Here is a 56159-nt window from a genome sequence, read left to right as displayed (position 1 = left end):
CGTTCTACACGGTGCTGACCGAAGGCGACGACCAGCAGGACCCGATCGCCGATTCGGCGCGCGCGATTCTCGACGGCCATATCGTGCTGTCGCGCGCGCTCGCCGAAGCCGGCCACTATCCGGCGATCGACATCGAGGCGTCGATCAGCCGCGCGATGACCGCGCTGATCGACGAAACGCATCTCGATCGCGTGCGGCAGTTCAAGCAGATGCTGTCGCGCTACCAGCGCAATCGCGACCTGATCGCGGTCGGCGCCTATGCGCCCGGCCGCGACGCGCAACTCGACCGCGCGATCGCGCTCTACCCGCGCATCGAATCGTTCCTGCAGCAGGGCTTTCGCGAATGCGCGCCGTTCGCGTCGAGCCTTAGCGCGCTCGATGCGCTGTTCGACGTACACGGAGGCTGACCTCGATGGCACACGGCTTTCCCCTTCAAATCCTGCTCGACCGCGCGCAGGAAGATCTCGACACGGCCGCGAAGCAGCTCGGCGCCGCGCAGCGCGACCGCACCGCGGCCGCCGACCAGCTCGATGCACTGCTGCGCTATCGCGACGAGTATCACGCGCGCTTCGCGCAGTCCGCGCAAAAAGGGATGCCGGCCGGCAACTGGCGCAACTTCCAGGCGTTCATCGATACGCTCGACGCGGCGATCGTGCAGCAGCGCAACGTGCTGGCCGCAGCCGAAGTCCGCATCGACGAGGCGCGGCCCAACTGGCAACAGAAGAAACGCACCGTCGGTTCATACGAAATCCTGCAGGCGCGCGGCGTCGCGCAGGAAGCGCAGCGTATGGCGAAGCGCGAACAGCGCGACGCCGACGAACACGCCGCGAAGATCCTGCGCATGCGGGCCGATGCGGCCCGTTCAGCGTAACCGCTCACCGCTTTCGAACGAGAGAATCGTCATGCCTCCCCTGCCCCTGCTCGGCGTGCTGCTCGACACCGCTGGCACCGCACTCAAGGCGATCCGCGACGCGGGTTCGTCCGCCTCCGCCAAGTCCGCCGGCAACGATGCCGCAAGCAGCCCTGCCGCCATGCCGTTCGCGCAGACGCTGAAGCAAAGCGTCGTCACGCGGCACGACGCGGCAATCGCCGGCAAGCCGGACGTCTCGACGAAACAGGCGTCGTCGACATCCGCCGCCGGCACGAAGTCCGCCGACCACGACGACGACAAGTCGACCGACGACGCCATCGCGACACCCAACCCGGATGCTGCCGCGCTCGCCGCAGCAGCATCCGTGCAGGCGCAACTGCAGACGCGCGCGAACGACGCGGCGCCGGCCGATGCCGATACCGCTGCCACCGCCGCGCAAACGACGGCCGTGTCCGGCCAGCCCGACGCCACGGCCGCGCTGACGAATCGCGCAAGCAAGGATGCGGCCGCCGAGGCTGCCGCGCCGGTGTCCGGTCGCGACACGCTGCAGGCGGCACTCGCGAAGCTGACCGGCGGCGCGGGCGCAATCGCGATGCCCGCGACGGGCACGGCAGCGACTGCGGCAGCACCCGCGGCGGCGACGTCCGCCTCGGCTGCCGCTACGCCGCCGACGCCGAAAGTCCCGACCTTCGACCGCACGCTCGCCGACGCGAAAGGCGCGCTCGCGACGCAGCAGGCGCCCACGCAAGCCACCGCAACGGCGCTGCAGGCCGGCGCAACGGCCCAATCCGCCGCGCAGCACGCATTCGCGGCCGCCGAGGAAACCGCCAGCCCGGCCGCCGACGCGACGGTCGCTGCCGCCGCAACGGCTGCGGCAGCCGCGCAGGCGAACCTGCAGGCATCGCCCGCCGCAAGCTCGATCGCCGCGGCCAACGCACACGTGCTGGCGCCGCACGTCGGCACCGCCGACTGGACCGATGCGCTGAGCCAGAAAGTCGTGTTCCTGTCGAATGCGCACCAGCAGAGCGCCGAGCTGACGCTGAACCCGCCGGACCTCGGCCCGCTGCAGGTCGTGCTGCGCGTCGCGGACAACCACGCGCATGCGCTGTTCGTGTCGCAGCACGCGCAGGTGCGCGACGCGGTGGAAGCCGCGCTGCCGAAACTGCGTGAAGCGATGGAAGCGGGCGGGCTCGGCCTGGGCAGCGCGAGCGTCAGCGATGGCGGCTTCGCGTCGCAGCAGCAGAACCCGCAGCAAAGCTTCGCCGGCGGCCGGCCGTCGCCGCGCGCACGCGCCGGATCGTCAGCCGCCGACGCACCGGTCGACGCCGTGCAATCCGCAGCGGCCGGCGCAACCGTGAACCGCGTGGGCCTCGTCGATACGTTCGCCTGAGCATCGCGTCGGTCGTGTGCCGGTGCGCGCCGCTCAGCGGCCGTGCGCCGCCGCGGCCACCTCGTTGCGCGGCACGCCGCCGCCCCGGCGTGTCGCGACGATGAAGTCCGCCGCGCGTTCGCCGATCATCACCGACGGCGCATTCGTGTTCCCGCCGATCAGCGTCGGCATCACCGACGCATCCACCACCCGCAGCCCTTCGACACCCCGCACGCGCAATTGCGGATCCACGACCGCGCGCGCATCCGAGCCCATCCGGCAGGTGCCGACCGGGTGATAGATCGTGTCGGCATGCTCGACGATCGTCGCGCGCAGCTCGGCTTCGCTCTGGTCCGCCCGCGTGTACAGCTCACGCCCGCCCTGCGACGCGAGCGGCGCCTGCGACAGGATCCGGCGCATCGCCTGCGCGCCGCGCACGAGCAGGTCGAGATCGCGCGTATCGCTGAAGAAGCGCGGATCGATCAGCGGTGCGTCGCGCGCATCGCCGCTCGCGAGCGCGACCGTGCCGCGGCTGAACGGGCGCAGCGCGCACACGTGCAGCGAATAGCCGAAGCCCCAGTGCATCTTGCGGTTGTGGTCGTCGACGAGCGCCGTGCAGAAATGCAGCTGCAGGTCCGGACGATCGAGCGACGGGTCGCTCTTGATGAAGCCGCCGGCCTCCGCGACGTTGCTCGTCATCATCCCCGTGCGGCTCGAGAAGTAGCGCGCGAGCGCCGGCGTCATCTTCGCGATCCCGCGCAGGCAGACGCCGACCAGCTCCGACGAATTCACGCGCTTGTTGATGATGAAATCGATGTGGTCGATCAGGTTCGTGCCGACGTCCGGCGCGTCCTGCACGACGGCGATCCCGTGCCGGCGCAGCTGTTCCGCCGGACCGATTCCGGAGCACATCAGCAGTTGCGGCGAATTGAACGCGCCGGCCGACAGGATCACTTCCGCGCGTGCCCCGAGCGTCTCGACGCGTCCGTCGCGCGACACCGCGACCCCGACCGCGCGCTTGCCGTCGAAGCCCACGCGCAGCACCGTCGCATCGGTGATCACGTGCAGGTTCGGCCGGTCGCGGCCGTAGATGTATGCGCGCGCGACGCTGCAGCGCGAGCCGTCGCGATGCGTGACCTGATAGAAGCCGACGCCTTCCTGCGTCGCGCCGTTGAAGTCGTTGTTGAGCGGATAGCCGGCCGCGTGCGCCGCCTGGATGAATCGTTCGGAAAACGGATTGCGAAAGCGCAGATCGGACACCGTCAGCGGGCCGTCCGCGCCGTGCCACGCATCGGCACCGCGTTCGTTGCCCTCCGCGCGGCGGAAATACGGCAGCACGTCCTGCCAGCCCCAGCCCGTCGCGCCGAGTTGCGCCCATTCGTCGTAGTCGCCCGGGTGGCCGCGCGTGTAGATCATCGCGTTGATCGCGCTCGAGCCGCCCATTCCGCGCCCGCGCGGCTGATACCCGCGGCGGCCGCCGAGGCCCGGCTGCGGCACCGTCTCGTAACCGTAGTTCGTGCTGAGCTTGAACGGCACGAGCGCCGCGATTCCCACCGGCATGTTGACGAGCAGGTTGCGCTCCGTGTGCGAGCCCGCCTCGATCAACGCGATCGTCGCGTCGGGGCATGCGTCGGCGAGGCGGCTGGCGAGGCTCGAGCCGCCCGACCCTCCGCCTACGATGATGTAGTCGTATTGCATGTCACGTCTCCTTCGTGTCATGAACGGCGCCCGGCGTGGCCGGCTCCCGCTTGTAATGTTCGGGCATTGTAGGAATGGCCGTCGCGCGCGCGGCATGCCGATTCAAGAGCGATTCCTCTAAACGCCCGCGTGAACTAAATTTAAGATGTGTCGATTGATGCGACGCGATGCACCGGCCGCCAGAAGCCGCGCCGTCGCGAAACTGGGGAGATGACGATGCAGCGCGACGCTCTGCAGGCCGCGTGCCGACCGGGTTGTCCGGACGCACCACGCGCGGCCCGCATTTCATTTCAAACGGATGCCCGGACGGTGACGTGCAACACCGTGCGTGCGGCCGGCAGAAATCGAACGACGCGACGTATCACCGACCGTTTGGACGGCTCGTCGCACGCGCGGCACGACCTGCCGGTGCGCGCGTCGCCGCGCGCACCGCGCTGCCCTGCTTCGGTGCGCCGGCAAGTACGCGTCGCGCGTCATCGCACACCGGCCGGACATCGCATCCGGCCGCACGCGCGGACCGCGCAATCCCGTTTTCGGACACGAATACCGTCGCGCGGATGCGACGCTTGCCGCACCCTGTTTTCGACCGCGCATCGCATCCGGCACCCTGCCGTGCGACGCGCGCCAATCTGCCCCGCCCCGCCACGCTCGCCGAGCGGGTACGTGCGGCCTGACTGCTGGCCGACGTGCCACGCCCAACTGGAGGAGACGACATGAAGAACGATTTGCCCGAACTGGCCCCGCAAGCGCAGCCGTCGGTCGATGCCTTGACGTCGCTGCTGCGCGACCAGCGCGCGGCCTACCTGCGCGCGCCATACCCGGAGTGGGACACCCGCGCGCAGCACCTGCGCGCGCTGCGCACGATGCTGATCGATCACGCGGATGCGCTCGCCGATGCGATCAGCGCCGACTTCGGGCATCGCGCGAAGCAGGAAGTGCTGCTGTCGGAAATCTGGATGGCGAAGGAAGAGATCGACGACGCGCTCAAGCACGGCAAGCGCTGGATGAAGCCGATCCGCAAGCCGATGAACAAGTGGCTACGGCCGGCGCGCGCGAAGGTGCTGCCGCAGCCGCTCGGCGTGGTCGGCATCGTCGTGCCGTGGAACTATCCGATCCTGCTCGCGGCCGGGCCGCTGATCTGCGCGCTGGCCGCCGGCAACCGCGCGATCGTCAAGATGTCCGAACTAACGCCGCGCACGTCGGCGCTATTCGAACAGCTGATCGCGAAGACCTTCTCGCGCGACCATGTCGCGGTCGTGAACGGCGATGCGGAAATCGGCGCCGCGTTCAGCGCGCTGCCGTTCGATCACCTGCTGTTCACCGGCTCGACGCACGTCGGCCGCCACGTGATGCGCGCCGCGGCCGACAATCTCACCCCCGTCACGCTCGAGCTCGGCGGCAAATCGCCGGCGATCGTCGGCCCGAATGCGCGCTTCGACGCGGCCGTCGACGCGATCATCGGCGGCAAGACGTTGAACGCGGGCCAGACCTGCATCGCGCCCGACTACGTGCTGCTGCCGCGCGGGATGGAAGCCGCGTTCATCGAGCGCGCACGGGAGCGCTTCGCGAAGCTGTATCCGGACCTGTCGACCAACGGCGACTACACGACGATCGTGTCGCCGCGCCATTACGCGCGGCTGCAACAGCTCGCGACCGACGCGCAGGCCGCCGGCGCGCAACTGCATCCGCTGTCGGATGCGCCGTCCGATCCCGCGTCGCGCCGCTTCGTGCCGTGCGCGGTCACGCACGTGCCGGCCGCGTCGCAGCTGATGCAGGAGGAAATCTTCGGGCCGCTGCTGCCGCTCGTGCCGTACGAGCGGCTCGACGAGGCGATCGCGTACGTGAACGCGCGCCCGCGGCCGCTCGCGCTGTACCTGTTCGATGAGGATGGGGGCACGATCGACCGCGTGATGCGCGAAACGATCTCGGGCGGCGTGACGGTCAACGATGCGTTGCTGCACATCGCGTGCGGCAGTTTGCCGTTCGGCGGCGTCGGCGCGAGCGGGATGGGCGCGTATCACGGCTACGACGGCTTCGTGACGTTCTCGAAGATGAAGCCCGTGCTCACGCAGGCACGCCTGAATACCCGCGGGCTGATCGCACCGCCCTACGGCAAGCGCTTCGCCGCGGTGATCAAGATGATGTTGAAGTTCTGAGCGGCGCGGGCCGCGAGCAACGCGCGTCGGCCCACCCGAAAATGCCGCGCGGCGAGGTTGCCGCGCGCGCCGTCACACGGGCCAGAGCGGCCCCTCCTGCATCGCGCCGATCTGCTCGCGCAGCTCGAGCACGCGTGCTTCCCAGTATCGATGCGTGTTGAACCACGGGAACGCGGCCGGGAACGCCGGATCGTCCCAGCGGCGTGCGAGCCATGCCGCGTAGTGGATCAAGCGCAGCGTGCGCAGCGCTTCGACCAGATGCAGTTCGCGCGGCTCGAATTCGCAGAAGTCCTCATAACCGGCGAGCAGGTCCGCGAGCGCGCGCGACGCGCCTTCGCGATCGCCGGGCAGCAGCAGCCACAGATCCTGGACCGCGGGCGCCATCCGGCTGTCGTCGAAGTCGACGAAATGCGGGCCCGCGTCGGTCCACAGCACGTTGCTCGGATGACAGTCGCCGTGCGTGCGCAGCAGGCGGATCTCGCCCGCTCGCTCGAATGCGGCCTCGACGCCTTCGAGCGCGAGCGTCACCGCCGTCTCGTAGGCGGGCCGTACGTCGTCGGGAATGAAATCGTGCGCGAGCAGGTAGTCGCGCGGCTCGTAGCCGAACGCGCGGATGTCGAGCACGGGACGCGCGACATACGGCTGCGTCGCGCCGACCGCGTGAATCCGGCCGATGAAGCGGCCGAGCCATTCGAGCGTGTCGCTGCGGTCGAGGTCGGGCGCGCGGCCGCCGCGCCGCTCGAAGATCGAGAAGCGGAAGCCGTCGAACGCGTGCAGCGTGCGGCCGTCGACGACGCGCGCGGGCACCGCCGGAATCTCGCGCGCGGCGAGTTCGGCGACGAACGCGTGTTCTTCCAGAATCGCTTCGTCCGACCAGCGCGCGGGCCGGTAGAACTTCGCGACGACGGGCGGGCCGTCCTCGATGCCGACCTGGTAGACGCGGTTTTCGTAGCTGTTGAGGGCGAGCAGGCGCCCGTCGGTGCGCAGCCCGGCCGGCATCAGCACGCTGTCGAGCGCATCGAGCACGCACTCGGGCGTGAGGCCGGCGAACGGCGGGCCGGCGGGAGCTGCGGGGGCGGAAGTGACGTCTTTCATGCCCCGCATTGTGCCGTCAGCCGCGCCGAAACACGAGCGTCCGATGTGGCACGCGCGCTCAGTGGATCGCGGCGCCGGCCGGCAGCACGGATTCGCCGGTGTCGATCAGGTCCTCGAGAAAGAACGGCTCGGTGTTGAGTTCCTTCGACTCGCCTGGCACGCCCGCGTACCAGGTCACCATGGCCATGTCGCCCAGAACACGCTGAACGATGCCGCGCGCGCCCTTCGGCACCGCGATATGGGTAGTGCAGACAATCGACCCGACATGCATGATGGTTCCCCACTCTTGAAACTTGAAACCCGGCTCGCTGGCGAGCCGGCAAATGCACGATCCGCGCCGCCCTCATCGGGGTGTTGCGCGTGATCCCATTGTTCACGGTTTATCGAAGCGCGAAAAGAAGAAGAAGCAGGCGAAGTGCCGCGAATTCGTCGAATGTCTCCAATCAACCACTGCGCCGCGCGTGCGCTTGCACGGGCGGATGCCCCCATCATACCCTGTCGAATGTGACCGTCCGCCGAAACCGGCCACACGCGCGGCGCCGGCCTTCCGCCGACGACGGTTGCGCGAGGCGGCCGCCTTGCGTTACCTTTGACGCTCATTCGCGTTCAAGCGCTAATCGACCCGATGCAACCGATCACGTCCGCTCTCGCAACATCCCGGCCGCAGTTCGACTCGCGGCCGCAGGCGTGCGCGCATCCATCGGTCCTCCCTCCTCCTGTCGCACCGCCGCTCGTCGGCGCCGCGCCGCCCCCGCCGGCGGCACACGTCGGCTGACCAGCCGGTTTCCGTTTTCCATTCGCCCGTTTGCGGCCGTTCGTGCGTCATCGCGCACGGCGCGTTGCCACGCGCGCGACTTGGAACGTTTCGATCCGTTCGACAGGTGGATTCACATGGTTTCGTTCAAACGCGCGCTCGCCGCGCATGGCGTGACGTCGCTCTTCGTCTTGCTGTGGAGCAGCGGCGCAATCTTCGCTGAACTCGGTCTGCGTCACGCATCCGCGTTCGTCTTTCTCGCCGCACGATTCGCGCTCGCATCACTCGTGCTGCTCGTGCCGGCCATCATGCGCGGACGCTGGCTGCCGCCGCGCGGCGAGCGGCGCATGGCCGCGCTGACCGGCCTGCTGATGATGGGCGGCTATTCGATCTTCTACCTGCTCGCGCTCGAGCGCGGGATCGCGCCGGGCGTGCTTGCGACGATCCTCGGCGTGCAGCCGATCCTCACGCTCGCGATCGTCGAGCGGCGCTGGCAACCGATGCGCGTCGCGGGGCTCGGGCTGTCGCTGGCCGGTCTCGCGCTCGTCGTGTGCCGCGGCGTGGGCGGTGCGGGCCTGCCGATCATGGGCATCGCCTGCGCGCTCACGGCGCTCGTCGCGCTGACCGCCGGCTCGCTGCTGCAAAAACACGTGCGCGCGGCGCCTGCCGACGTGCTGCCGCTGCAGAACGCGATCGGCCTCGCGCTGTGCGTGGCGATCCTGCCATTCCGGCCGGTCTCGCTCGAGGTCGGCTGGGCATTCATCGTCCCGCTGCTGTGGCTCGGCATCGTGATCTCGGTGATCGCGCAGTTGCTGTTCTACCGGTTGATGCAACGTGGCGATCTCGTCAACGTGACGAGCCTGTTCTATCTCGTGCCCGTCCTCACCACGCTGATGGACGCGGTCTGGCTCGGCAACCGGCCCGAACCGCTCGCGCTCGCCGGCATGGGCGCGATCGTGGCGGGACTCGCGCTCGTGTTCCGCACCCCGGCCGTTCGCGCGCGCCCCGATTGCGCGTAGGCGAACGGGCCGCCGCGCCCGCGGGTGCGGCGGCCCGTATCGAACATGTACGACGTTTCAGCGCGAATCGAAAGGAGCGGGAAAGAATGGTGCAAGGCATTCGTCCGACTCGCCTGAAAAATGCAGATTCTCCGGGGTTTTCCGCATACTTTTAATGGTTCGGATAGCGAAAAACGCAGCGAGGTTGCCTATACTCGAACTGACCGCCCCGTTCGCAATCGGGTCGGCCCCACACGAGAAATGCCCGGCATGGGGCTGGAAGACGCGCGTGCGCCTGTTCCGGCCGGCTATGGAGACACGCATGACCACCTATTTCACGATCGGCGACTTCATCCTGTTGATTCCGATGGCGCTGGCCGGCGCGCTATTTCTCGGCGCGGTGCCGTGCGCCACCGAATTCCGCCACAACCTGCTGCGCGTGCTCGGCGTCATCCTCGGCGTCGGCGTTGCGGTATTGCTCGTCGAAGGCCTGCCTGCGCTGCTCTAGCGACGCGTTGGCGCGCGTCGGCCGGTCACGCCGCTGCATCGCAGCGACGTAGCCGCTTGTGTGCGTGCGCAGCGATACGGCATGCAATGGTTCGCATCCCGTATCGACTGCCCTTGATGCCGATCAGATTGCCTGATCGGTGGACGGTTTTTCCCACAGATTGATGCCACCCTCGGTCGCGTAGCGATCGATCTCCGCGAGTTCGTCGGCTGAGAATTCGAGATTCTTCAGCGCGCCGACGTTTTCACGCACTTGCTCCGCACGGCTCGCGCCGATCAGTGCGGACGTCACGCGGCCATTGCGCAACACCCAGGCGAGCGCCATCTGCGCGAGGCTCTGCCCGCGCCGCTCGGCGATGCCGTTGAGCTTGCGCACGTGCTCGAGGTTGTCCGCGCTCAGGTGATCCTGCTTCAGCGAGCCGCCGCCCGGCTTGTTCACGCGCGCATCGGCCGGCACGCCGTTCAGGTATTTCGACGTCAGCAGCCCCTGCGCCAGCGGCGTGAACGCGATGCTGCCCGTGCCGATGTCGTCGAGCGTGTCGAGCAGCTCCTGCTCGACCCAGCGGTTCAGCAGGTTGTACGACGGCTGGTGGATCAGCAGCGGCACCTTGTATTGCGCGAGCAGTTCGGCCATCTCGCGCGTCTTCGCGGCCGAGTACGACGAAATGCCGATGTAGAGCGCCTTGCCCTGCTGCACGGCCGATGCGAGCGCGCCGGCGGTTTCCTCGAGCGGCGTATGTGCGTCGAAGCGGTGCGAGTAGAAGATGTCGACGTAGTCGAGCCCCATCCGCTGCAGGCTCTGGTCGAGGCTCGCGAGCACGTACTTGCGCGACCCGCCGCCGCTGCCGTAAGGCCCCGGCCACATGTCCCAGCCGGCCTTCGTCGAAATCAGCAGCTCGTCGCGGTACGGCCGGAAATCTTCCTTCAGCAGCCGGCCGAAGTTGGTTTCGGCGCTGCCGTACGGCGGCCCATAGTTGTTCGCGAGGTCGAAATGATTGATGCCGAGGTCGAACGCGGTGCGCAGGATGTCGCGCTGCGTCGCGATCGGCGTCGAGTCGCCGAAGTTGTGCCACAGGCCGAGCGACAGCGCGGGCAGTTTGAGCCCGGATTTGCCGCAGGTGCGGTATTGCATGTCGGCATAACGTTCGGAAGCTGCTTCGTAGGCCATGAGTCGGTTCCGTGAAGACGTCTGGGGTGGGACGCGCGCCGCGCGCGAACATTGCGCGCCGGCGGCGAGGGAAACGTACGACGGTTATGGTATCGAACGTGGGCGAAGCGCGCACGGCAATGGACGCAGCCGCGTGCGTCGCCTACACTGCGGCGTCTCGAATCACCGTTACAGCGAGGTTGGTATGTCCCGGGTCATCTCGGTTGCGCTGCTCGTCGGCGGCGTCGTGCTGCTGTATTTCGGCGGCCAGTCGTTCCATTCGATCAACGACAACGTGTCGCGCTTCTTCACCGGCTCGCCCGCCACGAAGACGATCCTGCTGATCGCCGGCGGCGCCGTCGCATCGCTGATCGGCCTGATCGGCCTCGCGATGCCGACCAACAAGCGCTGATCGCGCAGCCGCGCGATGGCGGCTCCGCAATGCGGAGCGGGCTGCACGAAACGCAACGGGCGGCCCAGGCCGCCCGTTTGTTCATCCGCCCGCGCGGCCGCAGTGCCCCATCGGACAACCGGCGCGGCTGCATCGCCGCCCGAACCGCCGCTAGAACTGCACTTCCGGCTTCGCCGCCGAACGCGTGCCCGGCATCGGCCGGTTGCTCACGCCGTGGTACGTATAGACGAGCGAGAACTTCACCTGGTCGGAGCGGTTCTGCCCCGCCGAATGCAGCGTGTTGCAGTGGAAGAACACGACGTCGCCCGTCTGGAGCGACGGGCAGGTTGCCGCGTCGATCATCTTGCGGTTTTCCGGCAGGTCGCTGCGGAAGAACTTCGCGTCGTCGAACGCTTCCGGCCCGAATTCGGCCGTGTGCGAACCCGGCACCAGCCAGAGCGCACCGTTTTCATTCGTTTCCGGCCCGAGCGCAAGCCACACCGACACCATGTCCGCGCGTTCGAACGACCAGTAGCGAAAGTCGCGATGCCAGCCCGTCAGGCTGCCGTATGCGGGGTGCTTCGTCATCATGCAGTTGTGATGCGCGCGTGACAGCACCGGCTGCTCGCCGAAGTACTCGCGCATCCACTCGCCGATTTCGGGTGCGATCGCGCGCGCGGCGAACGCCGGATCGCGCGTGTAGGCATCCAGCAGCCGCCGCACCGTATGCCCGCCCGGCGCATGCTTCGATTCGGGCGCGCCCGGGTAGCGCAAATCCGCCTCGAACTCGATCGGCTCCGCCGCTTCCTGCAACTGGCGCGCCGCGATCTGCTTGAGCGCCGCGCACTGCGCCTCGTCGACAAGGCCGCGCGCGACGACGAAGCCGCGTTCGCGCAATTCCGCGACTTGGGCGCGGATCGATTCCAACTGCAATGGAGACGACATGGGATGCCAGACGTTTATTGTGTGAATGTGACGATTGTAAATCGGCGCCGGATGCCGCGAACAGCGCCATTGTCGTACGCAGGGGCATGCCAATCGTCGTTTTGATCTGGCGCAAGGGAACTGTGCGGCGCGGCGCGAGCCTCAGCGACAGGCGGTATGCAGCGACACGCTTGCAGCACAAGGGTTTATCGCGACTTTTGCACGTCACGAATCCCTTGTAGCCTGTCGCGGCCTGTCAATTCTGGCGGGCGCGGCGCGCAACGACTTTCGGTAAGATCCGTTGCGCCATCCGAGGCCGTTCATACCAGTGCGCTTTTCAAGAGCGCCATCCATACAAGCGAAGCATCGTTCACATGCCACTCCGTCTGACTTCCCGTCTCAACCGCACTGCGAAGCGCGTCACGCCGTCCGCTCCCGCCCGCCCGCTGCGCCATCACCGCGCACGCACACGGGCGCTCGCCGAGCATACGCACGCGCACAGCCGGCTGGACGGCATCCGCGCCTGGTTCCACGCGTTCTTCTCGATGATGAGCGCGCAGGCGTTCGCACGCCGCGCCGGCCTGCGCTCGCTGCTGCAGAAGCCGTCGTCGCTGCGCGCGCTCGCACTGCGCCGCACGCTGGGCCCGCAGCGCCGCATCAACCGCCCGCGCCGCCTCGCGGCCAGCAACGGCTGGTTCGGCTTCAGCGCGCGCTGAAGCCGCGCCGGCGGGCAGCGCTCGCCACGATCGCAGCGAGGCCGTCTTCCCGCCGGCGATCGACGCGCATAAAAAAACCCCGGCATGCCGGGGTTTTTTGTTTCGGGCGGACGACGCTTACGCGACGCGTGCCGTCGGCTCCACGCCGGCCGCTTCGGCCAGTGCGAGCGCCTTGTCGGTCGCTTCCCACGAGAATTCCGGCTCTTCGCGGCCGAAGTGGCCGTAAGCTGCCGTCTTCTCGTAGATCGGGCGCAGCAGGTCGAGCATCTTGATGATGCCCTTCGGACGCAGGTCGAAATGCTCGCGCACGAGCTTCGTGATCACCGCATCCGACACGCGGCCCGTGCCGAACGTGTTGACCATCACCGAGGTCGGCTCGGCCACGCCGATCGCGTACGACACCTGGATCAGCGCGCGCGAGGCGAGGCCTGCCGCCACGATGTTCTTCGCGACGTAACGGCCGGCATACGCTGCCGAACGGTCGACCTTCGACGGATCCTTGCCCGAGAACGCGCCGCCGCCGTGCGGTGCGGCACCGCCGTAGGTATCGACGATGATCTTGCGGCCCGTCAGGCCGCAGTCGCCCTGCGGACCGCCGATCACGAACCGGCCGGTCGGGTTCACCAGGAACTTGATGTCGCCCTTGATCAGGTCGGCCGGCAGCGTCGGCTTGATGATTTCCTCGATCACGGCTTCGCGCAGTGCCGGCAGTTCGATGTCCGGTGCATGCTGCGTCGACAGCACGACGGTGTCGATCGAATCGGGCTTGCCGTCGACGTAGCGGATCGTCACCTGCGACTTCGCGTCCGGGCGCAGCCACGGCAGGCGGCCGTCGCGGCGCAGGCTCGCCTGGCGCTCGACGAGACGGTGCGACAGGTGGATCGGCAGCGGCATCAGTTCCGGCGTTTCGTCGCATGCGTAACCGAACATCAGACCCTGGTCGCCCGCGCCTTGATCGAGGTTGTCGTCATGCGCGCGGTCGACGCCTTGCGCGATGTCCGGCGACTGCTTGTCGTACGCGACGAGCACCGCGCAACCCTTGTAGTCGATGCCGTACTCGGTGTTGTCGTAGCCGATGCGCTTGATGGTGTCGCGCGCGATCTGGATGTAATCGATGTTGGCCGTCGTGGTGATTTCACCGGCCAGAACGACGAGACCCGTGTTGCACAGCGTTTCGGCTGCAACGCGGGAATATTTGTCCTGCTCGAGGATGGCGTCGAGAATCGCGTCCGAGATTTGGTCCGCGACTTTGTCCGGATGGCCTTCGGAGACGGATTCGGACGTAAAGAGATAATCGTTTGCCACTTTTTCAGGCTCCTGTGTGGTTACGGTTGGTTTCACGTAGCCAGCTTCGTTGGGCCTGAAGCGGCGACGCTTTAGCGGATTACCAGGACCGGGCAGCGCGCTTCGCGCCAGCCGGCTTCGCCCCGCAAGTTGTCAGTTAACTCGGCGAAGCCCGTATTATAGCGGCTTTCGTGAATTGTCACAGAGCGCCACTCGTGCTGCATCGTCCGCTGTCCTACCCCCCTGTTCGCAACGTGCCGGCCAGCCGGCCCCACGGAGATTCCGCATGCTAGGCCGCCTCGGCACGCACCTCGCCATCGGCTTGCTGAAGCTGCTCGCCCTGCTGCCGTACGGCTTGACCGCACGGTTCGGCGACGGCCTCGGCTGGCTGCTGTATCAGATTCCCAGCCGGCGAAAGCGCATCGTACATACCAATCTGAAACTCTGCTTCCCCGACTGGAGCGACGAACGGCGCGAGGAAGTGGCGGGCCAGCACTTCCGCCACGCGATCCGCAGCTACGTCGAGCGCAGCGTCCAGTGGTTCGGCTCCGAGCGCAAGCTCGCGAAGCTGATCCAGGTCGACAGCGCAGTCGACCTCACCGATCCGGATCTGCCCCCGACGCTGTTCCTGGGCCTGCATTTCGTCGGCATCGAAGCCGGCTCGATCTGGCTGAACCGTTCGCTGCACCGCCGCTGCGGGTCGCTGTACCAGCCGTTCTCGAATGCCGTGCTCGAGGAAGAGGCGAAGAAGGCGCGCGGGCGTTTCGACGCCGAGATGGTCGGCCGCGCGGACAGCGCCCGCGTCGTGCTGCGCTGGCTGCGCGACCGCAAGCCGGTGATGCTCGGCGCCGACATGGACTACGGTTTGCGCAATTCGACGTTCGTGCCCTTCTTCGGCGTGCCGGCCTGCACGCTGACGGCCGTCGGCCGGCTCGCCAAGACGGGCCGCGCGCAGGTCGTGCCGTTCATCGGCGAGGTGCTGCCGAACTACAAGGGGTACCGGCTGAAGGTGTTCAAGCCGTGGGACAACTACCCGACCGGCGACGACGATCTCGACGCGCGGCGCATGAACGAATTCCTCGAGGAACAGATTCCGCTGATGCCGGAGCAGTATTACTGGGTGCACAAGCGCTTCAAGACGCGCCCGCCCGGCGAGCCGAGCCTCTACTGAGTCGAACCCGCAGGCGCGCGGTCAGATGCGCGCCTGCACCCGTGCCGCCTTCGGCGCGCCGTTCGCGCGCCCCTGCCAGAGATCGTGGGCCGATTGCTGCGCGAGCCACCGATCCGCCCTCCCGCCGCTTTCCCCGCCCGGCCACCCGAATGACGCCCCGCCCGCGCAGGACGCCCCTGTCGGCTGCATGTATCATTTGCGGTTGAGATCAGCACGACGAACGACGCCGCACGCCATGGCGGCACGCCGCGTCCGCCGTGCCGACCGCCCTGTTCGCCATGGAATTCCGGACCCAGTGAAACTCTCGTTCACCAAGATGCACGGCGCGGGCAACGACTTCGTCGTGCTCGACAGCTATTCGCGCGCGTTGCCGCCGCTCACCGAGGCGCAGGTGCGCGCGCTCGCCAACCGACACTTCGGCATCGGCGCCGACCAGTTGCTGCTCGTCGAGAAACCGACCGTCGACGGCGCGGATTTCAAGTACCGGATCTTCAATTGCGACGGCGGCGAGGTCGAACACTGCGGCAACGGCGCGCGCTGCTTCGTGAAGTTCGTCAGCGACCGCGGCCTGACCGACAAGCGCAGCGTGCGCGTGCAGGTGATGAAGGGCCTGATCACACTGACGATGCAGGACGACGGCGAAGTCGTCGTCGACATGGGCGCACCCGTGTTCGCGCCGGCGCAGGTGCCGTTCGACGCCTCGGGGCTCGACGGCCGGACGGAAGGCAACGACACGCTGTGGCCGCTCGACGTCGGCGGTGCGACGCGCTGGATCTCGACGGTGTCGATGGGCAACCCGCACGCGGTGCAGGTCGTCGAAGACGTCGAAGCGTATCCGGTGCTCGAGGAAGGCCCATTGATCGAGCTTCACGCCCGCTTCCCGCAGCGCGTGAATGCCGGCTTCATGCAGATCGTGTCGCGCAACGAGGTGAAGCTGCGCGTGTACGAGCGCGGCGCGGGCGAGACGCTCGCGTGCGGCACCGGCGCGTGCGCGGCGGTGGCGGCCGGCATCCGGCGCGGCCTGCTCGATTCGCCCGTGACCGTGCACACGCACGGCGGCACGCTGACGATCAGCTGGGACGGCGCGCGCGACGAAACCGCCGCGCTGATGATGGCCGGGCCCGCCGCGACCGTGTTCGAAGGCGAGATCGACCTGAACGTCTGACCCTGCAACGTCCTGATAACTGAACGCTCCAGCCACATGAACGATCGCGAAGTCGCTGACTACCTGCTCGCCAATCCCGAATTCTTCGCGCAACACGCGGAACTGCTCGCGACGATCCGTCTCGCGAATCCGCACGGCAAGGCCGCGATCTCGCTGCAGGAGCGGCAGATGGAGATGCTGCGCGACAAGAACAAGCATCTCGAGCGCCGGCTCGCCGAGCTCGTGCGCTACGGCCACGAGAACGACAGCCTGTCCGCGAAGTTCAGCCGCTGGACCGCGCGCGTGATCGCGGAACGCGATCCGTACGCACTGCCGCGCACGATCGCCGAAGGCATCGCCGAGGTGTTCGACGTGCCGCAAACCGCGCTGCGCGTGTGGGACGTCGCCGACACCTATTCGCAGGCCGACTTCGCGCGCCAGGTCGGCGAGGAAGTGCGCCTGTTCACGAACGGGCTGTCGACGCCGTACTGCGGCGCGAACACCGGATTCGAAGCGGCCCAGTGGCTCGCACCCGCGCTCGCGGCGCCGGCCGCGAATGCGGCGGAAGGCGCTGAAGCCGCGCCGGCCGGCGACGGCGCGGCCGCGTCGGTCGCGCTGCTCGCGCTGCGCGCGCCGCTCGGCGGCACCGACGCCCCCGCGTTCGGCCTGCTGGTGCTCGGCTCGCCCGATCCGCGCCGCTTCCACGACGGGATGGCGACCGACTTCCTCGCGCAGATCGCGACGCTCGCGAGCGCCGCGCTCACGCGCCTGCTGCCGCACTGATGCCGCGCCCATGACCGACGATCCGATCGCCGCCTACCTGTCGAACCTGAAGCACGTCAGGCAGTTGTCGGAACACACGCTGCGTGCGTATTCGCACGAACTCGACGAACTGAAGAAGCTCGCCGCCGGCCGCCCGCTCGATGCGCTCACGGCTGCCGACATGCGCGGCGCGGTCGCGCGCGCGCATGCGGGCGGGCTGTCCGCGCGCTCGATCTCGCACCGGCTGTCCGCGTGGCGCGCGTTCTACCGCTGGCTCGCGCAGCGCATCGAGATGCCCGCGAACCCCGTCGCCGCGGTGCGTGCGCCGAAACGCCCGAAAACCCTGCCGAAGGCGCTTTCGGTCGACGACGCATCGGCACTGATGGACGCGCCGCTCGCCGGTACGACCGAAGGCATCCGCGATCACGCGATCCTCGAACTCTTCTATTCGTCCGGGCTGCGCCTCGCCGAACTGGTCGGGCTCGACGTCATGTACACGCAGGCGGACGGCTATCGCTCGGCCGGCTGGCTCGATCTCGCCGAAGCCGAAGTCACCGTGCGCGGCAAGGGCAACAAGGAACGCAAGGTGCCGGTCGGCCGCAAGGCGATCGAGGCGCTGAACGCGTGGCTCGCGGTGCGCGGCGAATTCGTGAAGCACGATCCGCATCCGCTGTTCGTGTCCGTGCGCGGCAACCGGATGGCTCCCGGCGTCGTGCGCGACCGCGTGAAGCGCGCGGCGCTGGCCGCGGGCATTCCCGCCAACGTCCACCCGCACGTGCTGCGCCATTCGTTCGCAACGCACGTGCTGCAGTCGAGCGGCGACCTGCGCGCGGTGCAGGAACTGCTGGGCCACGCGAGCGTCTCGGCCACGCAAGTCTATACGTCGCTCGACTTCCAGCATCTCGCGAAAATTTACGACAGCGCGCATCCGCGCGCGAAGAAGCGCGACTGACGCGCATCCTGCCATACCCGCCGCGCATGGCGGCCGGCAACCGCCGGCGCCGTGCGCGGCCCCTTTCGATCCAATCATGCAAACCGTCACACTCAAGCCGTCCAAGGAAAAATCGCTGCTGCGCCGCCATCCGTGGATCTACGCCAATGCGATCGACCGCGTCGACGGCAAGCCCGCGCCCGGCGCGACCGTGATCGTGCGCGCGCACGACGGTCGCTTCCTCGCGCGCGGCGCGTACAGCCCGCAGTCGCAAATCCGCGTGCGCGTGTGGAGCTTCGACGAGAACGAGCCGATCGATCACGCCTTCTTCAAGCGCCGCGTGCAGCGCGCGGTCGCGCACCGCACGACGATGGTGTCGGGCACGGGCGCCGTGCGGCTCGTGTTCGGCGAAGCCGACGGGCTGCCGGGGCTGATCGTCGACTACTACGTCGCGGACACGGCCGAGCCGGGCGCCGCACCGCGCGGCCAGCTCGTGTGCCAGTTCATGGCCGCGGGCGTCGAGGCGTGGAAGGTCGCGATCGTCGCGGCACTCAGCGGCGCGACCGGCTGCCCGAACGTGTACGAACGCTCGGACGTGTCGATCCGCGACAAGGAAGGGCTCGAACAGACGACCGGCGTGCTCGCCGGTGACGCGCCGCCCGCGACGCTGATCGCGAACGAAAACGGCGTGCGTTATCACGTCGACGTGCCGAACGGCCACAAGACCGGCTTCTACGTTGACCAGCGCGACAACCGCGCACTCGTCGCGCAATACGCGGCCGGCCGCGACGTGCTCAACTGCTTCTGCTACACGGGTGGCTTCTCGCTCGCGGCGCTCAAGGGCGGCGCGAACCGTGTCGTGTCGATCGACTCGTCGGGCGACGCGCTCGCGCTCGCGCAGCAGAACGTCGTCGCGAACGGCTTCGATGCCGAGCGCGCGACCTGGCTCGACGCGGACGCGTTCAAGACGCTGCGCCGTCTCGTCGACGAAGGCGAGCGCTTCGACCTGATCGTGCTCGATCCGCCGAAGTTCGCGCCGACCCGCGACAGCGTCGATCGCGCGGCGCGTGCGTACAAGGACATCAACCTGAGCGGCTTCAAGCTGTTGCGTCCGGGCGGCCTGCTGTTCACGTATTCGTGCTCGGGCGCGATCGACATGGACCTGTTCCAGAAGATCGTCGCGGGCGCGGCCGCCGACGCGAAGGTCGACGCGCGGATCCTGAAGCGGCTCGGCGCGGGCGTCGATCACCCGCTGCTCGCCGCGTTCCCGGAAGGCGAATATCTGAAGGGCCTGCTGTTGCAAATCGTCTGATCGCCCCGATCTACGCGCACACCCGCGTCCGCCGGCCCGCCCCGCTGGCGGCCACGCGCTCGAGCCTGTCGTCCGGACGACGGGCGAGGGCTTGACAGGTATGTTTCAATGGATGGTTGTGCGCCCCGGCTCGCGAGTCGACGGCGCGACGCACACATCCTGGTTTTGACCCCGATTCACGAACCACAGGCGACCGACATGGCCACTCCCGTCACCATCCTCACCGGCTTCCTCGGCAGCGGCAAGACGACGCTGCTCAAGCGCATCCTGAACGAACAGCACGGCATGAAGATCGCCGTGATCGAGAACGAGTTCGGCGAAGAAAACATCGACAACGAGATCCTCGTTCAGGAAACGAACGAGCAGATCATCCAGATGAGCAACGGCTGCATCTGCTGCACGATCCGCGGCGACCTCGCGCGCGCGCTCGGCGATCTGGCCGCGAAGAAGCGCGAAGGCAAGCTCGACTTCGACCGGATCGTGATCGAAACGACCGGCCTTGCGAACCCGGGCCCCGTCGCGCAAACCTTCTTCATCGACAGCGAAATCGCCGACGATTTCCTGCTCGACGCGGTCATCACGCTGGTCGACGCGAAGCACGCGAACGCGCAGCTCGACGAACATGAAGTGGTGCAGCGCCAGGTCGGCTTCGCCGATCGCCTGTTCATCACGAAGTCGGACCTGGTCGACGACCAGACAGTGGCCGGCCTCAAGCATCGCCTGATGCACATGAACCCGAAGGCCGCGATCAAGGTCGTGAACTTCGGCGAAGCAGACATCAAGGAAATCTTCGACCTGCGCGGCTTCAACCTGAACGCGAAGCTCGAGATCGACCCGGACTTCCTCGCCGAGGACGATCACGCGCACCACCATCACGATCACGACCATGATCACGATCACGCCAATTGCGACCACGATCACGGTCAATGCGCGCACGATCACGACCACGGCCACCATCACCACGCGCACCACGACGATAAGATCAAGTCGTTCGTGTACCGCAACGACCGCCCGTTTGACCCGAACAAGCTGGAAGACTTCCTTGGCGGCATCCTGCAGATCTACGGCGAACGGATGCTGCGCTACAAGGGCGTGCTGTACATGAAGGGCGTCGACCGCAAGGTCGTGTTCCAGGGCGTGCACCAGATGATGGGCAGCGACCTCGCCGCGAAGTGGCTGCCGGTCGAGAAGAAGACCAACAAGATGGTGTTCATCGGCGTCGACCTGCCGCAGGACCTGATCACCGACGGCCTCGACGCCTGCCTCGCCTGAGCCTTCGGGCCAGGCCTCGCGCGCGTTCCATGCGGCCGCCTTCCGGGGCGGCCGCGGCGCTTGCGCGGTGCCTTTTCCGGGCAGGGTTTCGCCGTCATCGCTTTTTCGCGATTTGCGCGTTATATTTTCTAGATATTGGCGCAGCCGACGGGGATCGACCCGATACGGCGCCCGCTTGCGATTCAGTTACAATACGTGCCCGCTGGAGTACGGCAATAACAGGCCCGGTTCTTGCTGAACCATTGACCGGGCATCGCAACCGCGCCCGGATCGCCCATCCGCCACCCGGCCGCGGCCGATGCGATCTGCCGCGCAGCACACCGGTTCGCCGCGCGCGCAAATTCGCGCCAGGGCTATCCTGGTATTTGAGAACCGGTTTTCCAGAGGCTTTCGGCCCCGCGGCGGCACATCGCAAATGATTGCAAACGCAGTTGCGGGTAATCCCAAAGTGCAGGCAATATCTCCTGATTTGCCGCACATTGAAGAAGCAAGCAGATGACGAAGAAACTCTTGACCGAAGCCGAAATCCTGAAGATGAGCGACAAGGATTACATGAATGAGGATCAGCTCGCCTTCTTCAAAAATCGGCTCGAACAGTTGCAGGCGGACATCCTCAAGAACGCAGGCCAGACGACCGAGAACCTGCGCGAGACGGTGATCGTGCCCGATCCCGCCGATCGCGCGACGATCGAGGAAGAGCACGCGCTCGAACTGCGCACGCGCGATCGCGAACGCAAGCTCCTCAAGAAGGTTCAACAGTCGCTCGCCCGCATCGATTCCGGCGATTACGGCTGGTGCGAGGAAACCGGCGAGCCGATCGGCATCCCGCGCCTGCTCGCGCGTCCGACGGCCACGCTGTCGCTCGAGGCGCAAGAGCGCCGCGAGCTGCGCCAGAAGCTTTTCGGCGACTGATCGAGCGGCGTTCCGCTCCGACACGCTGCTTCCCGAAAGCGCGCGGCCTGCCGCGCGCTTTTTGTTTTTCCGGCACCGGTTCCCGGCCCGCCGGCCGATTTGCCTCCCCCTCTTGATATCCCGGCGCCCGCCCTAAAATGAAACGGACGCGCGCCGGGCCGCTCCCCGGCGCACTGCGATTCAAGCGGCGGCGCCCCGCGCCGCCCGACTCTTCCCCGTTTTTCTCAAGGAACGCAGATGGAGCAATTTCACGGCACGACCATCGTTTCGGTCCGGCGCGGCGACAAGGTCGCGCTTGGCGGCGACGGCCAGGTAACCCTCGGCAACATCGTCATGAAGGGTGGCGCGCGGAAAGTGCGGCGGATCTACAACAACCAGGTACTGGTCGGATTCGCGGGCGGCACCGCCGATGCGTTCTCGCTGCTCGATCGCTTCGAGGCGAAGCTCGAGAAGCACCAGGGCAACCTGACCCGCGCGGCCGTCGAGCTCGCGAAGGACTGGCGCACCGACCGGATGCTGCGCCGCCTCGAGGCGATGCTGATCGCGGCCGATGCCACCACCACGCTCGTGATCACCGGCAACGGTGACGTGCTCGACCCGGAAGGCGGCATCTGTGCGATCGGTTCGGGCGGCGCCTATGCGCAAGCTGCGGCCCGCGCGCTCGCGGAGAACACCGAGTTGTCCCCGCGCGAGATCGTCGAGAAATCGCTCGAGATCGCCGGCGACATGTGCATCTACACGAACCACAACCGCATCATCGAAACGATCGAGTAAGGACCGCACCATGAGCACCATGACCCCTGCCGAGATCGTCTCGGAACTCGACAAGCACATCATCGGCCAGAACAAGGCGAAGAAGGCCGTCGCGGTCGCGCTGCGCAACCGCTGGCGCCGCCAGCAGGTCGCCGATCCGCTGCGCACGGAAATCACGCCGAAGAACATCCTGATGATCGGGCCGACGGGTGTCGGCAAGACCGAAATCGCGCGCCGCCTTGCGAAGCTCGCCGACGCGCCGTTCATCAAGATCGAGGCGACCAAGTTCACCGAAGTCGGCTATGTCGGCCGCGACGTCGACAGCATCGTGCGCGACCTGATCGAGATCTCGGTCAAGCAGACGCGCGAATCCGAGATGCGCAAGGTGCGCAGCAAGGCAACCGACCAGGCGGAAGACCGCATCCTCGACATCCTGCTGCCGCAACCGCGCGCGGTGGGCTTCGGCGGCAACGCGGATCACGCGAACGACGACAACAACGCGACGCGCCAGACCTTCCGCAAGCGCCTGCGCGAAGGCCAGCTCGACGACAAGGAAGTCGAACTCGACCTCGAGCAGCCGACGGCCGGCATGGAAATCATGGCGCCGCCGGGGATGGAGGAGATGACCGAGCAGATCCGCTCGATGTTCTCGAACCTCGGCAGCGGCAAGAAGCAGCGCCGCAAGGTGAAGATCAAGGAAGCGCTGAAGCTGCTGACCGACGAGGAAGCGGCGAAGATGCTCAACGACGAGGAAGTGAAGACGAAGGCCGTGCAGAACGTCGAGCAGAACGGCATCGTGTTCCTCGACGAGATCGACAAGATCACGTCGCGCAACAACGAAGGCAGCGGCGGCGAAGTGTCGCGCCAGGGCGTGCAGCGCGACCTGCTGCCGCTCGTCGAAGGCACGACGATCAACACGAAGTACGGGATGGTGAAGACCGATCACATCCTGTTCATCGCGAGCGGCGCGTTCCACCTGGCGAAGCCGAGCGACCTGATTCCCGAACTGCAGGGGCGCTTTCCGATTCGTGTCGAACTCGATTCGCTGTCGGTGGAAGACTTCGAGGCGATCCTCGACGCGACCGACGCGAGCCTCGTCAAGCAGTACCAGGCGCTGCTCGCCACCGAAGACGTGCAGCTCGAGTTCGCCGAAGACGGCATCCGCCGCCTCGCCGAGATCGCGTACGCGGTCAACGAAAAGACCGAGAACATCGGTGCGCGCCGGCTGTATACGGTGATCGAGAAGCTGCTCGAGGAAGTGTCGTTCTCGGCCGGCAATCACGCCGGCGAGCGCGTGACGATCGACGCGAAGTACGTCGATCGCGCGCTCGGCGAAGTGTCGCAGGACGAAGACCTGTCGCGCTACGTGCTGTAACGCACGCGGCATCGAATGCGAAACGGGCGGCCCGGCGGGCCGCCCGTTTTCGTTGGCGCGCGGCCGATACCGCCGCGCCCCTTACTGCCGCACCGGCTTCTTCGCGAGCTTGCGTTGCAGCGTGCGGCGGTGCATGTTCAGCGCGCGCGCGGTCGCCGAGATGTTGTTGTTGTTCTCCGCCAGCACGCGCTGGATGTGCTCCCATTCGAGCCGGTCGACTGACAGCACGACCGGATTCTCGAGGGCCTCCTCTGCCTGCACTTCGCTCGCGTTGGTCTGCAGCGCGGCCAGGATCGACTCGATGTTCGCGGGCTTCGCCAGATAGTTGTCGGCGCCTTCCTTCACCGCCTGCACGGCGGTCGCGATGCTCGCGTAGCCGGTCAGCACGAGAATCCGTGCGTCGGGCTGCAGGTCGCACAACGGCGCGATCAGGCTCAGGCCCGAATCGTCGCCGAGATGCAGGTCGACGGTGATGAACTGGAACTTGCCGCCTGCCGCCAGCCGCAGCGCCGCCTCCTTGTCGTGCGCCTGCTGGACCGCATAGCCGCGGCGCTCGAGGCCGCGCGCGAGCGTGCCCGCGAACACCTCGTTGTCGTCGATCACCAGGAAATTGTTCTCGCTCATGTGGTTTCTCCGTCTACGTGTTGGTTGAGGCGGCCGGCACCGCGATACGCGCCACCGGCAGGCGCAGCACTGCGCGCGTGCCGCGGCCGGGGGTACCGGCCGGTCGGCCGTCCGGCGTGGCCGCCGCTCGTTCGGTCGCGCGCTGGCCCGACGCACCTCCCGCGTGTCCGTTCGCGCCGCCACCGCTGCGCCCGTTGCCGCCCCCCGCGCGCGGCGTGACGTCGGACAGCTCGATCTCGCCGCCGAGCCGCACGGCCGCGCTGAACGCGAGGTACAGGCCGACCCCGTGGCCGCCCTGCGTGCTGTCGACCGGCATCGAGCCGAGCGATTCGCGCAGCGCGGCCGGAATGCCGGGGCCGTCGTCGCAGACCTCGAATTCGATCTGGTCCGCAGCCCGCTCGTGGTGCGCAAGCTTCGCGGCCAGCGTCACGCGGTGCGGGCTCGCCCGCGCGGCGTTGTCGAGCAGGATCGTCAGGATCTGGCCGGCCGCGACCGTGTCGTCGAGCGCGACGCCCGACGGGCGCGCGCCGAGCAGTTCGAACTGCACGTGCGGATGCCTCAGGCGCCAGTGCTCGACGAACGTGTCGAGCCAGTCGTCCACCGGCTGGCGGCTCGCCGGCGCGCTCGCCCGGCTGCGCAGGCGCGCGAGCGCCGACGTGCAGAGCGTCATCTGTTCTTCCAGCACCTTCAGGTCGGCCTCGTAGCGCGCGAGCCCCGGATCGGCGCGTGCCGCGTCGCGCAGCTCCTCCGCAAGCATCGCGATCGTCGACAACGGCGTACCCATCTCGTGCGCGACGGTGGCGGCCTGCACGCCCAGCGCGACCGCCCGCTCGTCGCGCAGCAGGTGCGCCTGCGCTTCGCCGAGCGCCGCATCGCGCTGGCGCAACGCGTTCGACATGCGCGCGACGAACCATGCGATCAGCCCGACGCTGACCATGAAGTTCACCCACATCCCCGTGCGGTAGTAGTCGAACAGATTCGCCGGGTTGTCCATGTTGAGCGGCACCGAATCGAATCCGAGCGCCGCGTAGCACGCGACCGCGAACGCCGCGAGCCAGATCATCAGGTGCCACGGCAGCACGGCCGCCGCGATCGCGAGCGACGGCAGGTACAGCGACACGAACGGGTTGGTCGTGCCGCCCGACAGGAACAGCAGCGCCGACAGCGCGCCGAGGTCGACCCACAGCTGGCCGAGCAGTTCGAAATTGGTCTCGGGCCGCGCGCGCAGCACGCGCACCCAGGTCAGTGCGTTGAAAACGATTTCGAGCGCGATGACCATCAGCATCGCCGGCAACGGCAGATGCACGCCGAAATAGGTCTGCACGACGCCGATCGTCACGAGCTGGCCGATGATCGCGAGATTGCGCAGCCAGAACAGGTGACTGAGGTTGACGCGCCCGGTGGTGGTAATTCGTTGCATCCGGGCAGTTTACCCGTTTAGCGCCCGGCACCTCTATCGGGGGCCAGTTCAGCGCGGACGAACGGCGCACCGGACGAGCCGGCGTCGAGTCGGGTTGCACGGGCCTGCGCCGTCAGCCGGCCTCGCGTGCCATGCGCCGGGCGATCTCGGCGGCGAGGCACTCCGGGCAGAGGCAGCGCGTACCGGCCGCCGGCGGCGCGCCGCCGGACAGGGTCGGCATCGACGCGCACCAGCAGTCGAATGGCTGGGTGCGAGCGCCGCAGTCGAAGCCGCGCCCGCAGTGTGGGCAACGCGCGCGGCGCGGCGTCGAACGGGCGTCGGCGGCGGTATCGGTCATGGCGGAAACGCGGAAGCGGGCAGGAACGTCACCCTACGCGACAAGCATAGCGCGGCGGACGGATTTTGCACGGCGGCCGCTCGGCCGATGCATGCCGCCGACGCAGGCCGTCGCGCTGTCCACCCTGGCGCCGCCGGCGCTCTGCGCGGGGTCCGGCACCATGGCCGGCGGGCCGCCACGCGTGGCGACCGGCCCGCGCGATCGGCCGTCCGGCCAGCCCAAAAACCCGATGCTGCGCTGCGCCACTCCTGTACAATTCGCCCTGTTTCAACCGTTCCCAGCCAGAGCCGCCGCCATGTCCGAGCCCATCGACCTCTCGCAGATCGCCCCCACGCTGAAGGCAGAAATCCTCGCGGAGGCACTGCCCTACATCCGCCGCTACCACGGCAAGACCGTGGTGATCAAATACGGCGGCAACGCGATGACGGAAGAGCGGCTCAAGCAAGGCTTCGCGCGCGACGTGATCCTGCTGAAACTGGTCGGCATCAATCCGGTGATCGTCCACGGCGGCGGCCCGCAGATCGATCACGCGCTGAAGAAGATCGGCAAGGCCGGCACCTTCATCCAGGGCATGCGCGTGACCGACGAAGAGACGATGGAAGTCGTCGAATGGGTGCTCGGCGGCGAAGTCCAGCAGGACATCGTGATGCTGATCAACCACTTCGGCGGCCATGCGGTGGGCCTGACGGGCAAGGACGGCGGCCTGATCCACGCTCGCAAGCTGCTGATGCCGGACCGCGACAATCCGGGCCAGTACATCGACATCGGCCAGGTCGGCGAAGTCGAGGCGATCAACCCGGCGGTCGTGAAGGCGCTGCAGGACGACGCGTTCATCCCGGTGATCTCGCCGATCGGCTTCGGCGAGGACGGCCTCTCGTACAACATCAACGCGGACCTCGTCGCGGGCAAGCTCGCGACGGTGCTGAACGCCGAGAAGCTGCTGATGATGACCAACATCCCCGGCGTGATGGACAAGGACGGCAACCTGCTGACCGATCTGTCCGCGCGCGAGATCGACGCGCTGTTCGAGGACGGCACGATCTCGGGCGGCATGCTGCCGAAGATCTCGTCGGCGCTGGACGCTGCAAAGAGCGGCGTGAAGTCGGTGCACATCGTCGACGGCCGCATCGAGCACTCCGTGCTGCTGGAAATCCTGACCGAGCAGCCGTTCGGCACGATGATCCGCTCGCATTGAGCGCGCGCCGCAAAGCCTCCAGCCCCGACGTGCCGGCGTCGCTGCGACGCCGGCGCATCTCCCGCAGCCGGCCGCGCGCCGGCGCGCCCGTCTGGCTGTTCGATCTCGACAACACGCTCCATCACGCATCGCACGCGATCTTTCCGGAGATCAACCGCGCGATGACGCAGTACATCGTCGACACGCTCCACGTCGGGCGCGCCGAAGCCGACCGGCTGCGCACCGGCTACACGCAGCGCTACGGCGCCGCGCTCCTCGGCCTCGCGCGCCATCACCCGATCGATCCGCACGACTTCCTGCGCGTCGTCCACACGTTTTCCGACCTGCCCGCGATGCTGCGCGCCGAGCGCGGCCTCGCGCGCATCGTCGCCGCGCTGCCGGGCCGCAAGTTCGTGCTGACCAACGCGCCCGAGAACTACGCGCGCGCGGTGCTGCGCGAGTTGCGCATCGAGCGCCTGTTCGAGCGCGTGATCGCGATCGAGCACATGCGCGACCGTCGCACATGGCGCGCGAAGCCCGACCACACGATGCTGCGCCGGATTTTGCGCGCCGCGCATGCGCGGCTCGAAGACGCGATCCTCGTCGAAGATACCCGCAGCCACCTGAAGCGCTACAAGCGCCTCGGCATCGGCACGGTGTGGATCACCGGGCACCTGCCGGGCCATCTGCCGAACATCGGCCGCCCCCAATATGTCGACCAGCGCATTCGTTCGTTAAAATCGCTGCGACTGGGCACACGATCGGGGCGACAGAAATGCAGCCGACTTACCCGCAGGACCACGCCGTAAAGGAAGACCAGGCCACACCGTCCCGCCCGCGCCCGAAGCCGGGCGAGCGCCGCGTGATGATCCTGCAGACGCTCGCCGCGATGCTCGAGGCGCCGAAGCCCGAAAAAATCACGACGGCCGCGCTCGCGGCCCGCCTCGACGTGTCGGAAGCCGCGCTGTACCGGCATTTCACCAGCAAGGCGAAGATGTACGAAGGCCTGATCGAGTTCATCGAGCAGGCACTGTTCGGGCTCGTCAACCAGATCGTCGCGAAGGAGCCGAACGGCGTGCAGCAGGCGCGCACGATCGCGCTGACGATGCTCAATTTCGCGGCGAAGAATCCGGGCATGACGCGCGTGCTGACGGGCGAGGCGCTGGTCGGCGAGGACGAGCGGCTCACCGAGCGCGTGAACCAGCTGCTCGACCGGATCGAGGCGACCGTCAAGCAGTGCCTGCGGGTCGCGCGTACCGAGGCGCAGGCGCCCGATGGCGCCGCGCCGTTCGTGCTGCCGGCCGATTACGATCCCGCCGTGCGCGCGAGCCTGCTCGTCAGCTACGTGATCGGCAAGTGGCACCGGTTCGCGAAAGGCGGCTTCCAGCGGCCGCCCGGCGAGCAGGCCGATGCGCATTTGCGGCTGATCCTGCAGTAGCCGGGCGCAGCCGGCCCACGAAATCCGCGCTCCGCGGAATTCCGCTATACTCCTCCGACCTGCCACCTTGGTGGCGGGTCGGAAGCGCGCCGATTTGCTGACTCGATTGCGGGCGCGCGAACCGACCAGGGCCTTTGCGTTTTCGCCCCGGCGGTTCACTACAAATGCGGCTAAAGAGGTCGTCAGCCGCGCACCTTCGCCTCCGCGCATCGCCGACACCGTTTAGCCGCCCAGTCATAAGGCGGAACGAATGGAATCGATCGGCATCGTCGCTCCACAGACCATGCACTTCGCCGAACCGCTGCGCTTGCAAAGCGGCAGCGTGATCGGCAACTATCAGCTCGTCGTCGAGACGTACGGCGAGCTCAACGCCGCGCGCTCGAACGCGGTGCTCGTGTGCCATGCGCTCAACGCATCGCACCACGTCGCCGGCATCTACGCGGACGATCCGCGCAGCACCGGCTGGTGGGACAACATGGTCGGCCCGGGCAAGCCGCTCGACACCAACCGCTTCTTCGTGATCGGCGTGAACAACCTCGGCTCGTGCTTCGGCTCGACCGGCCCGATGAGCATCGATCCGTCGTCCGGCAAGCCGTATGGCGCGCGCTTTCCGGTCGTCACCGTCGAGGACTGGGTGCATGCGCAGGCGCGCGTCGCCGACGCATTCGGCATCGAGCGCTTTGCCGCCGTGATGGGTGGCAGCCTCGGCGGGATGCAGGCGCTCGCATGGAGCCTGATGTATCCGGACCGCGTCGCCCACTGTATCGACATCGCGTCGACGCCGAAGCTGTCCGCGCAGAACATCGCGTTCAACGAGGTCGCGCGCTCCGCGATCCTGTCCGATCCCGACTTCCACGGCGGCGACTACTACGCACACGGCGTGAAGCCGAGGCGGGGCCTGCGCGTCGCGCGGATGATCGGCCACATCACGTATCTCTCCGACGACGACATGGCCGAGAAATTCGGCCGTGCGCTGCGCCGCGCCGACGGCGCGCTCGACGCGTACAACTTCAGCTTCGACGTCGAATTCGAGGTCGAGTCGTACCTGCGCTACCAGGGCGACAAGTTCGCCGACTACTTCGACGCGAACACCTACCTGCTGATCACGCGCGCGCTCGACTACTTCGACCCGGCGAAGGCGTTCGACGGCAACCTGACGGCCGCGCTCGCGCAGACGCAGGCGAAATACCTGATCGCGAGCTTCTCGACCGACTGGCGCTTCGCGCCGGCGCGCTCGCGCGAGATCGTGAAGGCGCTGCTCGACAACAAGCGCACGGTCAGCTACGCGGAAATCGATGCGCCGCACGGTCACGACGCGTTCCTGCTCGACGACGCGCGCTATCACAACCTGATCCGAGCGTATTACGAACGAATCGCCAACGAGGTGGGGGCATGAACCAACAAGCGCTGAATTCCCTGTCCGCGCGCGCGGACTTCCGCACGATCGCGCGCTGGGTCGAGCCGCGCTCGACGGTGCTCGACCTCGGTTGCGGCGACGGCTCGCTGCTCGCGCTGCTGATGGAAGAACTGGACGTGACCGGCTACGGGATCGAGCTGAACGACGCGGGCGTGCTCGCGAGCGCGAAGAACGGCATCAACGTGATCCAGCAGAACCTGGAGGACGGCCTGCGCCTGTTCGAGGACCACAGCTTCGACATCGCGATCCTGTCGCAGACGCTTCAGACGATTCACCAGACGGCCGCGATCCTGCGCGAAACCGCGCGGGTCGGGCGCGAATGCATCGTGTCGTTCCCGAATTTCGGCTACTGGCCGCACCGGCTGTCGGTGCTGAACGGCCGGATGCCGGTGTCGAAGTCGCTGCCTTACCAGTGGCACAACACGCCGAACGTCCGGGTGCTGACGATCGAGGATTTCGAGGCGCTCGCGCCCGAAGTCGGCGTGACGATCCTCGACCGCGTGGTGCTGCACGAAGGTCAGCCGATTCGATGGGGAGCGAACTGGCGTGGTAGTCTTGCTGTCTACCGCGTCAAGCGCAGCTGAGCCGGGGAGCCGTTGACGGATGATCCGGCCCGCCCCCGCGTGCGGCCGCCCCTCCTGCGCCGCCCGCACTGCCTGCGACGCCGCCGCAATCAGTCAACGCTACCCAGTTTCTGTCCATGTCCAAAAGGCCACACGAGGCGCCTGCACTCACCGCTCACGAGGATCACCCCGGCTGGCGCGCCTATCTGAACACGCACATGCTGATCTGCGTGTTTCTCGGCTTCACGTCCGGGCTGCCGCTCTTCACGCTCGTCTACCTCGTGCAGGCATGGCTGCGCTCCGAGGGCGTGAACCTGAAGGAAATCGGCCTGTTCGCGCTGATCCAGTTCCCGTATACGTGGAAGTTCCTGTGGGCGCCGCTGATGGACCGCTACATCCCGCGCCTGCCCGGCTGGCGGCCGGGACGCCGGCGCGGCTGGCTGCTGCTCACGCAGGTGCTGGTCGCCGGCGCGATCGCCGCGCTCGGCTTCGTGTCGCCGCGCGACTCGATCTGGACGGTCGCCGCGCTCACCACGCTCGTCGCGTTCTTCGGCGCGAGCGCGGACGTCGTGATCGATGCCTACCGTCGCGAGCTGCTGCGCGACACCGAGCAGGGCCTCGGCAACGCGATACACGTGAACGCGTACAAGCTCGCCGCGCTGATCCCCGGCTCGCTGGCGCTAATCCTGTCCGACCACATGCCGTGGGACGTCGTGTTCGCGATCACCGGCGCGTTCATGCTGCCGGGCATCCTGATGACGCTCGTCGTGCGCGAGCCCGACGTAATCGGCACGCCGCCGCGCAACCTGCGCGACGCGATCGTGCTGCCGTTCCGCGAATTCATCCAGCGCGACGGCTGGCGCGGCGCGCTGCTCGTCATCGCGTTCATCTTCCTGTTCAAGATCGGCGACACGATGGCCACCACGCTGTCGACGTCGTTCTTCCTCGACATCGGCTTCACGCGCACCGAAATCGGCATCGTCGCGAAAACCACCGCGCTCGTCGCGAGCGTCGCCGGCGGCATCATCGGCGGCATCTGGCTCGTGAAGATCGGCATCGGCCGCGGGCTGTGGATCTTCGGCGCGCTGCAGATGGTGTCGACGCTCGGCTTCGCGTGGCTCGCGCAGGTCGGCCCCGGCTCGCCGGTGCTCGCGGTCCTTTACGACTTCACGGTCGCGGCAAGTCACGCGCTCGCGTCGCTCCTGTCGGTCTTCGGCTTCGAGGTCACGCCGCACCTGAGCCCGATGACGGTCGCGCTCGCGCTCGTCTACGCCGCCGAAACGTTCACCACCGGCCTGACGATGGCCGCGTTCGTCGCGTATATCGCGAGCACGACCGATCCGCGCTACACCGCCACGCAGTTCGCGCTGTTCACGAGTCTCGCGTCCGTGCCGCGCACGCTCGCATCGGCCGCGAGCGGCTTCATCGTCGCGAAAATCGGCTGGTTCGACTACTTCATCGTGTGCACCGCGCTCGCGATCCCCGGCATGCTGCTGCTGTTCAAGATCGCGCCGTGGAACGGCACCGCGCGCAACGGCGAGGCCAGCCGTGCGCAATGATCGACTGCATCGCGCGGCACGCGTCGCCGCCGCGCTGAGCGTCGGCGTCGCGACGCTCGGCGCGGCGGGAAGCGTGCATGCGACCGACACAAGTGCGGCTGCGGCCGGCTCCGCGCCCGCCATCGCGCCGGCTGCGCCGTCCACGCCCGCCGCTCCGGTTGCGCAGTCCGCCGCCGAAGCCGCGCAGCCGACCGGCGCCGCCGTGCCTGCGAAGGCCTATTCGCCGACGTCGCAGCAGGTGCGCTACGGCAACGCGATCGCGTTCCGCACGCTGATCCCGTCGCCGCTGCTCGAGCAGCTCACCGCGAGCGAATACGCGCAGATCGTGCAGGCAGCCGCCGACAGCGACCGCCTGCTGCCCGCCAACCAGCCGCGCGTGAAGCGACTGCGCGCGATCGTCATGAAGCTCGCGCCGTATGCGGTGAAGTGGAACGATCGCGTGAAGAACTGGGCATGGGACGTCAACGCGATCCGCTCGCGCGACATCCGCGTCACGTGCCTGCCGGGCGGCAAGGTGCTCGTGTACGGCGGGATGCTCGATCGCGTCCGCCTGAACGACGACGAGTTCGGTGTGCTGCTCGCGCACGGCATCGCGCATGCGCTGCGCGAACACGCACGCAGCAATTTCAGCACGACGTCGCAAACGTCGTTGCGCGCGGCCTCGCTGCCGCCGCTGTTCGGCGTCGGCGAGCCGCTGCCGCAGGCGCTGAACTTCGGCGCGCGTCTGCAGACGCTGCGCTACGACCCGACCGACGAAACCGAAGCCGACGTGATCGGCGGCGACATTGCCGCCCGCGCGGGCTTCGATCCACGCGCGGCGATCACGCTGTGGGACAAGCTCGCGGCGGCGACGCGCGCGAACAGGACGTCGGGCTTCATCTACATGCATCCGTACAGCGCCACGCGGCGGCAGGATCTGCTGAACCGCCTGCCGGACCTGATGCCGCTGTATGCGAAGGCAATCGGCAAACGGGTCGACACGCTCCCCGACTACGCGGGCATCAGCGCGCAGCGGCGCAAGATCGTGCGGCGCTGAGCGCCGCATCCGGCGGCTTCCCCGCCGCGCATCGCCGGCGTGCATCAGCGGCGCGCATCACCGGCATACGAGGCCGGGCGCTACGCGCCGACTTCCGACTCGACAGGGCGGCTGCCGTTTTCGCGCATCCAGCGCACGTCGTCTCCCGGGCTGCGGCCGAACAGCCGCTTGAACTCCCGGCTGAACTGCGACGCGCTCGCATAGCCGACCCGCGCCGCGGCGGCACCTGCCCCGAGACCGTCCTGCACCATCATCAACCGCGCCTGGTGCAGGCGCGCGGCCTTCACGTACTGCATCGGCGACGTCGCCGTCACGTGCTTGAACTGCGCGTGAAACACCGCAAGGCTCATCCCGGCCTCGCGCGCGAGCGTCTCGACGTCGAGATCGGCCTTCAGGTCCGCATGGATGCGCCGCAGCGCCTTCGCGATGCGGCCGAAATGATGTTGCTGAACGAGCGCCGCGCGAATCGCGTCGCCCTGCGCGCCCGTCAGCACGCGGTACGCGATCTCGCGCATGATCGCCGGCCCGAGCACGCGCGTGTCGTGCGGCGACGCGAGCACTTCGAGCAGCCGCACCACCGCGTCGGCGAGCGGCGCATCGAGCGGCGTCGAATAGACGCCGTGCGGCTCGCTGACCGCCGCACCGAGCGTCTCGTCGAGCAGGATCGCGAGCTCGGCGATCACCGCGAGATCGACGCGGATCGAGATCGCGAGAAACGGCTCGTCGATGCTCGCAAAGGTCTCGCATTCGAACGGCAGCGGCACCGACAGCACGAGATACTGCTGCGCGTCGTAGACGAACGAGCGATCGCCGAGATAGCCAAGCTTGCGGCCCTGGCACACGACGATGATGCTCGGCTCGTACAGCACCGGCATGCGCGGCACCGGACGGCTCACGCGGATGAAGCGCACGCCGTCGAGCGCCGCCAGCGTATCGCCGTCGTTCGGTGCGAGACGCGAATGCAGCTCGATCATGCGGCGCCGCACACGGTCGCCCAAGTCGTCTGAAAGGGGCTGGAAGCTCATCGGCGTCATCCTGTCCTGCAAGAGAATCAGGCTCGCAATGTAGCACCTTGAACGCATTTTTACGGCCGTTCGCGCGCAATTCGAGAGGAATAGGCAAATCTTCGAGACCTTCGTGTATTTCGCCGACGCGGCTCGCTCCTTACGATGGGCACCTGTCTCGCCGCGCCGCCACATGACGCGGCGGCAGTCTGATTCGCCGGATGTTTTCCCGGACAAGGAGCCCCTGCATGAGCACAACCTACGCTTACGCGGCGACCGACGCGCAGTCACCGCTCGCCCCGTTCGAATTCCAGCGCCGCGCGCTGCGCGACCTCGACGTCCAGATCGAGGTGCTCTACTGCGGCGTCTGCCACTCGGACCTGCATCAGGCCCGCAACGAATGGCGCAACACGATCTACCCGGTCGTGCCGGGCCATGAAATCGTCGGCCGCGTGACCGCGACCGGCCCGCAGGTGTCGCGCTTCAAGGTCGGCGAGCTGGTCGGCGTCGGCTGTCTCGTCGATTCGTGCCGCACCTGCCCGAGCTGCGCGGAAGGCCTCGAGCAGTATTGCGAGAACGGCTTCGTCGGCACCTACAACGGCCAGGACCGCGTGACCGGCGATGTCACGTACGGCGGCTATTCGACGCAGCTCGTCGTCGACGAGGCATTCGTGCTGCGCGTGCCCGAGACGCTCGACCCGGCCGGCGCCGCGCCGCTGCTGTGCGCGGGGATCACGACCTATTCGCCGCTGCGCCAGTGGAACGTCGGCCCCGGCAAGAAGGTCGGGATCGTCGGCCTCGGCGGGCTTGGCCACATGGGCGTGAAACTCGCGCGCGCGATGGGCGCGCACGTCGTGCTGTTCACGACGTCGCCGTCGAAGATCGAGGACGGCAAGCGCGTCGGCGCGCATGAAGTGGTGATCTCGAAGGACGAGGCGCAGATGAACGCGCACCTGAACAGCTTCGATTTCATCCTGAACACGGTCGCCGCGCAGCACGACCTGAACCCGTTCCTGCACCTGCTCAAGCGCGACGGCACGATGACGCTCGTCGGCGCGCCGGAGCACGACCATCCGTCGCCGCAGGTGTTCAACCTGATCTTCAAGCGCCGCCGCCTCGCGGGCTCGCTGATCGGCGGGATCGCGGAGACGCAGGAAATGCTCGATTTCTGCGCGGAACATGGCATCACGTCGGATATCGAAACGATTCCGATGCAGCAGATCAACACCGCTTACGAGCGGATGCTGAAGAGCGACGTGAAGTACCGGTTCGTGATCGACATGGCGTCGATCAAACAGTAAGCGACGCGCCAAACGAAACGGGCCGCATGTTCGACATGCGGCCCGTTTTGCATCCGGCGACCGGACGGCCCGACGGCTACGCGCGCGGCGGCGCGCCGACGATCACTTCTTGTAGTCGTAATCCACCGTCAGCGGCGCGTGATCGCTGAACTTGATGTCCTTGAAGATCGACGTGCTTTTCGCGGTACCGGCCACGCCGGGCGTCGCGATCTGGTAGTCGATCCGCCACCCGACGTTCTTCGCATACGCCTGGCCGCGGTTGCTCCACCACGTGTACTGCTCGGGGCGCTGGTCGAGCGTGCGGAACACGTCGACGTAGCCGACATCGTCGAACAGCTTCGTGAGCCACTCGCGCTCTTCCGGCAGGCAGCCCGAGTTCTTCTGGTTGCTCTTCCAGTTCTTGATGTCGATTTCCTTGTGGACGATGTTCACGTCGCCGCACAGGATCACCTCGCGCTTCTTCTTCAGCTCGGCGAGGTGCGGCATGAACTCGTCCATGAAGCGGTACTTCGCCTGCTGGCGCTCTTCGCCGCTCGAGCCGGACGGCACGTACACCGACACGACCGACAGCTTGCCGTAGCGCGCCTCGACGTAGCGCCCCTCGGCGTCGAATTCGCTGCTGCCGAAGCCGATGATCACGTCATCGGGCTCGTGGCGGCTGTACACGCCCGCGCCGCTGTAGCCCTTTTTCTCGGCGTGGTGGAAATAGCTCCTGAAGCCATGCGGCTCGACGAATTCGGCCGGCAGGTCGTCGGCCGATACCTTGATTTCCTGCACGCACACGCAATCGGCGTTCTGTTCGCCGAGCCAGTCGAAGAAGCCCTTCTTCGCGGCGGAGCGGATGCCGTTCAGGTTGGCGGTAATCACTCGCATCATGTCGGGTTCCGTTGTTCAGTTCAGTTCGATGTTGTTACAGGATCGCAGGCTAGCGGATCTTCACGCCCTCGAGTTCCGGCTTCGCCGGCGGGAACTCCAGCTTCATGTCGGTCATCGTGCGCAGCAGCAGCTCGGCGATCATCACGTTGCGGTGCGTCTTCGAGTCCGCCGGGATCACGTACCACGGCGCATGCTCGGCCGACGTCGCGGCGAGCGCGTCGCGGTACGCGGACTGGTACGCCTCCCAGTGCTTGCGCGCGTCGAGATCGGCGATGTCGAACTTCCAGTGCTTGGTCGGATCGTCGATGCGCGCCTGCAGCCGCGCGCGCTGTTCGTCCTTCGAGATGTGCAGGAAGCACTTGATGATGGTCGTGCCGTTCTCGACCAGCATCGTCTCGAAATCGCGGATCTGCCGGTAACGGCGCTCGCACTCGTTGCTGTCGATCGCGTCGAGCACGCGCGGCACGAGCACGTCTTCATAGTGGCTGCGGTTGAAGATCGCGAGCTCGCCCGCGGCCGGCACCTGCGCATGCACGCGCCACAGGAAGTCGTGCGCGGCTTCGATCGGCGTCGGCGCCTTGAACGACACGACGCGCAGGCCGAGCGGATCGACCTCGCGGAACACGGCGCGCACGGTGCCGTCCTTGCCGCTGGTATCCATCCCCTGCAGCACGAGCAGCACGCGCTTCTTCTGTTGCGTGTGCAGACGTTCCTGCTGCACGTCGAGCTCGGTCGACACGGCCGACAGCCGTTCGCGGTCGGCATCCTTCGACCCCGACGAGAACGGCTTCGCAGCCGGATCGAACGCATCGAGCGTGAATGCGGCGGCTTCCTTCTCGCGCGTGCTGTACGGCACGCGAAAATCGTCGAGCGACGGTTTTTTCGCCATTCGTTCCTCCGTTGGACGGTGCGAGGCACATGCGCACACGATAACGCATGCACCAAAACGACGGGCCGCCCCGAACAGGTTCGGCGGCGGCCCGTCGTCAGGCGCGGTTCAGGCGCGCGGCCATGCTCAGCCGAGCTTCTTCTTCAGCAACTCGTTGACCTGCTGCGGATTGGCCTTGCCCTTGGTCGCCTTCATCGCCTGGCCGATCAGCGCGTTGAACGCCTTTTCCTTGCCCGCGCGGAATTCCTCGACCGACTTCGCGTTCGCCGCGAGCACCTCGTCGATGATCGCTTCCAGCGCGCCGGTGTCGGAGATCTGCTTCAGCCCCTTCGCGTCGATGATGCGGTCGGCCGCGCCGTCGTCGGTCGCCTTCTCGTCCCAGATCGTCGAGAAGATTTCCTTCGCGATCTTGTTCGAGATCGTGCCGTCGGCGATGCGCTGCAGCACGAGCGCGAGCTGGGCCGCCGATACCGGAATCGCGTCGATCTCGATGCCGTCGCGGTTCAGCTGCGACGATACGTCGCCCATCAGCCAGTTCGCGGCGATCTTCGCGTTCGCCGCGCCGGCCTTGGCGACCACGGCCTCGAAATACGCGGCCATCGCCTTGCTCGACGTCAGCACGCCCGCGTCGTACGCGGACACGCCGTACTGCTCGACGAAGCGCTGCTGCATCGCGGCCGGCAGCTCGGGCATCCCGGACTGCACGCGTTCGATCCAGTCCTGGCCGATCACGAGCGGCATCAGGTCGGGATCGGGGAAGTAGCGGTAGTCGTGCGCGTCTTCCTTGCTGCGCATCGAACGCGTCTCGCGCTTGTCCGGATCGTAGAGGCGCGTTTCCTGCACGACTTCGCCGCCGTCCTCGATCAGCTCGATCTGGCGGCGCACTTCGTAGTTGATCGCTTCCTCGAGGAAGCGGAACGAGTTCAGGTTCTTGATCTCGGCGCGCGTGCCGAACTTCTCCTGGCCGACCGGCCGCACCGACACGTTCGCGTCGCAGCGGAACGAGCCTTCCTGCATGTTGCCGTCGCAGATGCCGAGCCACACGACGAGCGCGTGCAGCGCCTTCGCATAGGCCACGGCCTCGGCCGCGCTACGCATTTCCGGCTCGGTGACGATCTCGAGCAGCGGCGTGCCCGCGCGGTTCAGGTCGATCCCCGTCATGCCGGCGAAGTCTTCATGCAGCGACTTGCCTGCGTCTTCCTCGAGGTGCGCGCGGGTCAGGTTGACCGTCTTCTCGTACGCTTCCTTGCCGGCCTTTTCGTTGGCGGGCACCTGGATCGTGATCGAGCCGCCCTGCACGACCGGAATCTCGTACTGGCTGATCTGATAGCCCTTCGGCAGATCGGGGTAGAAATAATTCTTGCGCGCGAAGATGCTGCGCGGCGCGATGGTCGAGCCGATCGCGAGGCCGAAGCGGATCGCGCGTTCGACCGCGCCGCGGTTCAGCACCGGCAGCACGCCCGGCAGCGCCAGGTCGACCGGGCAGGCCTGCGTGTTCGGCTCGGCGCCGAACTGCGTCGACGCGCCGGAGAAAATCTTCGAGACGGTCGACAGTTGCGCGTGCGTCTCGAGACCGATGACGACTTCCCATTGAGTCATATGCTTACACCCCCGCCGGAACTTGCTTGTGCCAGTCGGTCGCGCGCTGGAACGCGTCGGCGACCTGCAGCATCCGGGCTTCGTTGAAATAGTTGCCGATGATCTGCAGACCGACCGGGCGCTTCGCGTTCGCGCCGGCGCCGAAGCCGCACGGCACGCTCATGCCGGGGAGGCCTGCGAGGCTCACCGACAGCGTGTAGATATCCGCGAGATACATCTGCACCGGATCGTCGCCCTTCGCGCCGAGATCCCATGCGACCGTCGGCGACGCCGGGCCCATGATCACGTCGCAGGACTTGAACGCTTCCTGGAAATCGTTCGCGATGATGCGGCGGATCTTCTGCGCCTGCAGGTAATACGCGTCGTAGTAGCCGTGCGACAGCACGTAGGTGCCGACCAGGATCCGGCGCTTCACCTCGGGGCCGAAGCCTTCGGCGCGCGACTTCTTGTACATGTCGAGCAGGTCGCCGTACTGCGCGGCGCGATGGCCGAAGCGCACGCCGTCGAAACGCGACAGGTTCGACGACGCCTCGGCCGGCGCGATCACGTAATACACGGGGATCGACAGTTCCGTCTTCGGCAGCGACACCGGCACGAGCGTTGCGCCGAGCGCCTCGTATTGCTTGAGCGCAGCGTCGATCGACGCGCGCACGTCGTCGGCGAGGCCTTCGCCGAAGTATTCGTTCGGCAGGCCGATGCGCAGGCCCGCGAGCGGCTTGCCGGCATCGTTGCCCGGCGCCCACGGCTGGCCGAGGTGGCGCGTGAAGTCTTCATCGTCGCGCTCGAGGCTCGTCGAGTCGCGCTCGTCGAAGCCGGCCATCGCGTTCAGCAGCAGCGCGCAGTCGGACGCGCTCTGCGCCATCGGGCCGCCCTGGTCGAGCGACGACGCGAACGCGATCATCCCGTAGCGCGACACGCGGCCGTAGGTCGGCTTGATGCCCGTCACGCCCGCGAACGACGCGGGCTGGCGGATCGAGCCGCCGGTGTCGGTGCCGGTCGCGGCCGGCGCGAGGCGCGCGGCGACGGCCGCCGAGCTGCCGCCCGAGCTGCCGCCCGGCACGGCGTTCGTGTCCCACGGGTTCTTCACGGCGCCGAACGCCGAATTCTCGTTGGACGAGCCCATCGCGAACTCGTCCATGTTGGTCTTGCCGAGCGTGACCATGCCGGCGGCCCGCAGGCGCGCGACGACGGTCGCGTCGAACGGGCTTTCGTAGTTCGCGAGCATCTTCGAGCCGGCGGTCGAGTGCCAGCCGCGCGTGACGAACACGTCCTTGTGCGCGATCGGCAGGCCGGTCAGCGCGCCGCCCGCGCCGCGCGCGAGTTCGGCGTCGGCGGCCTTCGCCTGCGCGAGGGTGAGGTCGGCATCGACATGGACGAACGCGTTCAGGTCGCGTGCCGCGTCGATCCGTTTCAGGTAGAGCTGCGCGAGCTCGACGGCCGAGCATTCCTTGGCGGCGAGCGCGGCGCGCAGTTCGGTCAGGCTTTTTGCGTGCATTGAGTGGTTTTCCTGGGAATTCTGGGTGGCGCGCGGCGCGAAGGCGGCACGCTTGTCATCGAATGCTTACTCGATCACCTTCGGCACGAGATAGAGGCCGTCCTGGATGGCCGGCGCCGGACGCTGGTTGTCGTCGCGATTGACGACTTCCGTCACGGCGTCGTCGCGCAGGCGCTGCGCGACTTCCTGGATCTGTTCGATCGGGTGGGCGAGCGGCGCGATGCCGGCGGTGTCGACCGCCTGCATCTGCTCGACGAGGCCGAAGAATTCATTGAGCTGGCCGAGCGTATGCTCGGCGTCGGCGTCGGCCATTTCGAGTCGCGCCAGGTGCGCGATGCGTTTCACATCGGTCAGGGTCAGGGCCATGCGATCACCGGAAAAACAAGGCTGCGCAGCGCATCGAAAACCGCGCTGCGGCGGGGGGTTGGAGGGTGCGATCACACCCTCAAAAATCAGGGCCGAAGCGGCAAAAATACCGTCCGTTTCGATTCAAATACCGTGAAATTATAAGGTATCATTACGCGTTCGACCCAAACCCGGCAGCCTTTTCCCGCACCGTTTAGCCCCGCTTCGGCAAGCCGTGCGTGCTTCGTGCGATCCCCGGTAGCCATCACTCGCAGCTTCGTGCGCCGCGGCGGCCGCTTCCGCCACGCTTCCCGAGGCTGTTATTTTTTCCGCTGCCGCCCTCAGCGTTCGCTATACAGGGCCGGCCCAGAGCGAAACAGGATTCTGAATGTTCGGTTTTTTGCGCAGCTACTTCTCCAACGATCTGGCGATCGACCTCGGCACCGCAAACACCCTGATCTACATGCGCGGCAAGGGCATCGTGCTCGATGAGCCGTCCGTCGTGTCGATTCGCCAGGAAGGCGGCCCCAACGGCAAGAAGACGATCCAGGCGGTCGGCAAGGAAGCCAAGCAGATGCTCGGCAAGGTGCCGGGCAACATCGAGGCGATCCGCCCGATGAAGGACGGCGTGATCGCCGACTTCACCGTCACCGAGCAGATGATCAAGCAGTTCATCAAGACGGCGCACGAGTCGCGCATGTTCTCGCCGTCGCCGCGCATCATCATCTGCGTGCCGTGCGGCTCGACCCAGGTCGAGCGTCGCGCGATCAAGGAAGCCGCGCACGGCGCCGGCGCGTCGCAGGTCTACCTGATCGAGGAGCCGATGGCGGCTGCGATCGGCGCGGGCCTGCCGGTGTCGGAAGCCACCGGCTCGATGGTCGTCGACATCGGCGGCGGCACGACGGAAGTCGGCGTGATCTCGCTCGGCGGCATCGTGTACAAGGGCTCGGTGCGCGTCGGCGGCGACAAGTTCGACGAGGCGATCGTCAACTACATCCGCCGCAACTACGGGATGCTGATCGGCGAGCAGACGGCCGAGGCGATCAAGAAGGAAATCGGCTCCGCGTTCCCGGGCTCCGAAGTCAAGGAAATGGAAGTGAAGGGCCGCAACCTGTCGGAAGGCATTCCGCGCAGCTTCACGATCTCCAGCAACGAAATCCTCGAAGCACTGACCGATCCGCTGAACCAGATCGTGTCGTCGGTGAAGATCGCGCTCGAGCAGACGCCGCCGGAACTCGGCGCCGACATCGCCGAGCGCGGGATGATGCTGACGGGCGGCGGTGCGCTGCTGCGCGACCTCGATCGCCTGCTCGCGGAAGAAACCGGCCTGCCGGTGCTCGTCGCGGAAGATCCGCTCACCTGCGTCGTACGCGGTTCGGGCATGGCGCTCGAGCGCATGGACAAGCTGGGCAGCATCTTCTCGTACGAGTGATCGCCTAAGCAGTCCCGTTTGATATGACGCACCCGCGGCGTGGCCGGATCGCTCGTTCAGAACGAACCGCCACGCCGTTTGCGCGTCTGAGCATTATTTAACCGATCACACGCGCCCGGCGCCGACCATGGAATACAGTCCGCCGCCCCTCTTCAAGCAAGGTCCGCCCGCGCTCGCGCGGCTCATCTTCTTCGTCGCCCTCGCCATCGCGCTCCTCGTGTCGGACGCGCGCTTCAGCACGCTCGAAATCGTCCGCGGCGTGCTCGGTACCGTGCTGTACCCGCTGCAGCGCGCGGCGCTCGTGCCGCGTGACTTGTTCATGGGCGCGGCCGACATCGCCGTCACGGGTGCATCGCTGCGCCACGAGAACGACGCGCTGCGCAAGCGCAACCTGCAGCTGTCCACGCAGGCCAACCAGGCCGCGGTGCTCACGCAGGAAAACATGCACCTGCGCGCGGTGCTCGAACTGCGCCAGCACATCGCGACGCAATCGACGCCCGTCGAAATCCAGTACGACACCAGCGACCCGTTCACGCAGAAGATCGTGATCGGGCAAGGTTCGCAGCAAGGCATCCAGAACGGCGCACCGGTCGTCAGCGAGGACGGCGTGATCGGCCAGATCACGCGCGTGTTCCCGCTGCAGGCCGAAGTCACGCTGATCACCGACCGCGATCTCGCGATCCCCGTGCAGGTGCTGCGCACCGGCCTGCGCAGCGTGATCTACGGGACGCCGAAGGGCGATTCGCTCGACCTGCGCTTCGTGCCGACGAGCTCGGACCTCGTCGCCGGCGACGAACTCGTCACGAGCGGCCTCGACGGCGTGTACCCGCCGGGCCTGCCGGTCGCGAAGGTCGTGCGCGTCGACAAGCTCGCCGATACCGCATTCGCGCGCGTGACCTGCGCGCCGGTCGCCGCCGTGCGCGGCGCGCGCCAGATGCTCGTGCTGCACTACCAGAACGACGTCCCGCCGCGCCCGGTCGAGCCCGATCAGGCCGCCGAGAAGAACGCGAAGGGCAAGAAGGGCGCCAAGGCCGCCGCGAAGGGCGACAAGGCAGAAAAGGCCGACGCGAACGCGAAGGCGGCCGCCGCGGCCGCGCCCGGCGCGAAACCCGCGCCGTCGGCACCCGTCGCTCCGGCCAAGCCCGCCGTCGCGCCCGCGAAGCCCGCGGCCGGGCAACCAGGAGCCCAGCGATGAACCGCCCGCAATACATCCTGCAGCCGGTCAACCCGTACTTCATCGTCTTCAGCCTCGCCGCCGCGTTCCTGCTGAACCTGATGCCGTGGGGCCGCCTGCCGGGCGTGCCCGACTTCGTCGCGCTCGTGCTGCTGTTCTGGAACATCCACCAGCCGCGCAAGGTCGGCATGGGCGTCGCGTTCGCGCTCGGCATCCTGATGGACGTGCATGACGCGGGGCTGCTCGGCGAACACGCGCTTGCCTATACGCTGCTGTCGTACGGCGCGATCACGATCCACCGCCGCGTGCTGTGGATGCCGATCGGCGTACAGGTGCTGTACGTCACGCCGCTGCTCGTCGTCGCGCAGCTGGTGCCGTTCGTGATCCGCCTCGTGATGGGCGCCGCGTTTCCCGGCTGGCGCTATCTGGTGGATGGCTTCGTCGAGGCCGCGCTGTGGCCGATCGCGAGCCACCTGCTGCTGATGCCGCAACGCCGCCCGGTCGACCCGGACGATACGCGCCCCATCTGAGCCGGACCGACCTTGAATACCCGCCGCCCCCACGCCCGCGCGCCGCGCTCCGGGGCGGCTCCTCGCCTGCGCGTGCTCGCCGCGCACGGGCCAGATCGATCGTAACCGCATGACCGAATTCAACGACACCCAACAGCAGCTCTCGAAGTTCCGCCTGCGCGTCGCGGCGGCGGGCGTGTTCGTGTTCGTCTGCTTCGGGCTGCTCGCGAGCCGCTTCTTCTACCTGCAGTTGATGCAGCACGGCAAATACGCGCTGCAGGCCGAGGAAAACCGCATCTCGGTCGCGCCGATCGTGCCGAACCGCGGGATCATCACCGATCGCAACGGCGTGGTCCTCGCGAAAAACTATTCGGCGTACACGCTCGAGATCACACCGTCGAAGCTCGACGACACGCTCGACAACACGATCGACAAGCTGTCCGAGATCGTCCCGATCGACGCGCGCGACCGCCGCCGCTTCAAGAAGCTGCAGGAAGACTCGAAGAACTTCGAGAGCCTGCCGATCCGCACGCGCCTCACCGACGCGGAAGTCGCGCGCTTCACCGCGCAGCGCTTCCGCTTCCCCGGCGTCGACGTGCGCGCGCGGCTGTTCCGCCAATATCCGCTCGGCACGACCGCCGCACACGTGATCGGCTACATCGGCCGGATCTCGAAGCGCGACCAGGATCGCATCGACGCGATCAGCGACGACAACGACAGCGACCAGGAACACTACGATCCGCGTCGCGACGCGAACAACTACAAGGGCACCGACTACATCGGCAAGATCGGCGTCGAGCAGAGCTACGAAACCGAGCTGCATGGCCTCACGGGCTTCGAGGAAGTCGAGGTGACGGCCGGCGGCCGGCCCGTGCGCACGCTGTCGCGCACGCAGGCGACGCCCGGCAACAACCTCGTGCTGTCGCTCGACATCGGGCTGCAGCAGGTCGCCGAGCAGGCGTTTGCCGGCAAGCGCGGCGCGCTCGTCGCGATCGAGCCGAAGACGGGCGACGTGCTCGCGTTCGTGTCGTCGCCGAGCTTCGACCCGAATTCGTTCGTCGACGGCATCGACCAGCAGACCTGGGACGAGTTGAACAACTCCACCGACAAGCCGCTCCTGAACCGCCCGCTGCACGGCACCTACCCGCCCGGCTCGACGTACAAGCCGTTCATGGCGCTGGCCGGCCTGACGCTCGGCAAGCGCTCGCCGGGCTGGGGCTTCCAGGATCCCGGCTACTTCACGTTCGGCGGTCACACGTTCCGCAACGACGTGCGCTCGGGCCAGGGCTGGGTCGACATGAACAAGGCGATCATGGTGTCGAACGACACCTACTTCTACATGCTCGCACGCGACCTCGGCGTGAACGCGATCGCGAACTTCATGAAGCCGTTCGGTTTCGGCCAGATCACCGGCATCGACATCCAGGGCGAGGCGCGCGGGATCCTGCCGTCGACCGACTGGAAGAAAAAGGCGTTCAAGAAGGCCGCGCAGCAGAAGTGGTTCGACGGCGAGACGATCAGCCTCGGGATCGGCCAGGGCTACAACTCGTTCACGATCCTGCAGCTCGCGCACGCCACCGCGACGCTCGCGAACAACGGCGTCGTGATGAAGCCCCACCTCGTGAAGGAGGTCGAGGATCCGATCACGCGCGGGCGCCATCTGACCGTGCCGAAGGAAAGCGAAACGATTCCGCTCAAGCAGGCCGACATCGACGTAGTGAAGCGCGGGATGGAGAACGTGATCGAGAACCCGTCCGGCACCGCGTACAAGGTGTTCCGCGGCGCGCCGTACCTCGCCGCCGGCAAGACCGGTACCGCGCAGGTGTTCTCGCTGCAGGGCTCCAACTACAAGGGTCACCTGCTCGCCGAGCACTTGCGCGACCACGCGCTGTTCATCGCGTACGCGCCGGTCGACCATCCGCAGATCGCCATCGCGCTGATCGTCGAGAACGGCGGCTGGGGCGCGCAGGCCGCCGGCCCGATCGCGCGCCGCGTGCTCGATTTCTACCTCGTCGATCGCCAGAAACCGGAGAACGAGGCCGCCGCCGTCGCCGCCGCTGCGTCGGCGACCGAGCCGATCAACGCGCCGGTGATCGGCGATGCCTCGAAGGCCGTGTCCGTCGCGGCCGGCTTCAAGGCGCTTCCCCAGCCCGTCGTGCCGGCCGCGGCCAGCGCGGCGGATGCGGCCTCGGCCGCGTCGGCGTCCGATGCATCGGGTGCGGCCGGGGCAAGCGCGGCGCAGCCCGCCGTCGCGAGCGCCGCGGCGCCGATGGCCGCGAGCCTGCCGCCGATCCGACGCCCGCACCGGCCTCACCGGCCCGCCAGCGACGCGCAGCCGCTCGCCACCGCGCCGCGCGACGACAACTCCCGTGCCCTGGCCGCCGCGAAAGCGACGAACGCCGGCACCGCTCATTAACGGAGAAAGGCATGCAATTCGACAAGCGCGCCTGGCTCGACAAGATCAAGCAGATGTTCGCGGGCTTCGACCGCCCGCTCGCCCTCATCGTGTTCCTGCTGCTGTGCGTCGGCATCGTCACGCTGTACAGCGCGTCGATCGACATGCCGGGCCGCGTCGAGGACCAATTGCGCAACATTCTGCTGACGTTTGTGCTGATGTGGGTGATCGCCAACATTCCGCCGACGACGCTGATGCGCTTCGCGGTCCCGCTGTATTCGTTCGGGGTCGCGCTGCTGGTCGCGGTCGCGCTGTTCGGGATGACCAAGAAGGGCGCGAAGCGCTGGCTGAACGTCGGCGTCGTGATCCAGCCGTCGGAAATCCTCAAGATCGCGACACCGTTGATGCTCGCGTGGTATTACCAGCGCCGCGAAGGCGGGCTGCGCTGGTACGACTTCGTCGCCGCGTTCGGGATCCTGATGGTGCCGGTCGGCTTGATTGCCAAGCAGCCCGACCTAGGCACGGGCCTGCTCGTGTTCGCGGCCGGCTTCTTCGTGATCTACCTCGCCGGCCTGTCGTTCAAGCTGATCGTGCCGGTGCTCGTCGCGGGCGTGATCGCGGTCGGGTCGATCGCCGTGTTCGAAGAGCGCATCTGCCAGCCCGAAGTGCAGTGGCCGCTGATGCACGACTACCAGAAGCACCGTGTGTGCACGCTGCTCGACCCGACCTCCGACCCGCTCGGCAAGGGCTTCCACACGATCCAGGCCGTGATCGCGATCGGCTCGGGCGGCGTGCTCGGCAAGGGCTACCTGAAAGGCACGCAGGCCCACCTCGAGTTCATTCCGGAGAAACACACCGACTTCATCTTCGCGGTGTTCTCGGAGGAATGGGGGCTCGTCGGCGGCCTCGTGCTGCTGACGCTCTACATGGCGCTGATCGCGCGCGGGCTCTACATCGCCGCGCAGGGCGCGACGCTGTTCGGCCGTCTGCTCGCGGGCTCGCTCACGCTCGCGTTCTTCGTCTATGCGTTCGTCAACATCGGGATGGTGAGTGGCGTGCTGCCCGTCGTCGGCGTGCCGTTGCCGTTCATGAGCTACGGCGGCACCGCGCTCACGACGCTCGGCATCGCGATCGGGATGATCATGAGCGTCGGGCGACAGCGGCGGCTGATGAAGAGCTGACGCCGTGCACGGCACGCAGTCGCCAGCGGAGCAGTCGCGGCAATGAAAAACGGCGCCTCGTGCGCCGTTTTTCATTGGGCAGGGTCGAATGCCGCGCGTGCCGCCCGCTCACTACGGCGTCGCGCGCGGGTTCCCGTGGTCCGCGCCGGCACCCGATGCGGGCTCCTGCGCCTTCAGACGTGCGCTCAGCTCCTTGAATTTCAGCCCGGCCGTCTCGTCGCCCTGCGCGGCCGCGGCCGCGTAATACGCGCGCGCGATGTTCAGGTTCTGCGTGACGCCGTCGCCGCCGCGCTCGTAGAACGACGCGGTCACGTACTGTGCGGTCGGCTCGCCCGCGTCGGCTGCCTGCTTGTACCACTCGAACGCCTGCCGGTTGTCGCGCTGCGTGCCGCGCCCGTCGAGAAACTGGTTCGCGAGCGACAGCTCGGCCTGCACGTGCCCCTGCTTCGCCGCACGCAGGAACCAGCGGTGCGCTTCGGCCGGATTGCGCGCGACAAACTCGCCGTCGTCGAACATCCGCCCGTACACGTACTGCGCATGCGACATATTCGCGTCGGCCGCCCGCTTCAGCCAGCGCAGCCCTTCGTCGACGTTCGCGGTCACGCCGACGCCAGTGAGCAGCATCATCGCGTAGTTGAACTGCGCGAGCCGGTCGCCGCGTTCGGCCGCGTCGTGGAACTGCACCAGCGCCGCGCGATAGTCGCCGGCGTTGTAGTCGGCCACCGCGGATTGCGTCTCGCGCGCCGGGTCCACCTTCGCATGCGGCGCATTCTGCGCGACCGCCGCGACGCACACGGCCCACAGCCCGAGCATCGCGCCGATGCGCCCGCGTACGCCGGCCGTACGCCGCGCGCGTCCGGACCCCGCGTCTTCGCTGCCGTTCATGATCGCACCTCCTGCAGCGCCTGGCGCGTCGCACGCAGCAACCAGCTCACGTCGGCCGACAGCGTGATCATCCGGTAGCCAGCCTCGCGATACTGACGCGCGGTTGCCGTATCGTTCGCGAAGATGCCGACCGCGACGCCGGCCCGCTTGCCGGCCGCGAGCACGCGCGCCATCGCGGTTTCGACGTCCGGGTGGCGGCTGTCGCCGAGATGCCCGAGGCTCGCCGCCAGATCGGCCGGGCCGACGAACAGGCAGTCGACGCCCGGCGTCGCGGCGATCCGCTCGACTTCATCGATGCCGCGCGCCGATTCGATCTGCACGATCACCGCGACCTGCGCATTCGCCGTCTGCAGGTAATCGCGGCGCATGCCGAACGCCGCCGCACGCACCATGCCGGCCACGCCGCGCAGCCCGTCGGGGGAATCCGGCGACGGGAAGCGCGTGAGCCGCACGGCGTGCGCGGCCTCGTCGGGCGTCTCGATGCACGGGAACATCAGCGTGCGCGCGCCGGCGTCGAGCGCGCGCTTCACGAGCCACGGCTCGCGCCCCGGCACGCGCACGACGGGCTCGCTCGGCAGGTGCGCCGCGGCCAGCGCGCGCAGTTGCGACGCGACGTCGCGGCTGTCGTTCGGCGCGTGCTCCATGTCGATGCAGAGCCAGTCGTAGCCAGCGTGCGCGAGCGCTTCCGCGACCGAATCGCAGCCGAGCGACAGCCACAGGCCGTACAGCGGCTCGTCGCCGTCGTGCAGACGTTGTTTGAGGGAATTGGTGAGCGTGCTCATCGATACGGCCTCCTGGACGGAATGGCAATCGAACGGGACAAGCAACAAGCAAAGCGGGCGTAACACGCCGGGCCGCCATGCGCGGCGGCGCCGGACCGGGGCCCAGAACGTTGGTCGGACGCAGGCGGCAGATCTGACAGCGCGGGTCGCGCGGATGCGTTTTCCGGTGCCACGCAACGATCATAGCGCGGCGTTACACGGAATGTGGGAACGGGTGGAAAGCGGCGCCGGACGAGGCCGCACGGCGCGGTGGCAGGCAGCCCGCACCGGTTGGCGAGGCTGCCGGAAGGGCAATATCAGCGGCCGGGCTGGCGCTCGACGTCGGCCCAGCAGTTCGGCGTTTCGTACAGACGCACGCGTTCCAGGCGCAGGTTCACGCCGTAGTGCGCGTCGTACACGTTCGCGAGGATGTCGAATGCGATCGCCGCGAGGTTCTCGACCGTCGGGATCCGGTCGAGCACGACGGTCTTGTGGTCGGCCATCTGCTCGAGGAACGAGCGCACGACTTCGTCGCGCGCGTAGACGAGGAACGCGTGATCCCACTTGTTGACGAGGTGCTCGACCGCGAGCGCCTTCACGTCGGCGAAATCCATCACCATGCCGCGGTCGGGCGCCCCCTCGGTATCGACGAGATCGCCGCGCAGCGTGACTTCGAGCACGTAGCGATGGCCGTGCAGGTTCCGGCACTGGCTGCGGTGATCGGGAATGCGGTGGCCCGCGTCGAATTCGAGTTTTCGGGTAATCAGCACGATGTCAAAAGCCGTGGCTCAGGGAATGTTCAGATATTTGTGGGTCTGCATCGACAGCCGCCACTGCGGATGCCGCTTGCACCAGTCGATCGCGAGCTTCGTATTGAGATCGCGCGACGGGCCGTCCATCGGCTGCACGAGAAAATACTCGAAATCGAGCTTCGCGTAGTCGGCAAGCCGCTGGTTGTCCTGCGGGATCACGACCTTCAGTTCGTTGCCCTTCGTGACGACGAGCGGCGCGTCGGCCTTCGGGCTCACGCAGATCCAGTCGATCGTCTCGAGCACCGGCAGCGAGCCATTGGTCTCGATCGCGATCTCGAAGCCTGCCGCATGCAGCGCGTCGACGAGCGGCTGGTCGAGCTGCAGCATCGGCTCGCCGCCCGTGCAGACGACGAAGCGATGCGCTTCGCCGTCCGGCCACAGGCCGGCGATCGTCGCGACGAGCGCTTCGGCATCCTTGAACTTGCCGCCGTTCTCGCCATCGGTGCCGACGAAGTCCGTATCGCAGAAACGGCACACGGCGTCCGCACGATCCTCTTCGCGGCCCGACCACAGATTGCAGCCGGCGAACCGGCAGAACACGGCCGGACGGCCGGCGTTCGCGCCCTCGCCCTGCAACGTGTAGAAAATTTCCTTGACCGCGTAAGTCATCGTGCTTCGTCCGGCTTGCGCCGCTCGTTGTCGATCAGAATCCGTTATTCATCCAGCGCCGCCGACGCACCCGCGTCACAGCGGCGCTTCGGTCACCCGCTCGCCCTTCAGGTAGGCCTCGTAGCCACGCTTGCGCAGCTTGCAGGCCGGGCATTCGCCGCAGCCGAAACCCCAGTCGTGCAGTTCCGCGCGCTCGCCCACGTAGCACGTGTGCGTCTCGACGCGGATCAGTTCGACGAGTGCCTCGCCGCCGAGTTGCTCGGCGAGTTGCCAGGTCTGCGCCTTGTCCAGCCACATCAGCGGGGTCTCGAGCACGACGCGCGTGTCCATCCCGAGGTTCAGCGCGACCTGCAGCGCCTTCATCGTGTCGTCGCGGCAGTCCGGATAGCCCGAGAAATCGGTCTCGCACATCCCGCCGACCAGCACGCGCAGACCGCGGCGATAGGCGATCGCGGCCGCGATCGTCATGAACAGCAGGTTGCGGCCCGGCACGAACGTGTTCGGCAAGCCGTTCGCCGCGGTCTCGATCTCGATCGTGCGCGTCATCGCGGTATCGCTGATCGCGCCGAGCACCGACAGGTCGATCATGTGATCGTCGCCGAGGCGGCCCGACCACGCCGGAAACTTGCGCTTCAGCGCTTCGCGCACGCCTTCGCGACACTCGAGTTCGACGCGATGACGCTGACCGTAATCGAAGCCGAGCGTCTCGACCGTCTGGTAGCGTTCCAGGGCCCAGGCCACGCACGTGGCGGAATCCTGCCCGCCGGAAAACAACACGAGCGCGCCGTCTTTAGCGTCTGTCCGAATCACCGTGATACTCCGTGAATGTGTAGGCTCGCGTCGCACTGCGCCCCGAAGCCGGCTGCCGCCGGGCGGCCCGACGCGGCCGGCCTGTGCCGGCCCGACCAGTATAGGCAGCGCGGTCGGCCGCGAATGCGGCGGCGCGCTTATACCGCTCATCGCGCGGCATCGTTGCCGCGCACCACGGCGGGCGCGCCGCGGGCGACCGGCCATGCGCATGAAGCGATGCGCTAAGTCATTGAGCGGGCACGGATTTTATCATGCCCCGGCGAATGCTGCCGGGCACGCCGCCCACGACACGCGAGACACACGCAATACCCACCACAAACGAAAAACCCCAAGAACCTTCCGATTCTTGGGGTTTTAAATGCTGGTGGCCTGGGACGGAATCGAACCATCGACACGCGGATTTTCAATCCGCTGCTCTACCAACTGAGCTACCGGGCCAACGAAGAATGAAAGTATATCGAGCTATTCGTACCTGAGCAAGTGTTTTCGCGAAATATTTTATGCGGCGCCTTCGGACGGTTTCTTGCCGAGCTCGACGCCGAGCTGCTTGAGCTTGCGATAGAGGTGCGTGCGCTCGAGGCCCGTCTTTTCCGCGACGCGCGTCATGCTGCCGTTCTCGCGTGCGAGGTGATATTCGAAGTACGCGCGCTCGAATGCGTCGCGCGCTTCGCGCAACGGGATGTCGAACGGAATCGCGGCCGTCTGGCCCGCGAGGCCGAGCGCCGCGGCCATGTCGTCGCCGAGCGTCGGCAGCGCGGCCGCCGATGCGACGGCCGCCGACCCCGATGCTTGCCCGACACCGGCTTTCGCGGCCGCGTTGACGGACACCGGTGCCGCGCCGCGCGCGAGACCGTGCTCGACGGACTTCAGCAGCTTCTGCAGCGCGATCGGCTTCTCGAGGAAATCGAGCGCGCCGATCTTCGTCGCCTCGACGGCCGTGTCGATCGTCGCGTGCCCGGACATCATGATCACGGGCATCGTCAACAGGCCCTGCGCCGCCCATTCCTTGAGCAGCGTGACGCCGTCGGTATCGGGCATCCAGATATCGAGCAGCACGAGATCGGGCGCCTGATTCAGGCGGTATTCCCGCGCAGCCTGCGCGTTCTCCGCCGCCTCGACGACATGTCCTTCATCGCTGAGGATCTCCGAGAGCAATTCCCGGATGCCCATTTCATCATCTACCACCAGGATGGTTGCCATTTACGCTGCCTTTGTCTGCATACTTGCTTTTGTCTTGGCGGGAGCCGTCCCGCCCTGCGCGCCGGATTCGGCGCCTGGCGTATCGCTCGCCATCTGCAGGAACAGGATCGACACCTGCGCACCCTCGACGGTCTCGCCGTGCATGCGATTGCGCAGATCGATCCGCGCGCCGTGCTCGTCGACGATTTTCTTGACCGTGGCCAGCCCGAGCCCCGTGCCCTTCGCCTTCGTCGTCACGTAAGGCTCGAACGCACGGGTCAGGATGCGTGCCGGAAAACCGGGCCCGTTGTCGGACACGGTAAGACGGACCGCGACGCGCGTTTTGCCCTCGGCGTCGGGGTCGCCATATTCTACTGTCTTGGTTTCGATCAACACACGCGGATGCGCGACTTCCGCGACCGAGTCCTGCGCGTTCTGCAGCAGGTTGTGAATCACCTGGCGCAGTTGCGTCGCGTCGCCGCGAATCACCGGCAGCGACGGCGCGAGTTCGGCGACGATCGCGCTCTTGCCTTCGCCGACACCATACAACCCGAGCACCTCGCTCGCCAGTTCGTTCAGCTGCAGATTTGCGAGCACCGCCGGCGGCGTGCGCGCATATTCGCGGAAATCGTCAACCATCCGCTTCATCGCGGCCACCTGGTTGACGATCATCGTCGCGCCGCGCTTGAGCACGTCCGCATCGGGCGGTGCGAGCTTGTCGGACAGCTTCATCTGCAGCCGCTCGGCCGACAGCTGGATCGGCGTCAGCGGGTTCTTGATCTCGTGCGCGAGCCGCCGCGCGACCTCGCCCCATGCAACCGAACGCTGCGCGGAAATCACGTCGGAGATGTCGTCGAAGACGACGACGTAGCCGGACGTCTGCGGATCGTCCGCCTCGCCCTCGACCGTCGACACGAGGCGTGTGCCGCGCACGAGCAAGGTCAGCGGATCGGCTTCGCCCGGCACCTCGATCGCGAACTGCTGCTGCCAGTGACCGCGATCGCCGCTGCCGCCGTCCGAAGCCGCTTCGCGATCGGCGAACGCCTTGCGCACCATCGCACCGAATTCCGCGACGACGCCGATCCGGTCGAGCGCCGTGCCGATCATCGAGCCGAACGGCTGCCGGAAGATCCGCTCGGCGCCGCGGTTGGCCGTCGTCAGCCGGAACTGGCGATCGAGCACGAACACGCCGGCCGTCAGGTTCGCGAGAATGCTCTCGAGATACGTCTTCGAATGCTCGAGCGCGATCCGGTTCTTCTCGACCGCCTGCCGCGCCTCGGACAGCTGGCGCGTCATCGCATTGAACGACTGCGTGAGGAAGCCGAGCTCGTCGCGCGACTTGATCTCGCGCTTCGGCGTGTAGTCGCCTTCCGTGACCTCCTTCGTGCCCTGCGCGAGCAGGAACAGCGGCCGTGCGAGCTGCTGGCCGAGCGCGAGCGCAAGCATCATCGCAATGAAGGTCGCGAGGAACAGCGCGAGCGTCAGCGTGCCGATGTACATCTTGCGCAGCCCGGTGCGGCCGAGCGCTTTTTCCTGATATTCGCGATACGCGCGCTGCACCGCGTCGGCGTTGTGCGCCAGCGTGGGCGGCACTGGCTGGGTGAGCTGCAGGAATCGCTCCGCCGGTTGCAGCAACGACGTCGTCGCATCGGGTATCGGCCGCACGACGCGCAGCCGCAGCGCGCCCTTCGCGCCGTGCGCACGCGGGTCGCCGTCGACCTCGCCCTCGATCGCCGCGTACGCGCCGTGTTCGCGCGCCTGGCTCAGCATCAGCGGAGTCGGCAGGTCGTCCGGAATCAGCGCGGCGAAATTGCCCGATGCCTGCGCGACGATGTGCAGGTCGGGCGCCGCGCCGGAGCCGCCGCGGCTCGGCTCGACGATCGTCGCATCCTGCACGCCGAACTGGTCGCGCAGGCGCAGGAGCGTGAGTGTCGTGCCGTTCGTGTTCGCATCGACGCTCGCGAGCTGGTCCGACATCAGCCGCGCCTTCGTCTGCAGGTCGGACAGCGACGCGTCGAGCATCCCGCGGCCGAGGTTCAGGCCGGCCGTCAGCGCGGTCTCGACGTTCACGTCAAACCACGACTCGATACTGCGCGACACGAACTGGTACGACACGATGTAGATGATCCCGCCCGGCACCACGCCGACGAGCGCGAAGAACACCGCGAGCTTCGCGAGCAGCCGCGTGCCGAACTTGCCCTTCCTCAGGCGCACGACGATCATCCCGATCAGCCCGAGCACCACCAGCAGGAACACGAGCGCGACGATGATGTTCATCGCGTACAGCCACGAGTAGTAGCGGTCGAAGAATTCGGTGTTCGCGCTCGCGGCCGCGAGCAGCACGAGCAGCAGCAGCGCCGTGAGCGCGACGGTCGAGACGATCACACGAATGAGGAGGCTCTTCCCGCTGGCCGCGCGGCGCACTTTATTTAGCACGTTCGGTCACCGTGAAAGTGAAGCGCTTCCAGTCCGACCCGAGCGTCCAGTCGCGGTTGTTTACCGCGTCGACCTGGAACGGCTTCGGCATCAGCGCCGTATCGAGCTGCATCCGCACCGAGGCGGTGTAGGTTTCGCCGGCGCGCACCTGGTTGCGGTCGATCACGTGCCACGACGTGATGTGCCGGACGACCGCGAGCGCGTCCTTCAGCGACGGGAAGCCGAGTTGCAGGCCGCCCGTCGACACGCGGTACTCGCGCGTGAGCGGCTGGAACGACAGGCGGATCGTCTGCGACACCGACACCGGCTGCTCGTCGAACCAGTACCAGCGCGCGCGGGCCAGTTCGAAATCGGTCGTGAAGTAAAGCGGGATGCCCTTGTTGACGGCATCCTCGAGGTTCGGATTCAGCTCGAAATCGAAGCGGGCATCGAGGCTCCAGCCGCTTCCGTCAGCCTGCAGCGATGCGCGCTGCACGGCGATCGACTCGGCACGCGCCGGCCGAACGACAGTCAGGCACAGCGCCAACGCGACCAGCAGGACGGCCGCGAGCCGAAGTGGAAAAAGGTGTTTGATCGTCACCGTTTCTGAAACCGCGCGTAGAAAAATCCGTCGTGATCGGTGTTCTGGTCGAGTGCGCCGGCCGCCCCGCCGTGCACGCCGCCCGGCAGCAGTTGGCCGGGCGCGTCCAATCGTACCGCATCTTCACAGGCCGCTTCAAACCAGCGAGCCTGCAACTCACCTTCCTCGGGGAAGATCGAACAGGTCACGTAGAGCAGTTCGCCGCCCGGCTTCACGAGCGGCCACAACGCTGTCAGGATGCGGCGCTGCTCCGCGACGAGCGCGGCGATGTCGGCTTCGCGGCGCAGCCAGCGAATGTCGGGATGACGACGCACGATGCCGGACGCCGAGCACGGCACGTCGGCCAGGATGCGGTCGAACGGACGGCCGTCGTACCACGCGTCCGGCGCGCCCGCGTCGCCAACGCGCACGTCCGCCGTGAGCGACAGGCGTGCAAGGTTCTCGCCGATGCGCGCCGCGCGGGTCGCGTCGCTTTCGAGCGCAACGACTTCGGCGTCGGCCAGCTCGAGGATATGCCCGGTCTTGCCGCCGGGTGCCGCGCACGCGTCGAGCACGCGCATGCCGTCGCGCGCACCGAGCCATTCGGCCGCGAGCTGCGCACCGGCATCCTGTACCGACACGACGCCGTCGGCAAAGCCCGGAATGCGGTCAACCGGCAGCGCCGACGCGAGCCGCACCGCATGGCGGCCGATCGCGGTCGCTTCGATTCCGCTCGTGCGCAGCGTATCGAGATACGCGTCGACGGTCGCGCGGCGCGCGTTCACGCGCAGCGTCAGC

General features: G+C 67.4%; 54 protein-coding genes, 1 tRNA gene and 1 pseudogene (2 of these 56 only partly in view). 30 read left to right on the top strand and 26 right to left on the bottom strand.

The window, feature by feature from the left end; translation table 11 throughout:
• The 3 genes in view from fliI to WS75_RS02475 are tightly spaced (at most 31 nt apart) and all read left to right on the top strand, a layout consistent with a single transcriptional unit that may run on beyond the window.
• Positions 1 to 407, top strand: partial view of a flagellar protein export ATPase FliI gene (gene fliI / locus WS75_RS02485; protein ID WP_059679004.1) — the final stretch only. Its footprint begins 1153 nt before the window's first position; 407 of the gene's 1560 nt are visible here — the last part of the coding sequence; the start codon falls outside the window, past its left edge; the stop codon is at positions 405 to 407.
• 5 nt (positions 408 to 412) lie between these two features.
• Positions 413 to 871, top strand: a complete 459-nt coding sequence (gene fliJ / locus WS75_RS02480) for a flagellar export protein FliJ (RefSeq protein ID WP_059679003.1) — start codon at positions 413 to 415, stop codon at positions 869 to 871.
• A 31-nt stretch (positions 872 to 902) separates the two neighbouring features.
• The gene (locus WS75_RS02475; RefSeq protein WP_059679002.1) at positions 903 to 2261 is read left to right on the top strand and encodes a flagellar hook-length control protein FliK; all 1359 of its coding nucleotides are present in this window, start codon (positions 903 to 905) and stop codon (positions 2259 to 2261) included.
• A 33-nt stretch (positions 2262 to 2294) separates the two neighbouring features.
• Here WS75_RS02475 and WS75_RS02470 read toward each other — a convergent pair whose 3' ends face one another.
• Positions 2295 to 3938 (bottom strand): GMC family oxidoreductase, encoded by a 1644-nt coding sequence (locus WS75_RS02470; protein ID WP_059679001.1) that lies wholly within the window; start codon positions 3936 to 3938, stop codon positions 2295 to 2297.
• A 713-nt stretch (positions 3939 to 4651) separates the two neighbouring features.
• Here WS75_RS02470 and WS75_RS02460 point away from each other — a divergent pair.
• Entirely contained in the window at positions 4652 to 6094 is a 1443-nt protein-coding gene (locus tag WS75_RS02460; RefSeq protein WP_059678999.1) for a coniferyl aldehyde dehydrogenase, read from the top strand.
• Between the two features lie 72 nt (positions 6095 to 6166).
• Here the strand turns inward: WS75_RS02460 and WS75_RS02455 are convergent, their stop codons facing one another.
• Both WS75_RS02455 and WS75_RS02450 read right to left on the bottom strand, forming a co-directional pair.
• Positions 6167 to 7189 (bottom strand): serine/threonine protein kinase, encoded by a 1023-nt coding sequence (locus tag WS75_RS02455; protein ID WP_373558494.1) that lies wholly within the window; start codon positions 7187 to 7189, stop codon positions 6167 to 6169.
• A gap of 58 nt (positions 7190 to 7247) precedes the next feature.
• Positions 7248 to 7460, bottom strand: a complete 213-nt coding sequence (locus WS75_RS02450) for a hypothetical protein (RefSeq protein WP_011886311.1) — start codon at positions 7458 to 7460, stop codon at positions 7248 to 7250.
• A gap of 620 nt (positions 7461 to 8080) precedes the next feature.
• On the opposite strand from WS75_RS02450, the gene WS75_RS02445 reads away from it, so the two are divergent.
• On the top strand, positions 8081 to 8962 hold the full coding sequence (locus WS75_RS02445; protein ID WP_059678997.1) for a DMT family transporter: 882 nt from the start codon (positions 8081 to 8083) through the stop codon (positions 8960 to 8962).
• A gap of 301 nt (positions 8963 to 9263) precedes the next feature.
• Positions 9264 to 9449, top strand: coding sequence for a hypothetical protein (locus tag WS75_RS02440; RefSeq protein WP_014895742.1), 186 nt, complete (start codon positions 9264 to 9266; stop codon positions 9447 to 9449).
• Positions 9450 to 9572: 123 nt separating this feature from the next.
• Here the strand turns inward: WS75_RS02440 and mgrA are convergent, their stop codons facing one another.
• Positions 9573 to 10616 carry an L-glyceraldehyde 3-phosphate reductase gene (mgrA, locus tag WS75_RS02435; RefSeq protein WP_059678996.1) on the bottom strand — a complete coding sequence of 348 codons (1044 nt, stop codon included), beginning with the start codon at positions 10614 to 10616 and terminating at the stop codon, positions 9573 to 9575.
• Positions 10617 to 10800: 184 nt separating this feature from the next.
• On the opposite strand from mgrA, the gene WS75_RS02430 reads away from it, so the two are divergent.
• A complete protein-coding gene (locus WS75_RS02430) occupies positions 10801 to 11007 on the top strand; it encodes a DUF3185 family protein (RefSeq protein WP_059468606.1) in 207 nt (68 codons plus the stop codon).
• Between the two features lie 150 nt (positions 11008 to 11157).
• On the opposite strand, the gene WS75_RS02425 is transcribed toward WS75_RS02430, so the two are convergent.
• Positions 11158 to 11931, bottom strand: a complete 774-nt coding sequence (locus WS75_RS02425; RefSeq protein ID WP_059678995.1) for a phytanoyl-CoA dioxygenase family protein — start codon at positions 11929 to 11931, stop codon at positions 11158 to 11160.
• Between the two features lie 353 nt (positions 11932 to 12284).
• Here WS75_RS02425 and WS75_RS02420 point away from each other — a divergent pair, with 353 nt between their 5' ends.
• Entirely contained in the window at positions 12285 to 12626 is a 342-nt protein-coding gene (locus tag WS75_RS02420; RefSeq protein ID WP_059678994.1) for a hypothetical protein, read from the top strand.
• Between the two features lie 117 nt (positions 12627 to 12743).
• Here WS75_RS02420 and metK read toward each other — a convergent pair whose 3' ends face one another.
• Positions 12744 to 13931, bottom strand: coding sequence for a methionine adenosyltransferase (gene metK / locus WS75_RS02415; protein ID WP_059678993.1), 1188 nt, complete (start codon positions 13929 to 13931; stop codon positions 12744 to 12746).
• A gap of 265 nt (positions 13932 to 14196) precedes the next feature.
• On the opposite strand from metK, the gene lpxL reads away from it, so the two are divergent.
• Entirely contained in the window at positions 14197 to 15081 is an 885-nt protein-coding gene (lpxL, locus tag WS75_RS02410; RefSeq protein ID WP_059607453.1) for a lauroyl acyltransferase LpxL, read from the top strand.
• A gap of 21 nt (positions 15082 to 15102) precedes the next feature.
• Here the strand turns inward: lpxL and WS75_RS34385 are convergent.
• A pseudogene (locus WS75_RS34385) lies at positions 15103 to 15225 on the bottom strand (HigA family addiction module antitoxin); the annotation flags it as partial.
• A gap of 151 nt (positions 15226 to 15376) precedes the next feature.
• On the opposite strand from WS75_RS34385, the gene dapF reads away from it, so the two are divergent.
• From dapF to hslU, 8 genes are all read left to right on the top strand, one after another.
• Positions 15377 to 16246 (top strand): diaminopimelate epimerase, encoded by an 870-nt coding sequence (gene dapF / locus WS75_RS02405; RefSeq protein ID WP_059678992.1) that lies wholly within the window; start codon positions 15377 to 15379, stop codon positions 16244 to 16246.
• Between the two features lie 36 nt (positions 16247 to 16282).
• Positions 16283 to 17008, top strand: coding sequence for a DUF484 family protein (locus WS75_RS02400; RefSeq protein ID WP_059678991.1), 726 nt, complete (start codon positions 16283 to 16285; stop codon positions 17006 to 17008).
• A gap of 10 nt (positions 17009 to 17018) precedes the next feature.
• The gene (gene xerC, locus WS75_RS02395; RefSeq protein ID WP_059678990.1) at positions 17019 to 17939 is read left to right on the top strand and encodes a tyrosine recombinase XerC; all 921 of its coding nucleotides are present in this window, start codon (positions 17019 to 17021) and stop codon (positions 17937 to 17939) included.
• 76 nt (positions 17940 to 18015) lie between these two features.
• Positions 18016 to 19230 carry a class I SAM-dependent rRNA methyltransferase gene (locus WS75_RS02390; RefSeq protein ID WP_059678989.1) on the top strand — a complete coding sequence of 405 codons (1215 nt, stop codon included), beginning with the start codon at positions 18016 to 18018 and terminating at the stop codon, positions 19228 to 19230.
• Between the two features lie 198 nt (positions 19231 to 19428).
• On the top strand, positions 19429 to 20502 hold the full coding sequence (locus tag WS75_RS02385; protein WP_059678988.1) for a CobW family GTP-binding protein: 1074 nt from the start codon (positions 19429 to 19431) through the stop codon (positions 20500 to 20502).
• Between the two features lie 495 nt (positions 20503 to 20997).
• Positions 20998 to 21414 carry an RNA polymerase-binding protein DksA gene (gene dksA / locus WS75_RS02380; RefSeq protein WP_006477498.1) on the top strand — a complete coding sequence of 139 codons (417 nt, stop codon included), beginning with the start codon at positions 20998 to 21000 and terminating at the stop codon, positions 21412 to 21414.
• Between the two features lie 237 nt (positions 21415 to 21651).
• Positions 21652 to 22188 carry an ATP-dependent protease subunit HslV gene (gene hslV / locus WS75_RS02375; RefSeq protein ID WP_011658198.1) on the top strand — a complete coding sequence of 179 codons (537 nt, stop codon included), beginning with the start codon at positions 21652 to 21654 and terminating at the stop codon, positions 22186 to 22188.
• Positions 22189 to 22198: 10 nt separating this feature from the next.
• Complete coding sequence (gene hslU / locus WS75_RS02370) at positions 22199 to 23542, top strand: ATP-dependent protease ATPase subunit HslU (RefSeq protein WP_059678987.1); 1344 nt, start codon at positions 22199 to 22201, stop codon at positions 23540 to 23542.
• Between the two features lie 81 nt (positions 23543 to 23623).
• Here hslU and WS75_RS02365 read toward each other — a convergent pair whose 3' ends face one another.
• From WS75_RS02365 to WS75_RS02355, 3 genes are all read right to left on the bottom strand, one after another.
• On the bottom strand, positions 23624 to 24166 hold the full coding sequence (locus WS75_RS02365; RefSeq protein WP_059678986.1) for a response regulator transcription factor: 543 nt from the start codon (positions 24164 to 24166) through the stop codon (positions 23624 to 23626).
• A 13-nt stretch (positions 24167 to 24179) separates the two neighbouring features.
• The gene (locus tag WS75_RS02360) at positions 24180 to 25586 is read right to left on the bottom strand and encodes an ATP-binding protein (protein ID WP_059678985.1); all 1407 of its coding nucleotides are present in this window, start codon (positions 25584 to 25586) and stop codon (positions 24180 to 24182) included.
• 112 nt (positions 25587 to 25698) lie between these two features.
• Positions 25699 to 25923 (bottom strand): cysteine-rich CWC family protein, encoded by a 225-nt coding sequence (locus WS75_RS02355; protein WP_059678984.1) that lies wholly within the window; start codon positions 25921 to 25923, stop codon positions 25699 to 25701.
• A gap of 295 nt (positions 25924 to 26218) precedes the next feature.
• Between WS75_RS02355 and argB the strand changes: the two genes are divergently transcribed.
• The 7 genes from argB to WS75_RS02320 all read left to right on the top strand — a co-directional run bounded on the left by argB (position 26219) and on the right by WS75_RS02320 (position 33110).
• On the top strand, positions 26219 to 27118 hold the full coding sequence (gene argB / locus WS75_RS02350) for an acetylglutamate kinase (protein ID WP_006490510.1): 900 nt from the start codon (positions 26219 to 26221) through the stop codon (positions 27116 to 27118).
• Positions 27115 to 27906 carry a pyrimidine 5'-nucleotidase gene (locus WS75_RS02345; protein WP_059678983.1) on the top strand — a complete coding sequence of 264 codons (792 nt, stop codon included), beginning with the start codon at positions 27115 to 27117 and terminating at the stop codon, positions 27904 to 27906. Before argB ends, WS75_RS02345 begins: the two co-directional genes overlap by 4 nt.
• Positions 27873 to 28535: a nucleoid occlusion factor SlmA gene (slmA, locus tag WS75_RS02340; RefSeq protein WP_059678982.1), complete on the top strand. Its 663-nt coding sequence runs from the start codon at positions 27873 to 27875 to the stop codon at positions 28533 to 28535. Before WS75_RS02345 ends, slmA begins: the two co-directional genes overlap by 34 nt.
• A gap of 250 nt (positions 28536 to 28785) precedes the next feature.
• The gene (gene metX, locus WS75_RS02335) at positions 28786 to 29931 is read left to right on the top strand and encodes a homoserine O-succinyltransferase MetX (RefSeq protein WP_059678981.1); all 1146 of its coding nucleotides are present in this window, start codon (positions 28786 to 28788) and stop codon (positions 29929 to 29931) included.
• Positions 29928 to 30536, top strand: a complete 609-nt coding sequence (gene metW, locus WS75_RS02330) for a methionine biosynthesis protein MetW (RefSeq protein WP_006755281.1) — start codon at positions 29928 to 29930, stop codon at positions 30534 to 30536. The genes metX and metW overlap by 4 nt, the downstream gene beginning before the upstream one ends.
• Before the next feature lie 116 nt (positions 30537 to 30652).
• Positions 30653 to 32074, top strand: a complete 1422-nt coding sequence (locus WS75_RS02325) for an AmpG family muropeptide MFS transporter (protein WP_059678980.1) — start codon at positions 30653 to 30655, stop codon at positions 32072 to 32074.
• Positions 32064 to 33110: a M48 family metallopeptidase gene (locus WS75_RS02320; RefSeq protein ID WP_059678979.1), complete on the top strand. Its 1047-nt coding sequence runs from the start codon at positions 32064 to 32066 to the stop codon at positions 33108 to 33110. Before WS75_RS02325 ends, WS75_RS02320 begins: the two co-directional genes overlap by 11 nt.
• Positions 33111 to 33190: 80 nt before the next feature.
• On the opposite strand, the gene WS75_RS02315 is transcribed toward WS75_RS02320, so the two are convergent.
• Positions 33191 to 34135 carry an AraC family transcriptional regulator gene (locus WS75_RS02315; RefSeq protein ID WP_059679066.1) on the bottom strand — a complete coding sequence of 315 codons (945 nt, stop codon included), beginning with the start codon at positions 34133 to 34135 and terminating at the stop codon, positions 33191 to 33193.
• A gap of 227 nt (positions 34136 to 34362) precedes the next feature.
• Between WS75_RS02315 and WS75_RS02310 the strand changes: the two genes are divergently transcribed.
• Positions 34363 to 35415, top strand: coding sequence for an NAD(P)-dependent alcohol dehydrogenase (locus WS75_RS02310; protein ID WP_059678978.1), 1053 nt, complete (start codon positions 34363 to 34365; stop codon positions 35413 to 35415).
• Between the two features lie 102 nt (positions 35416 to 35517).
• Here WS75_RS02310 and WS75_RS02305 read toward each other — a convergent pair whose 3' ends face one another.
• The 5 genes from WS75_RS02305 to gatC all read right to left on the bottom strand — a co-directional run bounded on the left by WS75_RS02305 (position 35518) and on the right by gatC (position 40640).
• Positions 35518 to 36291, bottom strand: a complete 774-nt coding sequence (locus WS75_RS02305) for an exodeoxyribonuclease III (RefSeq protein ID WP_059678977.1) — start codon at positions 36289 to 36291, stop codon at positions 35518 to 35520.
• 49 nt (positions 36292 to 36340) lie between these two features.
• On the bottom strand, positions 36341 to 37180 hold the full coding sequence (locus WS75_RS02300; RefSeq protein ID WP_059678976.1) for a polyphosphate kinase 2 family protein: 840 nt from the start codon (positions 37178 to 37180) through the stop codon (positions 36341 to 36343).
• A gap of 126 nt (positions 37181 to 37306) precedes the next feature.
• Positions 37307 to 38779 carry an Asp-tRNA(Asn)/Glu-tRNA(Gln) amidotransferase subunit GatB gene (gene gatB / locus WS75_RS02295; RefSeq protein WP_059678975.1) on the bottom strand — a complete coding sequence of 491 codons (1473 nt, stop codon included), beginning with the start codon at positions 38777 to 38779 and terminating at the stop codon, positions 37307 to 37309.
• A 4-nt stretch (positions 38780 to 38783) separates the two neighbouring features.
• On the bottom strand, positions 38784 to 40274 hold the full coding sequence (gene gatA, locus WS75_RS02290) for an Asp-tRNA(Asn)/Glu-tRNA(Gln) amidotransferase subunit GatA (protein ID WP_059678974.1): 1491 nt from the start codon (positions 40272 to 40274) through the stop codon (positions 38784 to 38786).
• A 66-nt stretch (positions 40275 to 40340) separates the two neighbouring features.
• Positions 40341 to 40640, bottom strand: a complete 300-nt coding sequence (gatC, locus tag WS75_RS02285) for an Asp-tRNA(Asn)/Glu-tRNA(Gln) amidotransferase subunit GatC (RefSeq protein WP_059678973.1) — start codon at positions 40638 to 40640, stop codon at positions 40341 to 40343.
• A 367-nt stretch (positions 40641 to 41007) separates the two neighbouring features.
• On the opposite strand from gatC, the gene WS75_RS02280 reads away from it, so the two are divergent.
• The 5 genes from WS75_RS02280 to rodA all read left to right on the top strand — a co-directional run bounded on the left by WS75_RS02280 (position 41008) and on the right by rodA (position 47310).
• Positions 41008 to 42051 carry a rod shape-determining protein gene (locus WS75_RS02280; protein WP_004189550.1) on the top strand — a complete coding sequence of 348 codons (1044 nt, stop codon included), beginning with the start codon at positions 41008 to 41010 and terminating at the stop codon, positions 42049 to 42051.
• Between the two features lie 127 nt (positions 42052 to 42178).
• Positions 42179 to 43246, top strand: coding sequence for a rod shape-determining protein MreC (gene mreC, locus WS75_RS02275; protein ID WP_059678972.1), 1068 nt, complete (start codon positions 42179 to 42181; stop codon positions 43244 to 43246).
• Positions 43243 to 43755, top strand: a complete 513-nt coding sequence (gene mreD, locus WS75_RS02270) for a rod shape-determining protein MreD (protein ID WP_009687274.1) — start codon at positions 43243 to 43245, stop codon at positions 43753 to 43755. Before mreC ends, mreD begins: the two co-directional genes overlap by 4 nt.
• A gap of 109 nt (positions 43756 to 43864) precedes the next feature.
• Entirely contained in the window at positions 43865 to 46150 is a 2286-nt protein-coding gene (gene mrdA, locus WS75_RS02265; protein ID WP_059678971.1) for a penicillin-binding protein 2, read from the top strand.
• Positions 46151 to 46161: 11 nt separating this feature from the next.
• Complete coding sequence (rodA, locus tag WS75_RS02260; protein WP_059448422.1) at positions 46162 to 47310, top strand: rod shape-determining protein RodA; 1149 nt, start codon at positions 46162 to 46164, stop codon at positions 47308 to 47310.
• A 111-nt stretch (positions 47311 to 47421) separates the two neighbouring features.
• On the opposite strand, the gene WS75_RS02255 is transcribed toward rodA, so the two are convergent.
• The 10 genes from WS75_RS02255 to rsmB all read right to left on the bottom strand — a co-directional run.
• On the bottom strand, positions 47422 to 48195 hold the full coding sequence (locus WS75_RS02255; protein ID WP_059678970.1) for a tetratricopeptide repeat protein: 774 nt from the start codon (positions 48193 to 48195) through the stop codon (positions 47422 to 47424).
• Complete coding sequence (locus tag WS75_RS02250; RefSeq protein ID WP_059678969.1) at positions 48192 to 48977, bottom strand: HpcH/HpaI aldolase family protein; 786 nt, start codon at positions 48975 to 48977, stop codon at positions 48192 to 48194. The genes WS75_RS02255 and WS75_RS02250 overlap by 4 nt, the downstream gene beginning before the upstream one ends.
• 296 nt (positions 48978 to 49273) lie before the next feature.
• Positions 49274 to 49726, bottom strand: a complete 453-nt coding sequence (queD, locus tag WS75_RS02245) for a 6-carboxytetrahydropterin synthase QueD (protein ID WP_044847357.1) — start codon at positions 49724 to 49726, stop codon at positions 49274 to 49276.
• 18 nt (positions 49727 to 49744) lie between these two features.
• The gene (gene queE / locus WS75_RS02240; protein WP_059468636.1) at positions 49745 to 50377 is read right to left on the bottom strand and encodes a 7-carboxy-7-deazaguanine synthase; all 633 of its coding nucleotides are present in this window, start codon (positions 50375 to 50377) and stop codon (positions 49745 to 49747) included.
• Between the two features lie 75 nt (positions 50378 to 50452).
• The gene (gene queC, locus WS75_RS02235) at positions 50453 to 51187 is read right to left on the bottom strand and encodes a 7-cyano-7-deazaguanine synthase QueC (protein ID WP_059678968.1); all 735 of its coding nucleotides are present in this window, start codon (positions 51185 to 51187) and stop codon (positions 50453 to 50455) included.
• A gap of 362 nt (positions 51188 to 51549) precedes the next feature.
• A tRNA-Phe gene (locus tag WS75_RS02230) sits at positions 51550 to 51625 on the bottom strand.
• Between the two features lie 60 nt (positions 51626 to 51685).
• A complete protein-coding gene (esaR, locus tag WS75_RS02225) occupies positions 51686 to 52387 on the bottom strand; it encodes a response regulator transcription factor EsaR (RefSeq protein ID WP_059678967.1) in 702 nt (233 codons plus the stop codon).
• Positions 52388 to 54802, bottom strand: a complete 2415-nt coding sequence (esaS, locus tag WS75_RS02220; RefSeq protein ID WP_059678966.1) for a sensor histidine kinase EsaS — start codon at positions 54800 to 54802, stop codon at positions 52388 to 52390.
• Complete coding sequence (locus WS75_RS02215; RefSeq protein WP_059679064.1) at positions 54792 to 55382, bottom strand: DUF4390 domain-containing protein; 591 nt, start codon at positions 55380 to 55382, stop codon at positions 54792 to 54794. The genes esaS and WS75_RS02215 overlap by 11 nt, the downstream gene beginning before the upstream one ends.
• Positions 55379 to 56159, bottom strand: the 3' portion of a protein-coding gene (rsmB, locus tag WS75_RS02210) for a 16S rRNA (cytosine(967)-C(5))-methyltransferase RsmB (protein ID WP_059679065.1). It continues 608 nt past the right edge of the window; 781 of the gene's 1389 nt are visible here — the last part of the coding sequence; its start codon lies off the right edge, out of view; the stop codon is at positions 55379 to 55381. The genes WS75_RS02215 and rsmB overlap by 4 nt, the downstream gene beginning before the upstream one ends.

It is taken from the genome of Burkholderia sp. FL-7-2-10-S1-D7, assembly GCF_001524185.1.
GTDB lineage: Bacteria > Pseudomonadota > Gammaproteobacteria > Burkholderiales > Burkholderiaceae > Burkholderia > Burkholderia diffusa.
Note: the sequence above shows the minus strand (reverse complement) of the source record. Positions and strands in the feature narration are given on the sequence as shown.

Excerpts from the sequence above, each read along its gene's own strand:
- WS75_RS02310 (WP_059678978.1), top strand. The coding sequence starts at position 34,363 with ATGAGCACAACCTACGCTTACGCGGCGACCGACGCGCAGTCACCGCTC.
- rodA (WP_059448422.1), top strand. The coding sequence starts at position 46,162 with ATGCAATTCGACAAGCGCGCCTGGCTCGACAAGATCAAGCAGATGTTC.
- hslU (WP_059678987.1), top strand. The coding sequence starts at position 22,199 with ATGAGCACCATGACCCCTGCCGAGATCGTCTCGGAACTCGACAAGCAC.
- WS75_RS02425 (WP_059678995.1), bottom strand. The coding sequence starts at position 11,931 with ATGTCGTCTCCATTGCAGTTGGAATCGATCCGCGCCCAAGTCGCGGAA.
- hslV (WP_011658198.1), top strand. The coding sequence starts at position 21,652 with ATGGAGCAATTTCACGGCACGACCATCGTTTCGGTCCGGCGCGGCGAC.
- metW (WP_006755281.1), top strand. The coding sequence starts at position 29,928 with ATGAACCAACAAGCGCTGAATTCCCTGTCCGCGCGCGCGGACTTCCGC.
- WS75_RS02430 (WP_059468606.1), top strand. The coding sequence starts at position 10,801 with ATGTCCCGGGTCATCTCGGTTGCGCTGCTCGTCGGCGGCGTCGTGCTG.
- WS75_RS02450 (WP_011886311.1), bottom strand. The coding sequence starts at position 7,460 with ATGCATGTCGGGTCGATTGTCTGCACTACCCATATCGCGGTGCCGAAG.
- WS75_RS02250 (WP_059678969.1), bottom strand. The coding sequence starts at position 48,977 with ATGAGCACGCTCACCAATTCCCTCAAACAACGTCTGCACGACGGCGAC.
- WS75_RS02440 (WP_014895742.1), top strand. The coding sequence starts at position 9,264 with ATGACCACCTATTTCACGATCGGCGACTTCATCCTGTTGATTCCGATG.
- WS75_RS02470 (WP_059679001.1), bottom strand. The coding sequence starts at position 3,938 with ATGCAATACGACTACATCATCGTAGGCGGAGGGTCGGGCGGCTCGAGC.
- WS75_RS02360 (WP_059678985.1), bottom strand. The coding sequence starts at position 25,586 with ATGCAACGAATTACCACCACCGGGCGCGTCAACCTCAGTCACCTGTTC.
- WS75_RS02385 (WP_059678988.1), top strand. The coding sequence starts at position 19,429 with ATGGCCACTCCCGTCACCATCCTCACCGGCTTCCTCGGCAGCGGCAAG.
- gatC (WP_059678973.1), bottom strand. The coding sequence starts at position 40,640 with ATGGCCCTGACCCTGACCGATGTGAAACGCATCGCGCACCTGGCGCGA.
- WS75_RS02445 (WP_059678997.1), top strand. The coding sequence starts at position 8,081 with ATGGTTTCGTTCAAACGCGCGCTCGCCGCGCATGGCGTGACGTCGCTC.
- mgrA (WP_059678996.1), bottom strand. The coding sequence starts at position 10,616 with ATGGCCTACGAAGCAGCTTCCGAACGTTATGCCGACATGCAATACCGC.
- WS75_RS02420 (WP_059678994.1), top strand. The coding sequence starts at position 12,285 with ATGCCACTCCGTCTGACTTCCCGTCTCAACCGCACTGCGAAGCGCGTC.
- slmA (WP_059678982.1), top strand. The coding sequence starts at position 27,873 with ATGCAGCCGACTTACCCGCAGGACCACGCCGTAAAGGAAGACCAGGCC.
- queE (WP_059468636.1), bottom strand. The coding sequence starts at position 50,377 with ATGACTTACGCGGTCAAGGAAATTTTCTACACGTTGCAGGGCGAGGGC.
- esaR (WP_059678967.1), bottom strand. The coding sequence starts at position 52,387 with ATGGCAACCATCCTGGTGGTAGATGATGAAATGGGCATCCGGGAATTG.
- WS75_RS02355 (WP_059678984.1), bottom strand. The coding sequence starts at position 25,923 with ATGACCGATACCGCCGCCGACGCCCGTTCGACGCCGCGCCGCGCGCGT.
- WS75_RS02280 (WP_004189550.1), top strand. The coding sequence starts at position 41,008 with ATGTTCGGTTTTTTGCGCAGCTACTTCTCCAACGATCTGGCGATCGAC.
- WS75_RS02460 (WP_059678999.1), top strand. The coding sequence starts at position 4,652 with ATGAAGAACGATTTGCCCGAACTGGCCCCGCAAGCGCAGCCGTCGGTC.
- WS75_RS02315 (WP_059679066.1), bottom strand. The coding sequence starts at position 34,135 with ATGAGCTTCCAGCCCCTTTCAGACGACTTGGGCGACCGTGTGCGGCGC.
- lpxL (WP_059607453.1), top strand. The coding sequence starts at position 14,197 with ATGCTAGGCCGCCTCGGCACGCACCTCGCCATCGGCTTGCTGAAGCTG.
- WS75_RS02475 (WP_059679002.1), top strand. The coding sequence starts at position 903 with ATGCCTCCCCTGCCCCTGCTCGGCGTGCTGCTCGACACCGCTGGCACC.
- mreD (WP_009687274.1), top strand. The coding sequence starts at position 43,243 with ATGAACCGCCCGCAATACATCCTGCAGCCGGTCAACCCGTACTTCATC.
- dksA (WP_006477498.1), top strand. The coding sequence starts at position 20,998 with ATGACGAAGAAACTCTTGACCGAAGCCGAAATCCTGAAGATGAGCGAC.
- WS75_RS02365 (WP_059678986.1), bottom strand. The coding sequence starts at position 24,166 with ATGAGCGAGAACAATTTCCTGGTGATCGACGACAACGAGGTGTTCGCG.
- WS75_RS02400 (WP_059678991.1), top strand. The coding sequence starts at position 16,283 with ATGAACGATCGCGAAGTCGCTGACTACCTGCTCGCCAATCCCGAATTC.
- mrdA (WP_059678971.1), top strand. The coding sequence starts at position 43,865 with ATGACCGAATTCAACGACACCCAACAGCAGCTCTCGAAGTTCCGCCTG.
- mreC (WP_059678972.1), top strand. The coding sequence starts at position 42,179 with ATGGAATACAGTCCGCCGCCCCTCTTCAAGCAAGGTCCGCCCGCGCTC.
- WS75_RS02390 (WP_059678989.1), top strand. The coding sequence starts at position 18,016 with ATGCAAACCGTCACACTCAAGCCGTCCAAGGAAAAATCGCTGCTGCGC.
- WS75_RS02255 (WP_059678970.1), bottom strand. The coding sequence starts at position 48,195 with ATGAACGGCAGCGAAGACGCGGGGTCCGGACGCGCGCGGCGTACGGCC.
- metX (WP_059678981.1), top strand. The coding sequence starts at position 28,786 with ATGGAATCGATCGGCATCGTCGCTCCACAGACCATGCACTTCGCCGAA.
- WS75_RS02305 (WP_059678977.1), bottom strand. The coding sequence starts at position 36,291 with ATGATGCGAGTGATTACCGCCAACCTGAACGGCATCCGCTCCGCCGCG.
- WS75_RS02325 (WP_059678980.1), top strand. The coding sequence starts at position 30,653 with ATGTCCAAAAGGCCACACGAGGCGCCTGCACTCACCGCTCACGAGGAT.
- WS75_RS02455 (WP_373558494.1), bottom strand. The coding sequence starts at position 7,189 with ATGAAAGACGTCACTTCCGCCCCCGCAGCTCCCGCCGGCCCGCCGTTC.
- xerC (WP_059678990.1), top strand. The coding sequence starts at position 17,019 with ATGACCGACGATCCGATCGCCGCCTACCTGTCGAACCTGAAGCACGTC.
- gatB (WP_059678975.1), bottom strand. The coding sequence starts at position 38,779 with ATGACTCAATGGGAAGTCGTCATCGGTCTCGAGACGCACGCGCAACTG.
- argB (WP_006490510.1), top strand. The coding sequence starts at position 26,219 with ATGTCCGAGCCCATCGACCTCTCGCAGATCGCCCCCACGCTGAAGGCA.
- WS75_RS02300 (WP_059678976.1), bottom strand. The coding sequence starts at position 37,180 with ATGGCGAAAAAACCGTCGCTCGACGATTTTCGCGTGCCGTACAGCACG.
- gatA (WP_059678974.1), bottom strand. The coding sequence starts at position 40,274 with ATGCACGCAAAAAGCCTGACCGAACTGCGCGCCGCGCTCGCCGCCAAG.
- fliJ (WP_059679003.1), top strand. The coding sequence starts at position 413 with ATGGCACACGGCTTTCCCCTTCAAATCCTGCTCGACCGCGCGCAGGAA.